Genomic DNA, 57671 nt, shown 5'->3' on the forward strand with positions numbered 1-57671 from the left:
AGCTCAATAACGTTTCACCCGGAGTCGCATTTTCAAAGCGCTGTTTATCTACTGTTGAAACCGTACCCGAAAATGGTGCTAGTAACTTGGTGTAACTTAACTTACGTTTTGCTGCTGCCAAGTTCGCCGATGCTAATCTATAATTAGCGGTCAGTTGATCGTGTTCAGATTGAGATAGCATCTCGCTACCAAACATCTCGGTACCACGCGCGAGTTGCTTACTCGCCAGTTCAAATTGAGATTTGGCGTCCGTCAGATCTTGCAGGTAGGTATCGTTATCTAGAGTCGCGAGTAGCTGCCCTTTTTCTACCAGATCCCCAGCTTCAACCAAAACTTGCTTGATCTCGCCAGGTAGCTTAAATGCTAGAGGCGTTAGTTCTGCAGGCATAACTTGACCATTAAAGCTTCTGAATTGATCAGTGAGTGGCGCACCAACTTCAAAGGTTGAAACTAAAAGAGAAGGTTGCTCACGGTGATCAGCTTCACTATTGCACGCTTGAAGAAACAAAGCAGACGCAACAACAAGTGATAGTTTAGAAAGGTTCATTAAATACCCCCCTCACGTAGCCAAGCTTTTACTTGTTGGCCATCGGATAACACATCGACACCTGCTTCAACGATAAGGTCTCCTGAAGATAAGCCGTCAATTACGTTGCCTTGCGGATCAAGGGATACTTGCACTTTAGAAATCAGTTGGGATTCTGGGTTATAACGCCATAACACACCTTGGTCTGTTTCTTTGCTTAACCATGCAGAATCAACGATTCCGATGCCTAGTTGAGATTTATTTTTCTGAACTTCAACTTGTGCAGTCATACCAGAAAGCAGATTAATGCCTTCAGGCTTTTCGATAGACACAACCGCTTGGTAGCTGTTGGTATCTTCATCCGGTTGCGTTGATATCTCTTTAAAGCGAGTCGGGATACGAATGCCTCGGTGACTATCCATCACTACCCACATGTTCGAACTCGTTAGGTCTTGAATCGAACGGTTCTCAAGCTTGGATACTGGGATTGAGAACGTCACGTCCATTTCGCTGTGATTCAAAATGTTAAGTACCGGCTCTTTTTCTGCGATTAATTGATATTGCTTACCGAACACCATCGATACCACGCCATCGAATGGAGCAACTAATGTGGTGTAACCAAGGTTTGTTTTTGCTTGGTCCAACTCAACTTCAGCGGCAGTAAATGTGTTCAAGGCTTGATCGTAGTAATCAGTGCTTACTAGCTTTTTCGAGTACAGCTCTGAAGCTTGTTTGTATTGGCTATTTGCCAAATCAAATCTCGCTTGTGCCGCGTCAAGCGCAATACGGTAATCCGTGGCGTCCAACATCGCTAGTACTTGGCCTTTCTTCACTTCCTGTCCCATTCGAACAGAAAACGTTTCTATGTCTCCACTCACTTGGAAAGAAAGCGCAGCTCGATCGGTTGCATCAACCTTGGCGATAAAGCTATCTAGCTCCACATCGCTTTGCGGAGGTATTTCAAACAGCTTTACAGGTTTAACTACTTGAACACTTTCTTCTGACTGAACTTTGTTACATCCAGTTAAAGAACCAACAAGTATGAACGCTGCGATCGCCAAGGCTACACGCTTACTTGCACTTGTTTTGATAGACAAATTGGATTGCATGATGCTTCTCCATTTAATTATTATGATTTATTACACAGGTGGGCAGTATATTTAAAATCAGATAATTCTCAAGCTTTACTTTCCACCTGTGCAGTATTTTTTATTTCAATAAAAACAGTGTAGAATGTGGTAATCAGGTAAACATGTGAAATAGAGATGACCGAAAAGAAGCAAGGTAGAAGAAGCGCGAAAGACGCCGAAGAAACACGATTTTTGATCATGACGGTTGCTGCAGATATGTTCTGTGAACATGGTTATGATAGCGTTTCGTTGCGAAACATCAGTGAAAAGGCAGGCGTATCGCATAGTCTTATACGTCACCATTTTGGTAGCAAAGAAAAGATCTGGCATGCTATAAGCGATTGTTTACACGCTTATTTTCAGTCTTATATCGCTAAAATCATGGAAGAGTTACCAAAAGATGTTGCGCCAAACATTACTATCTACTTGTTTAGTATGCGCCTCTTTAGCAACATGATTCATTCACGAAAACCAATGCAACTTATCGCCGACTCCGTTCGCCAAAAAGACAACCTAGTTGATTATTTTATCGACAATGTTGGCAATGTCGAAAAAGAAATCAATATGTTGGCCGAGCAATATAATGCAGCGAATCCAAATAACTTGATCAACATTTATGAAATTAAGTGGCAAATGATCATGTATGCACACGGAGCAGTATGCCTAACCCCTTTCATGGAAAGCACATGGAACGAAGGCGACATGCAATCAACTCCGGAAGAAGCATTGTTAAAGCATTGGCAACTGTTCAACACACAAATGGTCGCCACGTTCAATATTAGTGATGAATGGACACTGAATCCAAGCTCTATTGAAGAGTTAGTTTACGAAGTACCTTGCGTATGGAAATGCGAGCAAGAGTAAAATATACATCGAGCACCCTATACTCAACGTTAAAATTGCCTTGATCCTCGTTACTTGATATTTATCATCCGATATTTGATAACTTGTAATTGATAGTAGCTTGATACGAAAATGCCCCATTACTGAATAACAGTAACGGGGCATTTTTATGACAGCTCAGGTTAATCTCTTCACACCAACAGGCGATAGACCTCAACCACCAACAGGATTAGCGACGCGCTTTACCGCGGTTTTGGTGAACCTTAAGCTTTGCTTTCATCTTACGTTTTTCTGATGAACGACTCTTACTGCGACCACCTCGATCTGGTGCCACATCTTTTTCAAGGCTTGGTTCAAAGCCCTCTAGCCATTCTTGAGGCAAACGTGTATCAAGTAATCGTTCAATGTCACCTAGCAGGTAAGCTTCATCGTGACTCATCAAAGAAATCGCTAAACCGCTGTTACCTGCACGTCCAGTTCGTCCGATACGGTGAACGTAATCTTCAGCTTTGAATGGCATGTCGTAGTTCACAACTTGTTCTAGTTGCTGGATATCGATACCACGTGCTGCCACGTCGGTTGCAATCAACGCTCTCACCTTACCTGATTTAAAATCGTCCAGTGCTTTTTGCCGCGCACCTTGGCTCTTATCACCATTGATTGAGGCCGCTTTAATACCGTCTAATTTAAGCTCTTTAACTAGAGCATCAGTACCCTGCTTAGTTTTCGTGAACACCAATACTTGTTGCCAGTTTTTTGAGCCAATCAAATAGGCCAATAGTTCACTTTTACGCGATTTATCAACCGGATAAACCATCTGGGTAACGGTGTCAGCAGTGCTGTTTTTTGGCGTAACTTGAATTTCAATAGGTGACTGCATCATACGATGAGCTAAGGCTTTGATCTTGTTATCAAACGTTGCAGAGAAAAATAATGTCTGACGAACATCGTTCATGCGAGAAAGAATGCGTTTAATATCAGGCATGAAACCCATATCAAGCATGCGGTCTGCTTCGTCTAATATCAACACTTCCGTTTGGCTCAACATGATGTTCTTGGTGAACATATGGTCAATAAGACGACCAGGCGTCGCTACAAGAATGTCGGCGCCTCCGCGTAGGTTATCGGTTTGAACCTTCATGCTAACGCCACCGTAGGCCACCACGACTTTAATATCGGTGCCTTTCGCATAACTCGTTACGTTATCAAACACCTGTTGTGCCAATTCACGCGTTGGCACTAACACAAGTGCACGAACGAGCTTAGGGTTCGGAATAACATTGTCTTTAGTCTCGATTAATCTTTGAATAATCGGCAAACCAAATGCCGCGGTTTTACCGGTACCCGTTTGCGCACCAGCCAGTACATCTTTGCCTTCCAGTACCAATGGAATAGCTTGTTCTTGAACACTAGTCGGAGCCGTAAAGTTTAGCTCTGATAGCGTTGTAAGAAGTTGCTCAGACAATCCAAGTTGGTTAAAAGATTGGGTAGATTCAGACATAGTTCGATGCTCAAAGATTTAATAGGCGCGGATTGTAGCAAACCTGCATTACGCTGTTTACCTTTCGTTTTGATTTTTCTTCATTTGAAGTGCATTAAACTGCTTTGCTTCTTCTAAAACGCTGGGATATAGCTCATTAAAGTGACACTGTAATGCATCATAGTGACGTTCGAGGTCGTCGTAACAATTTTTGAGCATCCCAAACTTGGGCCTTCTCAAAGCCATACGTTGCAATACCAACTTTATAGAGGACATGTCTTGATAGCTTTCTAGCCAACGTTGTTCGGACATCTTTTGATGAATCGTAATGAAGTTCTCAGGCCAGTGTGGCTCTTGATGTTCAAAAATCTGTTGATGACTATCGAAACAAAAATGCTCCAACGTCTGCTGCGAGAACTGAGTCCAATGATTGGCTAAGCAGTGATCCCAGAATACATCCAGTGCAATAGGTGCAAAGCGTCGGGTTTGATTTGAAAATAGAGATTTAGCTGAGCGTGAAACTTCGTGACGGTCTGTGTAACTATCCACGAATCGATGAAGTCTTATTCCGTCTGAAAGCGAGGTTGAATAGTGTTTATTAGGGTCGCCTTTAACGAAGTCACCTAACAGATTACCAGCGAGATTACTTTTACAGTGTTGAGCGATATGGAGATGTGCGAGAAAGTTCATTGAACCTCATTAAAGTATCGAGAACTAAGTAACATGGTAAACGTACTCGTTTATCTTCGCGAACTTTAATGAGGATAGTTTTGATATGACGTGTGAGCGAATGAGATTTGCTCAGTTTAAGAATTGTTTAACTGGATAAACATTGAACTTAAAAAACCCTAATTAAAGAAAACTCTAATTTGTAGCGTTAAAAAGTTCTTCTGCTAATTGTTTAACCGTCTGCTCATAGTCAGATAAATCAATGCCAATTTCCATAGCATCTAACAATTCAAGACTTTCGTCATTAAAAGATTGGTCACTCATAGTGCCCCCTCTATTCCTTGGTGTGGACATAATGTCCTGTTAACTAGTGCACCATCTTGGACTTATATTATGTCACTTTGATGAACGCACTCTACTCTACCCATTCCATATTTATAGCTTGAAAGCTACTCGCGATCATTAGCGCTTATCTACGCTAAAGGGGTATACGCGAATGACATATGTACTGCCACCTTACACCAAGTTCAACAAATTACTCTAACAATTTTGAAGCAGATCACGGTCAAACGTTTGCTTCTACCATTACAACGCCAGAAACATCGCTTGATGTAAATTTAAATTTACAGTGGATATTTTTAATTACAATAGAGATTGCATTTGGAATTAAACTCAATCAGAATACTTCAAAATCGAGATATTCTTTGGGTTTATTCACTTAAACTAGAAGAATTGCAAAGAAAACACACTCTAACGTAAAGAATTATATACAATGAATAAATCAAAGGTTTTTGGTAGTACTTTGATCATTGCAGGCACCACTGTTGGTGCTGGCATGCTCGCCCTTCCCCTTGCTTCTGCCGGAATCGGCTTTTCGACTTCACTTTTATTGATGCTTTGTTTGTGGGGGCTGATGGCCTTCACAGCGTTATTAATGGTAGAACTTCATCAATTCGCAGAATCTGACGCAACCCTACACACTTTAGCTCACACTATTTTAGGGACGAAAGGTAAGTGGATCGCGAGCTTTGCCGTTATGTTCCTCTTTTACGCGTTGTGTTCTGCTTACATCGCAGGCGGTGGTGCGCAGTTTAATCAACGTATCTCGGATATTTCAGGCATTGAGCTTAATGGCCAAATCACAACCCTTCTATTCACACTGTTAGTTGCTGGCGTTGTGACGATTGGTACACACAGTGTTGATAAAGTTAACCGCGTATTATTTGGGTTAAAATTGGTTGCGATGGTTTTAGTACTCAGCTTCTTAGCACCCAACATCACCTCTCAATACTTAATGAGCATGCCTTTACAACAAGGGCTGATTATTGCAGCGATCCCGGTTGTGTTTACCTCTTTTGGCTTCCACGGCAGCATCCCTTCAATTGTTCGATACCTAGATGGTGACGTTCGCTCTTTGCGTAAAGTGATGATTATTGGCTCGGCACTGCCTTTAGTTATCTACGTGTTCTGGCAGAGTGTGACTTTAGGCGTTATTAGCCAAGAACAACTATTGTCAGACACAAGCTTGGGTGCATTGTTAGTGTCGCTATCGCAAACAGTTCATCAATCAAACCTAAGTGTGATCGTTGGCGTGTTTGCAGATCTAGCACTTCTTACTTCATTTATTGGTGTAAGCTTGGGCCTATTTGAATTTATGGGCGATTCGTTGAGCAGCAAGCTTGGCAACGGCAAACGTGTAAAAACAGCGGCCATCACATTCTTACCGCCACTTGGGTTTGCACTATTCTATCCTCAAGGGTTCATTACAGCATTGGGTTACGCGGCCATTGCACTTTCTGTATTAGCAATCCTTCTACCTACTATTATGGTTTACAAAGTTCGATACACTGACTTCTCTGTAGAACCCCAAGGTACAGAAGCAACTTACCAAGTGTTAGGCGGAAGCAAAGCGTTATTTTTAGCAGGCAGCGTTGGTGTATTTATCATCGCTATCCAAATACTGATATCCGTAGGGTTATTGCCGTCATTAGGCTAATAAAGGCATATGCGATTGAATATGTTGATAGAAGTCTCATAAATGATATGTCTATATCATTAATTTTCACAATTACACGGACTAAGTCACATTTTTATTGAGGTCGGTTATTTAGAGTCCACGGTAAAGGATTTACCGTGGAGTTTTTATGAAAGAAGTACAATTTCGAACGATAGACAAACTGTTTATCAAAATGTCTATTAACGATAAGTTTTGGGTCATTTTCTTAATATTTTTGGCCTCTGTAGCAAGCCTTGCTGGTCTTAACTACGTCAACAAAATGGAACAAATTGACGCTAATTCTAAACAGCAAGTTGAGTATCAACTAAAAGGCATTTTGTCTGCATCAGAATCCCCTGGCTCTATTCGTTCTATTCGTCAACAAACACGCCCTCAAGAAACCATCACTCTTAAGAACGGCGCAGTTACGGCAACAGCAGTAGCTCAAGACGGCAACTACTATTCTCTTACCGTTTCGGACATCAACACACAAAGTCAAAAGCAACAAGCACTGTACACTTTGTTATTCAGCTTCTTATGGTGTGTGCCTTTTGGTATTTTCTGCTATTGGGTAGCGACCTTCTTAGGCGGCGCACTTTGGGTCCTTTATTCAACCACTCAAAAGATTGGTGATGGTGATTTAACATCACGACTTGGTTTTCACCCTGGCCGCGATGAGTTTGGTACGATTGGTTGTGCACTTGACCGTTCAATGGACACGCTAAGCGAGCTAGTAGACAACGTGAACCAAAGCGCAGCGACATTAAGTGAAACGTCGACTTCTTTCGAAACAGAGATGAAGCGCAGTGAAACACAAATTATGAGCCAAAACGCCTCTCTAGATTCCGTGGCAACGGCAATGGATCAGATGACAGCGTCAGCGAACGAAGTTTCTAATATTTCAGCACGTTCAACAGAACAAACAGAACAAGACGCGCAGCAAATTAACGACAGCCACGCCAAGGTTCAACAAGCAATTTCAGAGATCACTACCCTCTCTTCTTTGATTGAGCAAACCTCTTCTTCTGTTACCAGCTTGAATGTGAATACTAGCCAAATTAATGAAGTTATTACGACGATCAACGCTATTTCAGAGCAGACTAACTTACTTGCACTGAATGCTGCGATCGAAGCCGCTCGTGCGGGTGAGCAAGGACGTGGCTTTGCTGTTGTTGCCGATGAAGTAAGAACACTTGCTAGTAGAACTCAATCCGCTACCGTTGAAATACAAGCAATGATTGAGCGCCTTCAACAAGAAAGCCAGAATATTGCAAAGATTACCGAGCAAACAGTCGACCAAGCACAAACAAGTAGCCAACTCATTTCTAATATTGGCCATGACGTAAACTCGATTGCAGACTCAGCTCAAACGTTAATGGACATGAGTATTCAGATAGCGACTTCGGCAGACGAGCAAAGCAATGTAGCAAATACCATTGCAGCTGAGCTTAATGATATTCGTAGCCAATCAGACGTTATTAAAGAAGTAGCTCAGAATTCTTCGAACGGCGTATCTAAGCTAACAGAAGCTTCTGTGTCTCTTTCTCAAACATTGGCAAGATACCGCACTTAAAATCTCGACCTATAATTGAGGCTACTCTTAACCACTTGCGTTGATAAGCCGTTAAACTAAAAAGGACTCGTAAGAGTCCTTTTTTAATGGTGACGTTTAATTGATATGTGGCTGACTTAATTGATCATTATTGAACGCTTTATTGATCGTCACAGAGCTGTGAAAAGACAGAAATAGAACGTGTGATAAGACAAAAACAGAAGGTACAGTAAGCCAGAAGTAAGAAGGAAGGAAGAAGGAAGAAGGAAGAAAGAAGAAGGATAGGAAAAACCAACTCACGATACGCAACGAGTTAGTCGAGATAAGTAACGAACAAACGCAATATGCAAAACTACACATCTAAAACAAAATGCTCGCCTGTATACGCGTTAACTACCAGATTGTCATTACCATGAAGCTAGTCGCAAAGGGAAGATTATAAGCGGTCAAAACTGTCTAATAATCGAGCTTAGGGGTAATCTAATAGTACGGGTCTTATTTTCGCTTACCCTCTTGCTGCAGGTGACACATAATGAATAAAACAGATGCACCAAACACCGAAGACATCACGTGCCCTTTATGCCAACACGACGAATATCTGCTTTCAGAAAGTGGAGAGAAGTTTACTTGCGCATCTTGCGGTTTCCATACCAAACAATTTAGTAAAATCGTCAGCCTTAAACTCGACTCTAACCCACCCAAGCTCCCGAACTCGGTATACCACCACTTGAACAGTGCTTGCCATTAATCCAAACCGAAATTTCTTCTAAACTGTATATGTCCTGAGCCGCTAGCTCTGCTGAGTCGGCTTCTGGATCATCTGTTATTGAATCATCAATACTTGGGCGTAATCGGAACGACTGAATGCCTGCACGAAGACCTGCTTCAATTCCTTTTAAGGTATCATCAACATAGATGCACTCATTGGGTAAAAAGCCCATATTCATTGCAGTGTACATAATAAGGTCTGGCTCTGGCTTCCAGCTATTTGCATCAAAAGCCGAAAACACTTTACCTTTAAAATCGTCTAGCATGCCTGTCATTGCTAATGATGACTCAACTCGAGATTTAGGTGCATTGGAAGCGATACAAAACTCGATGTCTTGTCGCTTGAGGAATTCAATAAGCTCGATAGCACCATCCATTGGTTTTAGATGACGTTGGAACAGTGCTTCTAATTCTGCGCGATATAACGGCTCAAGTGTATCAATAGAGATAGATAACCCTAAACGTTCTTGTGTATCCATTAAGATATCGGCCAACTTTCCGCCTTGAAAGTGTGCATAACAATCATTAACGTTTAAGTCAGCGCCAAAGCCGGCGAATACATTCACTAAGGCTTGGCAGCAAAGCTTTTCACTATCAATAAGTGTTCCGTCACAATCAAAAATCACACATTTAGTCTGTTCTAACCGCATAGATATTTCACTCACATCGAATCCAAGCTTTATCCTATAGGGTTATCTCAGAGCTAGAGATGACTCAGGTAACAGTTTACCGACACCTGCTTATTTCTCTTCGCAAAATATGCAGTGGATCACCTTATCCTTTTAGGTAAGCAACAGGTTTCATCAAATTAGAGTAATTGAATAAACTCCAGATACAGCTAAGTTTATAAAAGCTAACAATAACCCATTGAAAATATAAATTTCAATGGGGTAAGCTTAATCAAAACAATAGATAACCGAACCAATTGGAGTATTCAATAGAAGGTTCAAAAGTTTAGAACGGCGCTCAGTCATAGCGATAACCTATACAACCCACACAGCCTATACAACGCTCGCTTCTCGCTCTGGAGTTGGAGCTGCAGTTTGCTGTAAATCGGTAGTTTCCTGTGAGCTGACAACTGGCTGTGAATTGACACTTTGTTTTGAATCAATAGCTTTTGTAGAGTCACTGGTTTGCTTTAAACCAAAAGCATGTTTTGAATTGCTACTAGGTTGTAAATCAGCAAGGTGGCGAGCATCAGCAGTATCTGGATACGTATCTCTTATCGCAATGAACTCGGGTAAATGGTTCAATAAGATCTTGGTAAGTTGAGGGTCGAATTGATAACCGCATTCTCGTTCAAACAAGTCCACAACCATTTCTATTGACCAGGGCTCTTTGTAACAACGTGCACTAAGTAGCGCATCAAATACATCAGCAACTGCGGTAATACGAGCAAACAGGTGGATTTCTTCACCGACCTTTCCAGTCGGATAACCCGCTCCATCCCAACGTTCGTGGTGCTCATTAGCAATAATAGCAGCAAGGTTTGTAATGTCACCCGCCCCGCTCTTCAATAAATTATAGCCGGCGGTGGTGTGTAATTTCATCACTTCCCACTCTTGTGGGGTTAGCTTTCCAGGCTTGTCTAAAATGGATTCTGGTACCGAAATCTTTCCAACATCGTGCATTGGACTGATAATTTCAATCATCTCGACCTCGCGATGGCTCAAGCCACTATGCTTGGCAAGTAATGCTGATAATTTCGCTACACGCTTAACGTGATTCCCGGTCTCACCAGAGCGAGTCTCAATAGCTTCACCTAATACATGAATCATGTCTTTTTGAACATTCAAGGTCTTCTTTTGCAGAGCTAAGATTCGCTTATTCTTTTTCGCCAACTCTTTTTTCTGGCGTAAGGTAATGAATTGCATCACGATAATAAGGCTTAAACCTGTGATTACCATGACCAACCCCACCAACAATTGGAAGTTTTTACGTATGAAAGAAGAAGGCTCGTTGATTATTACCGCCTCCTCAGGAAGCGCACTTTCACCAATACCAAATTTTTGCATTGCTAAGTAATTAAAAACAAAGCGAATGTTATCACCCGGAACTAACGGACTGGAGAAACCAAGTGGCACATACTTATCTAAAGCATCGACCGCCTCTTCTCCCATACTTTGAGAATGGTTTACATACCCACCGAGTACGTCACCTAAAATATTAAATTGCCATAGTGCAAACACGGGTGCGGCGCTCGATGTTGATAGAGTTTCTGCTATCTGTTTATAAGAGTGATATACACCTTGATTTAACTCTGTGTTGTAGTGAGTGAGTAACACAGCATCGTCAGCAGAAATTGTCTGTAGATATTGGCTCGCTTGTTCAAGCGTTTGGTTGTTGATTTCAACGAGATTAATATCAGGGAAATCGGCCATCACCTCGTATACTTCTTTTCTAATCAGTTCAGACGTGACACTGTAATCATTCACGAAATATAGGTTCTTGAGGTTTGGTCTTAATTGAGAAATAAGCGCAATATTAATATCAATATGATCATTCTCGTAAAGCACGGTCGCTCTATCCGTAACGGCATACATATCTGTACTAATATCATTGATGCCCGCTGCAACAACGGGTGTAGAGCGATCAATCAAAGAACTGAGTGATTTGAGGAAATTCGCTGCGTTATCGTCGGTAACAATCACGCCATCAAACTCATATCCCGAATATTTGGCTTCGAAGTAGTTCGCTAAAGAGTCGTAATATTCAGAGCTGTGGATACGTTTGGTATCTAAGTATTCTACAGAGAGTTTTATCTCAGCTTGAGAAAGTTTGAACGCACTTTCGATTCCCTTTTGGAAATCCGTGGTCCATTGATAGGAAGGTTCGTAGGAGTGTAAAACTAGAATTTGTTTAATATTCCAGTCGTTATTAGCATAAACAGCAGAAGAAAAAGCGCTAACACACAATACAGCGATTGATATCAATAGCTTGTACATACAAAACCCTTTTTAAAAGATGGGGTATTGTACTCAGATTAACGCTTTCTCAAAGAATCTTTAGTTCTCGACCCATACTTTATCACCAGAAGCATGATCTTGTGTCCAAAAATCATGTAACTGTTTAGCAAAACCATTGATATCTTGATCATTTTTGTTAACAACATCCGAGATCAACAGAGAACCGTCGCACTCAGTGACGATAGCGCTGGCCACAACATCACCATTTAAGGTACCGACATACAAAGCATGGTCATCTGATAGCATTATCTGGCTTAAGAACTCCAGCATGTGTGCGCTTTCTGTCTCATTTGGGTACGCACTGGCTTGGTTTAATGAAAATAGAACGGTTAACTTATGAAAATCAACTTTGTGCAGTTCGTCAATTTGAGTAGGAGTTTGGTCTTGCGGGAGAAGTTGGTAAGTCTTTTGAGGAAGTTGGCTTTTATAGATGTCTCGACCGAGAAGGCTCTCTTTTGCGGGGTATGCAATATCGAGTTGGCTAAATAGCCATTGGTTTTTCTTGTTTGCAATTTCAGGTATTTCGTTATTCATTCTTTTAGTACCCACGGTTAGTATCCCCAAATATCACAGTTATTTGGAAGACATATGGTCGACTGAGGTGTCGAGCTACAAGCAGAGAGCATACAGAGCATAACTAAGGCCAACAAGTACTTTAAATGCTTCATATTTTTCATTATCTAACAACATCCTTTAAGAACTCAGCGAAAAGCTCTACACTCGTATTCAAGCTTTCAATATCCTTATAGTAAACAGAACTATATAAATAAAAAGGACTTCTTATGAAAAAAGCCTTAATAGCAGCAGGTATCATCACAATGTTAGCTGGCTGTTCGGACAACGAGGTTGGCGACGTCTCATTGGGTTTCTTCACAATGAAAGATATTAAAATGTCATCTTTAGATGATGACAAAATCGCGGGTGTTACTTGTCACATTGCATCAATCGAAGCAAATCTTAGCCTTTCTGATCCAAGCGATAGCTCGATCTCTTGTCGTCAAACGGGCGAAATCACTCCAGAAATGATTGCTAAAATAGACAAAAGTAAATCAGGTGAAGTGGTATTCAAGCAGTCGAAAAGTATCTTCTTCAAAACGATGAAGGTTCGTCGTATATACGATGCTGAGAATCAATCGCTGCTCTACTTGTCTTACACCACCAAAGAAACTGAAGGCAGCTTCAAACACAGCCTTTCAACCGTTCCGCTTTGGGGTACAAAGGCTTACGTTGATCCCGCAACGGTAGTTCCAACAGAATAGTTTCAGTAAATAGTCGAACAGAATCACCTGTACAGACATTGCGCAGGTGATTCAAAATGTAATAAAAATGAAAGAAACAGAAACAAAATGTGATATCATGCGGCAAAATTTTTTCACTGTATTTGTCATATGAAATTTCCTGGACAGCGTAAATCTAAGCACTACTTTCCAACTCACGCCCGTGATCCGTTGGTCAACCAAATTCAACAAACACCCAAGCTTCACCGCGCAACAATTGTCGGTGTGGGTCAAACTATTGTTGATATCGAAGCCCGTGTTGACAACGCGTTCCTTGAAAAATACGAGCTGAGTAAAGGTCACTCACTAGTATTGGAAGAAAGTAAAGCAGATGCGCTGTATGAAGAGTTAGTTGAGCGTGGTTTGATCACGCATCAGTACCCTGGCGATACTATCGGCAATACGCTGCACAACTATTCCGTACTTGCAGACAGTAAATCTGTCCTGCTTGGCGTTATGTCTAAGAAAATTGAAGTTGGCTCATTTGGTTACCGTTACCTATGCCGCACCTCTTCTCGTATGAACTTAAACCACCTACAAACTGTTGATGGTCCTATTGGTCGTTGTTACACGCTCATTACCGAAGATGGTGAACGTACGTTTGCAATCAACGAAGGACACATGAACCAACTGCTTCCTGAAAGCATTCCTGAACAGATTTTCGAAAAAGCGTCTGCATTGGTCGTGTCTTCATACCTAATGCGTGGTAAGCCTGAAGATCCAATGCCAAAAGCCGTACAAAAAGCGATTGAATACGCGAAAGCGCACAATGTCCCTGTTGTACTGACGCTTGGTACTAAGTACGTGATCGAAGGTAACGCAGAATGGTGGCAAGAATACCTTAAAGAAAACGTCACTATCGTTGCAATGAACGAAGACGAAGGTGAAGCCTTAACCGGTGAAAAAGATCCTTTGCTAGCGGCGAACAAAGCGCTTGAGTGGGTTGACCTAGTTCTCTGCACTGCAGGTCCTGTCGGCTTATACATGGCAGGCTACACAGACGAGCCAGCGAAACGCGAAACAACACTACCGTTATTACCGGGTAACATTCCTGAATTTAACAAATACGAATTCAGCCGTGCGATGCGTAAGCAAGACTGTAAAGACCCAGTAAAAGTGTACTCTCACATCGGCCCTTACTTGGGTGGCCCACTTGAGATTAAAAACACAAACGGCGCTGGTGATGGCGCGCTTTCGGCACTTCTACATGACATGGCAGCGAACAGTTACCATCACGTGAACGTACCGAATTCAGAGAAACACGAGCACGCGTGCTTAACGTACTCGTCACTGTCTCAAATTTGTAAGTACGCAAACCGCGTAAGCTACGAAGTATTGACTCAGCACTCTCCTCGCCTTTCTCGTGCACTACCAGAACGCGAAGATAGCTTAGAAGAAACATACTGGGATCGTTAATCTAACCCGAATTAATTAGCTGGCTAACAAATTAGCGGTTAACAAATTAGCGGTTAACAAATTGGCAGTTAACAAGTTGGCGGTTAACAAGTTAGATTGAATAACCTAAGCAAGATTATCGATTCCTCGAAAGGGCTGCTATATGCAGCCCTTTTTGTATTAAGGGTCAATGTAAACACCATTGAAGGTAATCAAATCGAATATCTTGCTCATTGAAGATTTGATCTCGCGCAATGACTCTTTAGATCTGTTATCTTCCAGCACATAATTCGTGTGGTTTGCCTTTACTTGGTAAATTTATACAGTACTATCGCCACGCAAACGTTTACGTACCACCTTTAGGTTCTGATATAAGGATCAAATATGCTGTCTGATATCGATATTTGTCGCTCAACTCCCCTTAAAAACATCAGTGAGGTTGCTGAACAAGCAGGCCTACAACATGACGAACACCAACCATTAGGGCAATACAAGTCTAAAGTGTCCTTAACATCACTGGATCGCCTAACTAGCTTGCAAGATGGTAAATTAGTTGTCGTGACCGCGATTACCCCAACTCCCCTAGGTGAAGGAAAAACCGTCACCACCATAGGTTTGGCACAAGGGCTCGCTGAGATCAACAAGTCAGTAATGGCCTGTATTCGTCAGCCTTCGATGGGGCCAGTTTTTGGTGTTAAAGGTGGCGCAGCCGGTGGTGGTTACTCTCAAGTCGCCCCTATGGAACAATTAAACTTGCACCTCACCGGTGATATTCATGCTGTAACAGCCGCTCACAACCTTGCCTCTGCCGCTATCGACGCTCGTTTGTATCACGAGCAGCGTGAAGGATTGCAAGCCTTTGAAACACGCTCTGGCTTAAAATCATTAGACATCGATCCAAGCAGAATCGTGTGGCGCCGTGTACTTGACCACAATGACCGCGCACTACGCATGATCACCGTTGGCAAAAACGAAGCTGGTAAAACAATAAATGGCTTTGAGCGCGAAGACGGGTTTGATATCGCTGCAGCCTCAGAGTTGATGGCAATTCTTGCACTTGCTGATGACCTTCAAGATTTACGCAAACGTATTGGTCGTGTCGTACTCGCGTATAACCACCAAGGCTTGCCATTAACCGCAGATGACTTCAACGTTGCAGGCGCGATGACAGTAACAATGAAAGACTCGATTGAGCCAACATTGATGCAAACCCTTGAAGGCGTGCCGACACTCATTCACGCGGGACCATTCGCGAATATAGCCCACGGAAACTCTTCAATTATTGCCGACAAGATAGCGTTGAAGTTGAGTGACTTTGTAGTGACCGAAGGTGGCTTCGGCTCTGACATGGGGTTTGAGAAAGCTTGTAACATCAAAGTGAAAGCATCAAACAAAAAACCTGACTGCGCAGTCGTTGTAGCTACATTACGCGGATTAAAGGCAAACTCTGGTTTGTACGATTTAAGACCAGGCACTCCGTTACCGGATTCGATTTTTAATGATGACCAAGACGCCCTGACTGCTGGCTTCGAAAACCTTAAATGGCATATCAACAACGTTAAGCAATACCAAGTGCCAACGGTAGTAGCGATTAACCAATTTCCACAAGATTCTGCTCAAGAGCTCGACGCATTGAAACAGATGGTCATCGAATTCGACCCAAGCGTTCGCGTTGAAGTAAGTGAAGCGTTTAGCAAAGGTGGTGAAGGTGCGATTAAGCTCGCCCACGCAGTGGTTAATGCTTGTCAACACACCTGTGAATTCAAGCCTTTGTACCATTCGGAACAAAGCTTGGAAGAAAAGTTGATGGCGGTGGCTGAAGTTGGGTATGGAGCGTCGAGTATTTCGTTATCACCTCTTGCGAAACAACAACTCAAAGAGTTCAACAAGCATGGTTACGGTGGCCTATCCGTATGTTTGGCCAAAACACCATTATCTATCTCTACCGAAGCTCATATAAAAGGCGCACCGACTCAATTTGATGTACCAGTTAGAGAACTAAAGCTTTGTGCAGGTGCGGGCTTTATTTATGCTTTGTGTGGCAACGTAATGACAATGCCCGGCCTACCCGATAAACCGGCGTTCATGTCGTTAGACATTGATAATAATGGCAATATTATCGGATTAAGCTAGGTAAAGTTAACGTAATACCTTTTGTTCAACGAAATTATTAACCACAACTGAACTAAGTGTACTTAAACGAGCAATGATTCCATAACGACATTACTGCTCGTTTCGCAACTCCAATTGCAAAAAGTTGCACTAAAACCGTAATAATATGCAGATCTTGTTTTAAGTTCTGGGTAAAGATCACATTAAAAACCCTATAAAATATATAGTATTGCGCTGATTCTTTGAGGACAGTGATGAATACGAGTATAAAAAAACTAATCAGCCAATTTCTATGCACCATATTTGCCCTAGGATTAGTCCCTGCCCTCTACATCAACTCTGAATTTGACCGGGTCGAAGCCCAACACACGTTAAATATTAAGCAATCCAGCCAAAATCAAATTGAATACAGCTTTCATGAGCTCGCAATAATTGTTGAGCAAATCTCCAACTCCGTGCCTTCTATTGCAAATTCTCAAACACTACTGCGTGCGATCGAAGAACCTTCGATTGTTCATAAAGAAGCGCTAGAAGATCTATGGGTGATGTTAGCGCGTGGACAACAATATTATTCTCAACTTCGCTACCTCGACTTAGAAGGTATTGAGGTTTACCGCATTAACTACAACAACAATAACGCGACGATAGTTCCAGTTAATAAGCTTCAAGATAAGTCGGCTCGTAGTTACTTTAAAACGCTTCAACAATTAAAAATTGGAGACGTAAGCTCCAACGGTATCGATTTAGAGATTGAAAATGGTGAGGTTGTCCATCCTTTGATGCCAGCCCTAAGGATAATGACACCCGTCGCATCAGAAGATCGTATTATTGGCTACTTTATCGCTAACCTGAATATGCTCGAGGTCTACGACCGTCTTCTTTATCAAATCGGTACGTCATCAGCCGTCCCTGTTATTCTTAACAGGACCGGACATGTCATCATGGGTCCGGATATCGAAGAATCGTTTGGGCATCTTATTGAATCTCGTTCAGATAAAACCTACGCGAAGCTTTACCCGGAACTTTGGAAAGCCATTCAAGAAAATACCTCTTCTAGCTACTTTGATGGTAAAAACTGGTATTTCCACTCAGATATCAGCCCTAAAATAAAGCAATTTGAAGGACCAATTTATTTGGTTCTTCATGTTGAAAACCAACTGTTCAGCAGCCAGTACCTACAAGAAAAACAAGCTATATTCGTGCAGGTCATCACCTTATCTTTCCTAATTTCTATGATCTCTGCTGGTTTTGTTTTGTGGAACAGTAACCATAAAAAGAACAGCATAGATAGCCAACTGGCCAAAGCAGCAATGAACGGTATGTCTGCACTGGTCATTACCGACAGAAATAACCGAATCATTAAAGTTAACCAAGAATTTACTCGAGTCAGTGGCTATGAACTGGAAGAAGTAAAAGGTCGCCAACCATCGATGTTTGCCTCTGGGCGCTATAATCAGGAGTTCTACATCAAGATGTGGAGCGTAATCCAGAAGAAAGGCATGTGGGAAGGCGAAGTGATAAATCGTCGCAAAGACGGTTCATTGATTACCGAAATACTTAGAATTCAAACCATCAAAGACTCGAAAGGCATTATTCAGTTCTATGTCGCGTCATTTGTTGATATCAGCAAACACAAAGAACTTGAGAAAAAACTGAGAAATTTGAGTGAGAAAGATGCGTTAGCAGAGTGTTGGAACCGACGTAAATTCGATCTTGAACTTCGCGATGAGTGTTCTCGTGTCAATCGTTACCCAACTCGAGAACAATCTTGCTTAGCTATCTTAGATATTGATCATTTCAAACGCATTAATGACAGGTTTGGTCACGATTACGGTGACCGTGTCATTCAAACGGTGGCTCAAGTATTACAACGTGAGTGTCGTGAAACCGATTTTGTCGCTCGCATCGGAGGTGAAGAATTTGGTGTAATTCTGCCTCATACCACAACCGAAGAAGCGGAATACGTACTCAATAGGCTGAGAATCGCGGTCAGTATCGAGCTCGATAACGTAGTTACCATAAGCGGTGGAATCACCAACCTGACGAACGACCCTACCCTCAATTACAAATGCGCGGATTTAGCACTATACGAAGCAAAAGCAATAGGTCGAAACAGTGTGTGTTTATTCCTCGACAGCGAAATGAGCGAAATTGCCTAGCAATAGATAGTACTGCCACTTTTATTGGGCACTCGATCAACTTGGAGATGGAGATGGGGATGGGTAAAACTCTAACTTGTTCCCTTCGACCACAAGAATACAATCCATGTTCGCTGCATGCGCGGCTTGCTTGCCAAGGTTGGTATCTTCAAACACAACGCACTGCTTTGGCTGTAAGCCCATTCCAAAACACGCATCAAGAAACGTATCTGGGTTTGGTTTGTGATTTTTGACATCCGTTGCTGTCACTAAAATATCAAGCTTGTTCAGGATATCGGTTTTCTCTAACAACTGTTCGGCACTTTTACGTTGGCTGCCCGTTCCAACCGCAATCTTTTTGCTGCCTAAATGCTCTAACAACAGAGAATGAGTACAAGGGATAATGTCCCCTTTATCTTCAATAGCCGCAAACGACGCCATCTTAAACGTAGAGACAGCTTGCGGATCGAGCGATAAACCGTATTTACTGTTCACCTCACCGGCAATCTTATAGCTCGGCATACCACCTAAACTATGCAGCCAAGACGCCTCGAAATAAAAACCGAATTCATCAGCCGTTTGCTGCCACGCTTTTACATGTGCTGGCATTGTATCGATCAACGTACCATCCATATCAAAGATTAACCCTTCATAAGCCGTTAAATCTATTTTCATCACTACTACCACTCTTTGAGAAAGTTACTGATACCATAACCAATATTCAGTATCATGACCCCATATTACCGTTCAAAATGGATGTTTATGTTACAAATATCTAACTCTGTTTCAATTCAAGACTGGGAAATCCAATTAACTGCGATCAGAGCACAAGGAGCTGGCGGTCAAAACGTCAATAAAGTATCGAGCGCGATACACTTACGTTTTGATATTAACCACTCCACACTACCTGATTTCTATAAAGAAAAACTGTTAGCGCACAAAGATAGCCGCATCACCAAAGATGGCGTAATTATCATTAAAGCTCAACAGTATAGGACTCAGGAACAAAACCGAGACGATGCATTAGTGCGTTTGAAAGAATTGATCTTGGAAGCGACAAAGGTACAAAAAGCGCGTCGAGCAACTAAGCCGACACGCGGTTCTCAAAAAAGGCGTTTAGAAGGCAAGAAGCAAAGAAGCACAACCAAACAACTTCGTGGAAGAGTCAGCTAATCCTTTCATGCGATCCTTGAACGTATCTCCCGTGAAACATCAACTGTAACTTTAACTCTACAAGCACGACCCACCCTTTATAGTCGGTGTGATGCGCAAAACAGATTGAGTCCGAAAGCCTGCTTAATGTTGCTATTGTCGACGAAACCTAACTAATGCTGCTTTTTGACCGACAAGATCAGCTTTATTAAGAGCATCCTTTCTTCGCTGCTTAATAATCGACTGACCGCAGCCACATCTTCGGCTGTCGCTTGAGATGCACCAACAATATCAAGAACAACGTCCAAATCAGTCACTTTTAACGTTCTCGTGATTGAGCGGTACTGCGACATTTTGATATCGGCTTCACCGCGTTCGATACGTTGATACGTTTTCAAACTCATTCCTGCACTCGAAGCTAATTTTTCTTGCGATAAATTGCCTTGCTTCCTGCGCTCAATTAACGCCATCACGATGGGTTCTTGGGACATAAGCTTCTCCTCATTAGACAGTTATGTCCTAAATTCAGCAAGAAGCAGACCATATTGACTCGCCACACTTTACATACGCCACCAACGGCATATTATCCGGCCTATAAAAAACGTTACGTTTCATAAACCTTCACACATAAATCAGTCATGAACGTACAGGCTAATAAACTTGAACATCAAGTGTTAGGAATAAGAAAAATTGCAAATTGCGAATAAGAAACACGTCAAGTTGGAAATTGCGAGTCATTTTAAATTGGCATTTCCTTGCATAAAACAAGCTTTGGAATCAGAGAGTACTCGCAATGAAATAGCAGCAGTACAACATAGGCTACTAACCTATAAAGAAGTGTTGTTACACGGAAACATGCTAGAAGATAAAGAACTTAAGCAAGCTTTTTCGGCGTTGAATCAAAGCGAAAAAGAGGTAGCGCAAGGTGGCATCAAAAGCATCAATGATGCGATAAAAGAGATGGATGAGATTCTAGAAAGGTACAGCCGTAAAGTAATTGTAGAACTAAGCGAGTAAATGACTAAACAACTAAACCTGCAGACATAAAAAAGTCGACGCTATCGTTCGATACAGCGTCGACTTGTTCAAAACATTGAAGTTCTAACGTAACACGGCTTTTCTAAGACCCGCGAACAACATCAGCATACCTAGCAAACCAAATGACACACTGCCACCGCTGCTTGAACCTGATGAACTAGTACCGGCGTAAGCCGTGCGTTTGGCATCAGTAGAAACAAACTTAGCGGTTTCATTTCCAGCAACCACACTATCAATCCAACTCTCATAATTATAGATTTCAGTGAATACTGATGTGACGGTAACGCCCTCAGTAATGTTGCCACCACCACACGTTTCAGGACCAAAACTTGTAATACCTACTTGTTTATAATCAGTACCATCTTTCCAGTAAACAGGCCCACCAGAGTCACCCTGACAAGTACCGCCATATAAGCTAGAGAAAACGCTATAGTCACCAATAAAGCATATTTGATTATCAGTTAGGTTCGAACCTGAAAAAAATGCAGCTGCACATGTCGTGTTATCGACATAGTTTAGCGATGCTTTTTGTAATAAAGTAGTAGCATCGACACCAGATTCAGTATCTCCATGTCCCACAGCCGTAAAAGCCTGTAAAGAACTTCGATAAGTTTCGTCGTCGGGGCGTTTCACAACATCATTAACTGAATCTATATTGAGCGCGCTTTCAAGTTTTAAAATTGCTACGTCATTACGCAACAAATCGTTCAAGCTATTAGAATAATCGCTAGGATAGAACACCTCTGAGACTCGGATTTTTTCAATGCTTCCTTTTGGGAATTGAGAAGTGTCTTGTAGTTGAGGGACTACGACAGTAAATAGCTGAGCGTTTTCATCACCATAAATACAGTGTGCAGCCGTTAAAATATGCGTTGGATCTAAAATTGTCGCTCCGCAGTATGGGCCCGTCGAGTACACGCCATCATAATCAATTCGATCGATGAACAAGCTAGCCATTGAAGGGAATTCCGTTACTGAAGCGTTACTACCATTCACGATATAAGGTGTGACACCCGTGTCAGGAGTACTTTCGGCCGCATTTTCCGTCGCCATAACACTTGATGTATAAATTAATGGCGCTAAAAGCCCCAAAACGGCTTTACGAACCGGACTGATTGTGTGGTTCACATTCATAGATAACTCCTTGTAACCCTTACCACTTATACACAAAATTGATATTTCGCCACCATAGCATGCCATAACCATCAGTATAGTAAGTATTTATAACGAAATGGTCACAGATTTCACTATTTAAGCTGAATGTGAAACCAAGTTGAACGATATCGATACGACTCAGGTAACAAAAAAGCCCATTGTCTAATTTCTCAATCCAGAGAAAAAACAATAGGCTTTCGTTAGGTTTGGTATTTTCTCTTAGGAGAGATTAGCCACGGTAGTAACGTTGAGGTACGAATGGCATTTTTTCTACTGTCATAGGTAATTTCTTACCACGAACTTCAGCGAATAATTCAGTGCCAATTACCGCTAAGTCAGTACGAACATAAGCCATAGAAACGGGCTTACCAGCGTTAGGACCCGCAGTACCGCTTGTTACTACGCCAATCTTGTTATCTTCAGCATCAAACAATTCAGCGCCTTCGCGTACTGGCGCTTTAGTTTGACCAATTAGGCCAACACGCTTGCGTTGAACATCTTTAGTCACAAGTTGCTCAAGAATAATATCAGCGCCAGGGAAACCACCTGCACGTTCGCCGTCAGTACGACGAACTTTTTGAATTCCCCATAGAAGGCTAGCTTCTACTGGTGTTGTCGTTGTGTCTAGGTCATGACCGTATAGACATAGACCACATTCAAGACGAAGTGAGTCACGAGCACCAAGGCCGATCCACTCTACTTCTGCTTCTGATGTTAGTTTACGAGCAAGTGCTTCAGCGTGATCGTTAGGTACTGAAATCTCGTAGCCATCTTCACCTGTGTAGCCACTGCGGCTCACGATGCATTCAACACCATCGATATCCACTTTTTGAACATCCATGAACAGCATGTCTGCAACACTTGGTTGGAAACGAGCTAAAACTTCAGACGCTTTAGGGCCTTGAAGTGCTAATAGAGCGCGATCATCAATCACTTCCATTTCTACGTCAGCTGGAAGGTGCGCAGTTAGGTGGTCGATATCTTGTGTTTTACAAGCCGCGTTTACAACAACAAACAGGTGATCGCCTAGGTTTGCAACCATTAGGTCATCCATAATGCCGCCCTGCTCGTTAGTAAAGAACGCATAGCGCTGCTTACCAGAAGGAAGGTCAATAATATCTACAGGAACCAAAGATTCTAAGACAGCTGCTGCGTTTGCGCCATGAAGACGAAGTTGCCCCATGTGAGAAACATCAAAAAGACCGGCAGCATCACGAGTGTGTAAGTGCTCTTTCTTTACACCTAGTGGATACTGAACTGGCATATCGTAGCCAGCGAAAGGAACCATTTTCGCACCCTCTTCAACGTGAAGTGCATGCAGTGGTGTTGTAAGTAGGTCTTGATTAGCGTGTTCTTGAGTCATTTTCTTCTCCATGAAGCGTTGCAGGCTTTTCAAATCGAGTCTGCCGCTTATATCTCTATTTAGAGTCGCTTCTAACGATAAGTCTCATCATTAGTCACCTCAGCGTATTCGCGTTAGTCACCTTGACGTCTTAACTTTAGAAACAGTAGATAGTAAAAAGTGATGTCTTTTATATAGGCTTATATCGTTAGCTTGATAAATCAGGTTAGCTGTACAAAAGCTCTACAAGTCACTTTCTAAGAATTCACTTCAGTAAACTTCAATCAACATGAGTAAACCGTGTTCACTATAATAAACAAGCATGAGTCAGTTTTACACCCTTAACAATAGTAAAACAGTTCAAAATGTGACATTTAACAATTTAAAAACAATTTTTCGATGCATACAAAAACGCGATATTGATGATTATCACATCAATATCGCGTCTTTTGAACAACGTTAGAAACAAAAGCAAACGGTTGCATTCACTATAAGAAATTCCAACTTTGTTAATTTATTTTGCTGTCACCCACAAAATGAGCGCGTCTTCTGCGCTGGTAGAAATTAGCATATGACCCATATTGGCATCGTAATACATGCTATCACCTTCACTCATTGGCACAGGTTCATAGAATTCTGAGTAGAACATCACATCACCAGAGATGATCATCAAAAACTCTTCACCGTCGTGACGTACCCAATCGTTATACTCTTCAAAAGTACGCGCTCTCACGCGGCTCTTAAACGGCATCATCTTCTTATTAGAAAGCTCTGTTGCAAGCAGTTCATGCTCGTACGTTGGGGTTGGGTGAGGTTTGCCTTGACCAGCCTTAGTTAAGTCACGACGCCCTGTTGCGACCTTTTTCCTTGGCGGCTCAAACAGTTGGGGCATATTTATTTGTAAGCCCATCGCTAGTTTTTGCATAGCCTGAAAGGTTGGCGAGATTTGCTCATTCTCAATTTTGCTGAGCGTAGAGCGAGCCAAACCTGTTCTTTGGCTAGCTTCTTCTAACGTAATCCCAAGCTTGCTCCGTATATCTTTAATACGCTGGCCAAGCCTTAGAGGTTCGATATTCTGATCTAACGTTTCTTTCGCTAACGTTAAAGATGGGTACTCATCATAAATGTCTTCTGACATAGGTCCCTCATTATATTTTTACATCCTGTCTATTCATTTCATTGTTGCATGAAGCGCTTTGTTGATTAAAGAGCACACACAGAAATAAAGCGTGCTCCCCGTAGCAAAACAAGAAAAGTTGTTTCCTATTGGAAATTTTTGTTGAAAATTGATTTTATCGGAGCTATGTTATCGACTTGTTAGATGAAGAGATGCTACTTCAGCTTGCAGCAAATGATAGATTTAACATTTGTAAGAGCTGTTTTTTACCCGAACTTTTTGGGAAACAATTCGTGCTGCATTGACCCTACAACGATCGCTTAGACGCTGTAAGAGTATATTTATAACGCAATTCACGTTTATCTATACCTATATAGCGCAAACGATACCAATGCAGAAATCAACGTAAGACCTAATGGACTATAAAAACAATCACCATTAGCTTAATGAAAGGTCTCGATAATGAACGCTTACCAAAACCATAGCTTAGACAGCTTTTTCTCTACGAACCTATCTGCGACTGACGACGCAGTATTTGCTGGAATCCAAGCAGAGAACACTCGTCAAAACGAACAAATCGAACTTATTGCTTCTGAGAACATTGTTTCTAAAGCAGTAATGCAAGCTCAAGGCACTTGCCTAACCAACAAATACGCAGAAGGTTACCCTGGTCGTCGTTACTACGGTGGCTGTGAGCACGTAGATACCGTTGAAGCTATCGCTATAGAACGCGCAAAGCAACTATTCAAATGTGGCTACGTTAACGTTCAACCTCACTCAGGCGCTCAAGCAAACGGTGCAGTTAAACTTGCTCTGCTTCAACCTGGCGACACTATTTTGGGTATGTCTCTTGACGCTGGTGGTCACCTTACACACGGTGCACGCCCTGCAATGTCTGGTAAATGGTTCAATGCCGTTCAATATGGCGTAGACCGCGATACTCTAGAAATCGATTACGAAGCAGTTCGTGCTTTAGCTATCGAAAGCCAACCTAAAATGATTATTGCTGGTGGTAGTGCTATCCCACGCGTTATTGATTTCGCTAAGTTCCGCGAAATTGCTGACGAAGTTGGCGCTATCCTAATGGTAGATATGGCACACATCGCGGGTCTTATCGCGACAGGTGCTCACCCTAGCCCACTACCACACGCACACGTTGTCACCACAACAACGCACAAGACACTTCGCGGCCCACGCGGCGGCATGATTCTGACTAACCACGAAGACATCAACAAAAAGATTAACTCTGCAGTGTTCCCAGGCCTACAAGGCGGCCCACTAATGCACGTTATCGCAGCGAAAGCAGTCGCGTTTGGCGAAGCTCTTGGCCCAGAATTTAATACTTATATTGATTCAGTGATCGATAACGCAAAAGTTCTCGCTGAAGTGTTGCAAACTCGCGGTTGTGACATTGTGACAGGCGGAACAGACACACACCTAATGCTGGTTGACCTTCGCCCTAAAGGCTTGAAAGGTAACGTAACAGAAGAAGCGTTAGAGCGTGCTGGGATCACATGTAACAAAAATGGCATACCATTCGATACAGAGAAGCCTATGATTACTTCTGGTATCCGTTTAGGCACGCCAGCTGGAACCACTCGTGGTTTTGGCACTGAAGAATTCAAACTTATCGGTGAATGGATCGGCGATGTACTTGATGGCTTAGTTGAAAGCCCTGAAGGCAATGCTGAAGTTGAGCAACGTGTTCGCAAGCAAGTTAAAGAGCTTTGCAAGCGCTTCCCTCTTTACCGTTAAACCGTTTTTAAGATTTAAATTAAAACCTCATAAATTTTTGGAGAATAAGCAATGGACAATACACTAAAGTTTGCAGACAGCCACGAGTGGGTAAAAGACAACGGTGACGGTACTGTAACTATCGGTATTTCTGAGCACGCTCAAGAGCTACTAGGTGACGTTGTGTTTGTTGACCTGCCTGACACTGGAGACGAAATTGAAGCTGGCGAAAGCTTTTCTCTCGTTGAGTCGGTGAAAGCAGCTTCTGATATCTACGCACCAATCTCTGGCGAAATCGTAGAAATCAACGAAGAATTAGAAGATAGCCCAGAGTTAATTAACGAAGAATCTTATGAAGGTGGTTGGATTGTTAAAGTGAAGATGTCTGATGCGTCTGAACTAAACAACCTTAAAGATGCGGAAGAATACCTAAGCTCTGTAGAAGAAGACTAATAGGTAACCTCATTACGATAAAGCTGCTCTTGTGAGCAGCTTAATTTTAGGGGCTAGCTCACGGCTCCAGAGAGAAAGTAGAACATATCATGACTGAATTACTTCAAAGCCAATTACTGAAAGACTTGGGTACTCAAAACGAGTTTGTTGCTCGTCATAACGGCCCTAATAAAGCAGACCAGCAAAAAATGCTTGAAGCGATCAACGCGACTAGCTTAGACGCACTGATCGACGAAACGGTTCCTGCACAAATCCGTCTTGAAAAACCAATGACACTTGCCGCGCCACTGAGCGAAATGGACATGCTGACCTCTCTTAAAGAGATCGCTAACCTAAACCAAGTGAAACGTACTTTCATTGGCCAAGGCTACTACAACACATTCACTCCAAACGTTATTCTACGTAACGTTTTAGAGAACCCAGGCTGGTACACAGCTTACACACCATACCAACCAGAGATTTCTCAAGGTCGTCTTGAAGCTCTACTCAATTACCAACAAATGGTAATGGACCTAACAGGTATGGAAATCGCGAACGCATCCCTTCTTGATGAAGCGACAGCGGCTGGCGAAGCGATGACACTGTGTAAACGTGCTGGTAAAAGCAAGAGCAAAGTATTCTTCGTTGCTGACGATGTTCACCCTCAAACACTAGAAGTTGTTAAAACTCGTGCTGAGTACATCGGTTTTGAAGTAATGGTTGGTGCTCTTGAAACACTTCCAGAGCAAGACGTATTTGGTGCGCTTCTTCAATACCCTAGTACAACGGGTGAAGTTCGTGACCTAACAGACATCATTGCGAAAGCTCAAGCTAACAAAACACTGGTTACAGTTGCAACTGACCTACTTGCCTCTGCTCTACTTAAGCCTGCTGGCGAAATGGGCGCAGACGTAGTCATCGGTTCAGCGCAACGTTTCGGCGTTCCTATGGGTTACGGCGGTCCACACGCAGCATTCATGGGTACTCGTGAAAAGCATAAGCGTACAATGCCAGGTCGTGTAATCGGTGTATCTATCGATACTCACGGTAACCAAGCGCTACGTATGGCAATGCAAACTCGTGAGCAACACATCCGCCGCGAGAAAGCGACATCGAACATCTGTACAGCTCAAGCACTTCTAGCAAACATGGCGTCTTTCTACGCGGTTTACCACGGTGCAGAAGGCCTACGTACTATTGCTCGTCGTACACACCACATGACAGCTATCCTAGCGGCTGGCCTGACTAAAGCGGGTTACGAGCTAACGAACAACAGCTTCTTTGATACTATTACGCTGAACACAGAAGACAAGACAGATGCACTGTACGCGAAAGCGCAAGCAGCAGACATCAACCTTCGTCGACTTGTTGGTAAAATCGGTATCAGCTTAGATGAAACAACAACGATCGACGACGTGAACGCACTGTTCGCAATCTTCGACGTGAAAGAAGACATTCAAGCACTATCTTCTGACATTGCATCAAACGAGTTTGCAGCAATTCCAGAAAACTGCCGTCGTGAATCAGAGTTCCTAACTCACCCAGTATTCAATACGCACCACAGCGAAACGCAAATGATGCGTTACTTAAAACAGCTTGAGAACAAAGACTTCTCACTAACGCACGGCATGATCCCTCTGGGGAGCTGTACGATGAAGCTGAACGCTGCTGCTGAGATGATTCCAGTAACATGGCCTGAGTTTGGTTCAATTCACCCATTCGCACCTCTAGAGCAAGCGGCTGGTTACACGGCACTAGCGAAAGATCTTAAAGAGAAGCTATGTGAAATCACTGGTTACGACGATTTCTCACTACAGCCTAACTCTGGTGCATCTGGTGAATACGCAGGTCTAATCGCGATTCAACGTTACCACGCAAGCCGCGGTGAAGCTCACCGTAACGTTTGTCTGATTCCAAGCTCTGCGCACGGTACTAACCCTGCAACAGCATCAATGGTTTCTATGAAGGTAGTGGTTGTTAAGTGTGATGAAGATGGCAACATCGACATGACAGACCTAGCAGCGAAAATCGAGAAGCACAAAGAAAACCTATCAAGCATCATGATCACTTACCCTTCTACGCACGGCGTATACGAAGAGCAAGTGAAAGAAGTGTGTGAACAAGTACACGCAGCGGGCGGTCAGGTTTACCTAGACGGCGCGAACATGAACGCTCAAGTAGGCTTAACTTCACCTGGCTTCATCGGTTCAGACGTATCTCACTTGAACCTGCACAAAACATTCTGTATCCCACACGGTGGTGGCGGTCCAGGTATGGGTCCTATCGGCGTTAAATCGCACCTAGCACCTTTCCTACCAGGTCACATCGAAAACGGTGTACAAGGTTCTGACTACGCGGTATCAGCAGCAGATTTAGGTAGTGCTTCAATCCTACCTATCTCTTGGGCTTACATCGCAATGATGGGCGAACCTGGCCTAACAGACGCAACTAAAGTAGCGATTCTGAACGCGAACTACGTGATGGAGAAACTACGTCCTCACTACCCTGTTCTTTACCGTGGCACTAACGGCCGCGTAGCGCACGAATGTATTATCGATATTCGCCCACTTAAAGAAGACACAGGCATCAGCGAAGAAGATATTGCTAAGCGTCTAATGGACTTCGGTTTCCACGCGCCTACTATGTCTTTCCCAGTAGCTGGCACACTAATGGTAGAGCCAACTGAATCAGAAGATTTAGAAGAGCTAGACCGTTTCTGTGAAGCGATGATCGCAATCCGTCACGAAATGGCAGCTGTGAAAGCGGGTGAATGGCCACTAGACAACAACCCTCTAGTGAACGCACCGCACACACAAGTTGACCTTTCAGGCGCAGAATGGGATCGCCCTTACTCTCGCAAACTTGCTTGCTTCCCATCGAAAGCAACGAAGAACTCGAAGTACTGGCCAACAGTTAACCGTGTAGACAACGTATACGGCGACCGTAACCTAATCTGTTCTTGCCCAAGCATCGATAACTACGAAGACTAATTCGTAGCGGCGCTAAGCAGAAAAACATAACAAAAGGCGAACCAAACGGTTCGCCTTTTAGTTTTCTGAAATTCAAGGTCAACAAATGCATTGACCTTACCGTAAGGGAAAGGTTTATGGTGAAATGAATCCAACGATGAATTAGGAAACGATGATGGGATGTTGTAACAAAGCGCCAAAAGGTGAAGCCCCTCTTGGCCTGCTTCTAAAAGTAACGCTTGGGATTGGTCTTTTTGTGTTTCTGCTGGCGTTGTGGCAGTAGGAAGTTTACACGCTGCCAGATTTGAAGCTAAGAAGTGATGGTATACAAAAATAGTTGGTGCCATAGTAGTTTGTTAAATGTGTTATTTAAACCTAGCGGTATGACGTTTATCCTTTCTTTCACGCCACAACCAAATTATGAAATTAAGAGGAAGACTGCCAACAGATACCCAAACACCACTCATTAATACATTGGTAGTTTTCGTCCAACTTCAAGCTGTTTCTAAAATAGACAACGGGGCAATACTTCGACCTATCATCCCCCCCCCCCAAATAGCAGAAAATGCAGTACGAATAACAAATTCAGGCGCCCCTTTTTTCTTTCGAGTTTCCACTTAGAACACTCGCTATCTGGATCTTTCATTATCCCCTCAATAAGATATCCAACCTGGGCATATAATGTCCACGTTAAGCGGACTAAAATTATGTGGAAAACTTGTTGAGAAACGAAACATTGAAAGGTGATTCACTTTTGTTTAAATGACTTGGATTAAACATTTTTAATGTAGCTTAACTTTGGCCAGTTTGCATATAAACACAAAAGGCCAAAAAGGCCGTATAGACCATTCGCGAAGGACGATAAGTAATAATTAGATAAAGACTCAACTAATAATTGACACTGCCCGAAACGTCATCATCTTTAAGAAATGCATTAATTAAAAACACATTGGAAGTAATTTAAGCCTGACGTTAACAACAGATCGAGAACCTTTCTAACCCGAATAAAAATCAAACCATGTGAGGACAAATAAATATAAAATCGAAGTGCGAATTAGATAAAATAATTATATTTCCTACGATAGGAAAAGACCACATTTATAAGTGGTCTTTATAATATATTATTGTCGATTATAGAATAGACTTAGTAAACAAAACATAGCATACCTATACTTACATTTTCTGCTTGGCTCTATTTTCAAAAAAAACATCAATCAAATTTTGGTTTTGTATAAGCCAAGTGCATCCAAATATCAAAAACATACCTAACATCATATTTACTGTTATTACAGAATCAAAAAATATGTATGCCATTACGGCAGTGGCAGCAGGAACACAAGAAAAGTACGTAGATACATTAGTCACCGTGCCCGATTTTAAGGCTTTTATAAGAAGCATAGATGAAAGCACAGAAATTAGAAGTGACTGCCAAAGTAATGCTGATATAGAAATATTGTTTACATCAAATTTAAACTCACTAAAAATAATGGTTGTAGGCAATAGTATTAGTGTTGCTGAAAAACATTGAAACAACATGTTTTTTTCAATAGGTATGTTTGAACAATATTTTTTTTGATGTATAGAACCAAATGTAACACCTAATAACGACAAGATTGCAAGTATAAGATTTTCAAAATTTGTCGTTCCCAAGCTGAAATTTTCCACCGAAAAAATCAAGGTACCGAGTACACAACCTAAGACCCCATAAATTTGAAATTTCGAATTTAGATCTCTAGATACTATTAACGTTAAAACTGGCTGTAATCCTAAGACTATCGTCAACATCGCAGGACTGATTCCTGACACCAATGAATAAGAGAAAAAGACCGGATAGAGAAATTGTATAAACACCCCTACAATCATGGCATGTACCATACTCCTATTATCTACTTTATTATTTCTTAATATTAAAAAATTAATAATTACGAAAAAAAATAATGCAACAATCACTCTAAGTGTTATAAAAGTAAGTGGGTTAGTATAACTCAATCCTATTGAAGACGCGATATAGCCGGAAGCCCACAGAAAAACAAAAATCCATCCTAAATATTTCACAGATAGCCTCCCAGCTATAAAAACTACACTGTAGTGAATCTTTCACCTAATTTTCTATTAACAGTGTAATATTCCTTAATTTCATGGCAAGTATTATATATATCACCACCTTTAGACTTCGTAGCTTCAATAAGGATATCGTACGTCTCTTTAATTGGTATATCGTGATGAACATGAGCACTAGATACTTTCAAAATCGCACTTTTAAGATCTTCAAGGTTATAAATTGACTTTGAGATATCAAAAATAAAATCTGAAACATCTTGCTCTCGAAGGGGTGCCCTTTGAAATACCATAGCTTCTATGGTTTCATCATGAATAGATTTATCTTTGAATATCAGTGAGGGCTCTACATTATCTACACCATCATATTGAAAATCTAAACAAAGAATAACTCGGTTCCCATCACCAAAATTGTATGCTGCATGGACTACACTTGCATCAAGCATCCAAATATCACCCTTAAGCATTCTAAATACCCCGTAGTCTTCATCACTATGATAAGAAGTTAACGAAGTTTCAAGAGGAATTAATACACGTATATATTTTTCCTTATTATCACCCAATTCAATAAAATCTTTGTGCGGTATAACTTGACCATTTATTAAGTTACGCGTCCTAACCATTTTAAGATTTTCTACGTCAAAGTACTTATTGATAATTTCATTGATATATAACGTTTGTTTACCTAGTTCGGTCATCTTCGCTTTGTTTTTATTATCTTTGTACTGGGTATTTTGATAATCCCCGTCATCATTCCACAATGAATTGTTTATCCACGTACCACTATTAAATTCGTTGTATTCTTCTTCAAACACAGGGAACTTAGATATGATATCAAGGTCTTTCCTTAAAGAATTACTTTCAAATTCGATTCTTCCTAGCAATTTAGTTTTGGATTTCAATTTATTAACCTTTTATTTTTGTTTTTATTAACACTTTGTAACACGCATTTTACGTTCGACATAGTACTCAACAACAAACAACTATCAACGGTTTAATTATTTTTAAAATCAATATGTGACTTAACACATATAAAATCACGCTTTTAATTATATAAATGCCATTTAAACAAGAGTTAGTACCGTTTTAACCTCAGATAGAACCACCACAAGTCAGATTCTGAAAAATTAGAAGTGTTTGATTAAAATGCAAAAAACAACACCAAATTACTCGCTATTTAGTTTGTTCGGTTCAAAGCTTGACCCTATACGGTAAGGTGTTTATATTGTCGCCCGCCCAACGGGGCACATCCTAAAATGCACACCGGCCATCCTGCCATCATTCGTGTATTTATATTGGTGTTGTGGACTTCCATGCTAACGAAATTTCGTCCTTTTACTCGTGAATCGGGTGCGCTTATGCATCTTTCGATTCCAATCATTTTGACTCAAATAGCGACCCAAGCGATGGGATTTGTCGATACGACAATGGCTGGCCAAGTAAGCCCTGCCGACCTCGCCGCTATTGCACTCGGCACTAGCCTTTGGATCCCAGTGTTGCTGTTACTGCGTGGTGTGATTATGGCGTTAACGCCTGTTGTCGCTTACCACCGCGGCGCACGCGACTTTCAAAGTATCTCTGTCGAGTTCTTCCAGATGGTTTGGTTGGCATTAATCGCGAGCGTACTGCTTATCGCTTACTTGGTGAGTGCGAAACCGATCTTAGAATGGATTGGCGTAGCCGCTGAGATCATTCCAATTGGCAGTGACTATGCGTTTGCCCTCGCCTTTGGTGTACCGGGTATTGCCCTGTTCTACACTTTGAACGGCTTCTGTGAAGGTATGAACAACACCAAAGTACCGATGATCATTTCTGTCGTTGGACTATTGGTGAATATTCCAGTTAACTACGTGCTTATCTACGGAAAGTTCGGCTTCCCTGAAATGGGCGCTGTGGGTTGTGGTTGGGCAACAAGTTTGGTGTATTGGTTAATGTCGGGAATGCTGTATTCCTACATTAAGGGTCATCACCACTACAAAACCATCATCAACTTTTCAGATGCAAAACCAAAAGCTAAAGAAATGCTTCACCTTCTAAGATTAGGTTTACCTATCGGAATGAACATCGCGGTATGTGGCAGTATCTTTGCGGTAATCGCTCTGATGATTGGCCGTATTGGTGCAGAGAACGTGGCAGCGGCGCAAATTGCTCTGAATATATCGAGCCTGACATACGTGATTCCAATGAGTATCTCATTTGGCATTACAATTCGTGTTGGGCATGCACTAGGCAAGAAAGATGAACTAGGCGCAATTGAACGCAGCAAAGTCGGTATCTTAGTTGCAGCATTAATCTCGCTTCTTTCAGTAGCGATGTTCTTACTGTTCCCTGAGTGGATCATTAGGCTTTACACCACCGACCCTGCAATAAGCGCTACAGCAGCGGTATTGTTGACCTTTACGGCGATGTACCAATTCAGCGATGCATTACAAACATCGGCTAACGGTGTATTACGTGGCTATAAAGACACTAAGATCCCAATGATCTTAGCCATCGCTTCATATTGGGGCTTGGCACTGCCACTCGGCATGGTGCTAGGACTAACAGACCATATTGTTCCAGCAATGGGTGAAGAAGGCTTTTGGATTGGTATCCTAACGGGATTAAGCGTTTCAGCGACGCTGATGCTAATTCGCTTGCGATACGTGATTAAGAAGCGTGACTTGCCACCAGCAAGTGCGGCAATAGCAAACTAAGATTGACCAATAAGCTAATACAAAAAAGCGCGTTACTACCAACTGGTAATAACGCGCTTTTTTATTGAATTTCTATAAACCAGATGATGTGCTTGGTTTAACACTCATCGTTCATAACACGAACTGTACACTCACAACCATCTACTGGACATGTGTCTCCACTTGTCCTGCCGCCAAAAGAATCATAGATAACATAACAACCCGAAGGTAAGGCATCGTCGGTAATGTTATTGCTGTTCAGGTCTGCGTCGCTAAAAGGTTGATTGTATCCGACTACCGTATGTCTATTTCCATAATCTGAGATAATACTGTCATCATCTGACAATGTGAGGAAATCGAGCATGTTCAATTTGTCACCAGACTCCCCTCGGCTTTCTGGGCAAAGTGTTCCCCAATCGACTTCAACACTACCAATACCAAAATCGATTACGTAGTTGCTCTGATCTCCTGGGTTTGTTGCGTCCGGATTAAGCCCAACGATAATGGCCTTAGACGTAACTTGCGTGATTACCCCTTCCATTGCACCTGCAACACCTTCAAGCACCGCTTCTCTCGCTGACTCTTGGATATTAAGAAACCTTGGAGCTGCTGTCACAGCTAAAACACCGAGTATCACGATAACAATGATTAATTCCATTAACGTAAAGCCGTTTTTCTTCATAACACCCACATCAACTGACAACTACAGATACAATTACTGAATGAATTATCAATAACTATACATCGTGATGAGATGCGGAACACCTTCTGTGTCGCGTCAAAGTTGTTGTTTAGTCGATTTTTAGACCTTACGCATGGGAGGATGAAAATTAGCGCCTTGTTGTCGCTGTCTTATTTGATCGCGTTGTTTTGAATGAGCTAAATTGTCACGATATTACACTGCAGGTACATTCTTCATTTCTATTGCGCTCTATCGGAGTATCTGCGTCTGCATATCGCAAAAAAATAGCGCTCATGTATGACATAAGCGCTATTAAATAACTGGAGACTCAACACTTCTCTCAAAGAAATATGTTGGGAAGTCTAGATTTTAAATGAACCAACATAACGATCGAGAACTTGTGACAACTCTGCCAGCTGCTGACTTGATTGCTCTAACTTCTCACTTGCGCTCAAACCGTTTTTGACTGAGCTATTAACCGTATCCATGTTCATATTAATTTCATTCGCTACCGCTGACTGCTGCTCCGTTGCCGTTGCGACTTGCGTATTAATATCAAGAATAGCCAAAACTTGCGTGGAAATTTTTTCCAAAGCTTGGCGAGCCATTTCAGTTTCAGTCGTACCCTCTTCAATTAAGCTCTTACTATTACTCATCGAACTAACAGCGTTCTTAGCTTCGGTTTGAAGTTGGTTGATCATAGTGTCAATTTCATCGGTAGACTGCGCGGTTTTTGTCGCTAGGTTACGAACTTCGTCAGCAACAACCGCAAAGCCTCGGCCAGCCTCACCAGCACGCGCAGCTTCAATTGCAGCATTAAGTGCCAGTAAGTTCGTTTGCTCAGAGATACCTCGAATAACATCAAGAATAGTACCAATGGACTGAGTATTATCAGCAAGGCTCACAATGATGTCAGAAGCACTATTCATTTCGGCTTCAAGGTTCGAAATTGAAGTCGTGGTCTTCTCAATCGTCTTATGACCTTCTTGAGTTTCACTCGCTGCCATGTTTGCCGCGCTTGCAGCACCAGCCGCGCTAGATGCAATTTCATTAACCGTGGCAATCATTTCATTCATAGACGTCACGACCAACATGGTTTGTTCGTTCTGTTCTTGCCCTCTTTGCAATGCTTGCTGCGACTGTTCACGAAGCCCAATAGCGGTCTTATTTAATTCGACACCCGTATTCACTGTTTGCGTAATTATCTCGTGCACCTTACCAACGAACACATTGAAAGCCGATGAGATTTGAGCAACTTCGTCATTCCCTTTGATAGGCAAACGTACTGATAGATCACCATCGCCTTCAGAAATATCATGCAATGTATTTTTCAATACCAAGAGAGGTTGCATCAGTTTGCTAAGAAGAAGTGATAGAACAACGAGACAAACCACAAAAATGAAAACCATTGAAGCGAGCTGGTAGCTAATAATGCCATTCGTTGCTTGGCTAACCTCTGTGATAGGAATACCGATATCAAAAGTACCGTACAGCTCACCGTTGACGTAGATAGGTGCCATGATGTCAAACACCCACACTTGTTGAACATCAGCGTACCATTTTGAATACTGTTGTACGCCTTGGGTCGCGCCTTTAACGGTATAGCTATCTTCATAAACTTTATTCAGTTTATTTTTGTCGCTGTGAGCAATAGCACTTACGTTACTATCAATAACAATGGCATAAGTGACATCAGATCGTTGTTTCAGCTCGCCCACCAGCTTTTGTAAATCTTGAACTGGATTGTCCGAATTCTCTAAGATATACCCAGCATTCCCAGCCAAAAATTCAGCTTGAACTTGAGATTTGTTCAATATTATCTCATCAATTTTTTCGCTTGAAATGAAATAAGTTGACGCCATACTCGCAGCGACGGCAATGCCAAACATAATAAAAACGGCAAATAGGATTGTTTTCTTCATTTAAGTTGTCTCGACGCAAGTTTGTTAAAAGTTCTCTAAAGGTTTCAAAAAGCGAAACCAAAGCTCGCACGTTTTATCTCGTGTTAGAGCTCGCCTCTATTCCTTTATCTGTAAAAATCCCGATAACTTTAGCCGAAGAATATAAAAAACATATATTGGTCACATTTATGCAACACGCAAAATCATTCAATAAAGGTCAATTAACTGGAAATCAAGTAGTTGGAGTTCAGGTTAGAAGAAAAAATGTCGATGAACAAGTAAGTGCAAGAACACCAATTAAAGTAGCGTCGGTTCAGGTCGAAATACTTAATCTAATCCAATCACATAGACAGCCCAATAAGAGCCTTCTTTGGTTCGCTGCGATACAAAAACACTCTTCCCATTAATCGACTTCTAACAAAGACGTCACCCATTTTTGTAGCGGATCATCGTTATACCTTGGGTGCCATGCGGCTATCACATCAAAACTCTCGGGGGATTGTTCCATTGGAATAGTCACCAAATTCAGCCCTTCGATTGCTCTTGATGGTAAGAAAGCAATCGAATCAGTGGTGTTTAAATACATAGGTACGATAGAGAAACACGGTGCAGATACCACCACGTTACGCTTTAATCCAAACTGACCAAACCATTCATCAATCGACCCTTTGAAGTTTGGACGCGATGGTGAAGCAATAATGGTTGGATAGGTCGCCACCTCCTCTAATGAAGGCGTGATCTGTGCTATTGAAGAATAAGGTGATGCAACACACACATGGTGCTCTTCAAACAGCTTGATTACTTTGTAGCTGCTTGGAATGTAGTCCGGAAACGCGATGGCTAAGTTAACCTTGCCGCTTTCCATTAGCTCGTGCAGGTTGTCAATTTCGAAGTCACGCACAATCAGCTTTAACTCTGGAGCTTGTTCCCTTAGCTTTGCAATTAAGCTTGGTAAGATGATCTGCTGGGCATAATCCGTCGCCGCAATCACAAACGTCCCTTTAGCTTTCTCTGGTACGAAATTTGTTCTAGATAGCAACAAATTGAAATCGATCAGTAAACGATCAACACCAACAGATAACTCTTGTGCGAAGGTGGTCGGAACAAAGCCGTTGGTTTTCCTCACAAACAGCCTATCGTCGAACACTTCTCGCAGCTTCTTCAAATGCTCACTAACAGCTTGCTGGGTTAGCCCCAATTGATTCGCAGCTTTAGACGCGTTCTCTTCGCGGATTAAAGCTTGGAAAACTCTAAGTTGCTTTATGTCTAATCGGTCTAGTTTGCTCACACGCACTCGCTTCGATGAAGTTGGATTCCATGTCAGCGTAACACTCAACAAGTAAAACCGGTAACACTAACAACTAAGCTTTGTTTCTACTTGTTTAGCTATTTGGTTAAAGTTCTTCCATCGGAACGAAACATATACAGATCGGAGAACAACATGAAAACAATCATTCTAATTGGCGCACGTGGCAAGATGGGTCAAGCAGCATTAATGGGCTTAGGCAATCATAACGTTATCACTGCGGGTCGCTCTGGCGATGTCGACCATATTGTTGACATCACTGACCCACAATCAATTGAGGCGCTTTACAAGAAAGTGGGACACTTTGATGCGGTTGTGAACACCGTTGGTCTCTGCGAATACAATACCTTTGCAGATATGACGGAAGAACAGTGGATGACTACGGTAATGAGCAAAATGATGGGACAAATTAACCTTGTTCGTATCGGCCAAAAGTACATCGCTGACGGTGGTTCATTTACGCTGATTAGTGGCATATTGAACGTTAAACCAATCCCTTTCGCTATTGCAGACGCAACCACCAGCGGCGCAATTGATACATTCGTAAAGTGTGTCGCTTATGAAATGCCAAGAAACACACGTATCAATGTAATCAACCCAACGGTTCTTGCTGAAGCATGGGATGTTTACGGTGAAATGATGCCAGGCTTTGAACCCGTCCCAAGTAAGCTCGTGGGTAAAGCATTTGAGCGTTCTGTCGATGGCTTCATTACCGGTGAAGTGATTTTTGTAGATGCTTAGAGTTAGCAAATGAACCGTATTTATAAGCGCTCGCTTTTTATACGAATAGTTTTTACAAGCACATAGTCCATTTCTCTCTAACAAAAAAGGCGAGCCATTCGGTTCGCCTTCTTGTTTAAAGAGTCGTGCTTAAAAAGTCGTGTTTATCGATTTATCGCCAAATATGAGCCAGCAGCAATCATTATTCCACCTGCACTTTGATTTAACCTTTTATGTGCGCGTGGCGTTTTAAGTAAACTTGCCATTCTGCCCGCGCCCATTGCAATTAGCATTAAACCAGACATCAGCGCAACAGCCGCCAAAACAGAAACCAAGACGATGTCTTGTGAGCGCAAAACAGTCAGGTCGACGAAGGTCGGCAAAAATGAAATATAAAAGAGAATCACTTTAGGGTTTGATGCTGAGATCAAAAAGCCTTGTGCGAAACTGGCGAGTTCTGATTTTTGACTTTGTTTGGCAGCGAGCTCCGCTGAGCCTTGCACTTCCGGTAGGCTCTTAAACATCTTGTAGCCTAAGTAAATCAAATAAGCCGCACCAACGTAGCGAATTACCTCAAAAGCAAACGACCAGTTCTCAGCAATCGTCGCTAGGCCAAAACAGGCAAGCGCAAGATAGATAAGATCACTGCATATCATCCCCAACGAGAGAGTGATGCACTTTCGCCAACCGTTAACCATGCCTCGAGCTAAAATGGCAAATACGCCAGGCCCCGGAGTAATACCAAATATAAACATGGCAATAAAGAATGTAATCGCACCTTCTAATGACATTGGACTGTCCTTATCTATAACCCAACATAATTGATCATGAACGTATCATGGAGCTTCGATTCGGGTAAAGAACGTTTTTGACTAAGCACGTTTAACACAACTCATGTTTTGAATAAGTGTCACACGTAATTTCCCCGCTAAGCCTAACCTCAGCCTAAGCCTAAGCCTAAGCCTAAGCCTAAAACTGAAACTGAAACTGAAACTAAAACTAAAACTAAGTGTTTTTCTTTAAGACACAAAAAAGGCGAACCTAGTGGCTCGCCTTTGAAAAATATTGATTACAAATCAACGTAACAAGATTAGTTAGCGATTGGTGACAACAACTCTGGGTTTACAACTATGTTTCTCACGCCGTGTGCGTGATCTTCGTTGAAGTCATTTCCTTCACACCAGCTGCCAACCGTCGCAATGTTTACTTTCGCTACTTGTGGTCTCACGCTCCATGTTACTTGGAACGGTGAACCTTGTTCATTGTAGCCAGGGCCAGTTGTAGAGCCTGCGTATTGAATCGCTGAGCCCGTATTTTGTGGAATGTTCGGGGCTTGGTTTAAACCGTTGACTTTAGAGTGTTTCGCTAATGCTTCGAAGTCGAGAGCTTTGTCGTCATTAACTAATACATAGACTTGAGTTTCAACACGCAATTGTGGATTGGTAATCGCATCGTTAAAACAAGCGCCCAATGTTTCACCCGGTTCAACTTGCGCCGTTGAATACACATAATGCACCTCAATAGTATCTCCCGAGTGAAGAGAACCATGATCACTTGGACAAACCTTTTGATCGAATGGATTAAGCTCAGCAGCGCTTAACTTACCTGTGTATTTGAAACCACTTTGGAAGCCCTTTCCATCACCATTGCCAGCGTATTGAGTAAACTCCCCCCCTTTATGCTCGGCGTTCTTGTGAAAGTGAATATTACATAAGTTCATTGCTGTTGAATCTGGCGCATCCGAAAACAGGCGGGCGTTAGTTCCCTTTAAAGAGTCCAAATCTCGTGGGGCTTGCGGGCCAAAACCTTTCCCTTGAGTATTTTCAGAAAGGTTCGCTCTTTGTTCGGCGATAACTCCATCTGAAACAGCTTCATGATTCGCGCTAGATGCATTTGCTTGAGCCGATAACATGACCATCGCAACGCTTAAAAACACACTCTTGTTCTTCATATCTCTTCCCTAGAATATTGATAACTTAATCTAAACATCGAACTTCACAACAAACATATTACTATGCTCCAAAGTGAATATAAGACATTGTCTTAGCAAGATTAGATTTCATTGCTTACTTTTGGGTAAGAGTATTAAAAGCCTTGATGCATATAACAAGTCGAATACAGTAAATACGACTAGTCCCTTCCAGAACGAGAAAATTCCTACTTTAGTTGACTGTGTTTTGACTTAATCAGATAGAGCTGTGGATATTGAACAACAAACATAATAGCCAATAGAACGATGAGTTAATTAGGCTGCGATATAAAAAAGGCGAACCACTTAGCTCGCCTTCATCGCTTCATTACAAAGTTTAGCTTGGAGTTCGCCGCCAACTTGCTTATCCATGGCCCGTCGCAAATATCCCGAAGGTCAGAATGTTCAATGTGTCTGTCACACCCTCTAACGATTTAATGACCTTCTTGGTTGGTTCATTATTTTGCAAGAAATAGTTTCCTATGCCCTTTTCACTATCGTGCTCGTCGGCCGCGTGTTTTGCCGTTATTTGAGAGGTTTCGGTTGATGTAAGCTCTGTCTTAGCGTGTGTATTCGAATCTTCATTTGCGTCAGTACCGGAGTTTGTTTCTGTACTAATGTCTAGATTGGTCTCTTCCTCTACACTTTTAGATACAGTGTCTTCGTTACTTAATGTCTTATCATCAAGTTGATTGTTGCTCGTTGTAGAACAAGCTGTCAAAAGAAATAGGCTAACGATGAATGTGATTAAATTTCTCAGCATAGGGATTAGAGTTTGAATTAATAAAACATTGTTCGATTGTAATTTATTTGCCTTTCAACATCCAGCATCTATTGGCTCTAAAGGCAGTTGGTGTGCTATTAACTTTCTATTAAACGGTCTGGTATTTTGCTCTCGCCAACATCTAGTAATTGGATATTTCAATCAGGTTCCCATCAGGGTCTCGAACATAGACAGAAACGATTTTACCCGTTGCACCTGTTCGCGGTACTGGTCCCTCTTCTATCAAGACTCCTAGCGCTTGGATATGCTCAATAACATCAATCATGGGCGTCTTAGTAATAAAGCAGAGATCGGCACTACCAGGTTGCACGCACTCAGCCTTTGGATCGAACTCATTACCTCTTTGATGAAGATTAATCTTTTGATTACCAAACGATAAAGCCAAACGCCCTTCACCGAATTGGATTGGCTTCATACCTAACACGTTTTGATAAAAATCCACCGTCACGGATAAGTCTTTAACGGTTAATACCAAATGGTCCAAATGGCTAATTTCCAATTTAATCATCCTTATCTCGTCGTGACTAAATGTTGAATATTCAATGCTGAATAACGCTAAGTTACATACTCTAACGTTGGATTTGCTAACACAAGATAAGCGTACACCTTCACTTCTCACTTTGAACGAATAAAGGGAGCACAGACTGCGCTCCCTTCTCATCGGTTTTAGCTAACTTGAATCACTTTAAGTCGTTTTAACTAGTCACAAGTACCTTCAAATACCCAGTACCAATAATTGTTGAACGGGTCGGCTCCCCAGTTATCCGCAGACGCTGAGAATCTATTGCCATAATATTGAATTGCTGTGCCTGCGGGGTAATAGTAATTTGGGTTCCACTCTTGAAGGTTATCGCACAAACCTTGTGGTTCTGGCTTAGGTTCTGGTTGTGGCTCAGGTTTAGGAGCTTCTAGGTCAGCACTCACAGCAACATACGCATCCATCGAACCTTGAGCCCCAGAAGCCATCACGTAAATGTCAGCGCCCGTTACACCATTGAGACCACAATATTCTCGGTTACCTTGATTAGTTGACGCACAATCGTAGTCACTCAGCGTGGCTGGTCGACCGATTGCAACGTACATGTCTACTTCACCGTACCCATTATAAGTCTGCACCCATACCTCATCGGCTGGTGTGTTTTTGAGAACGAACTGTTGCTGATCCTCGCCGTCACTCAAGATAGGCGTTGGCATATTGATCTCTAGGTCCACAACGTCTGAAGTTGGTGATGGTAATGGTGGATTAGGCTGACCAGAACCACAGTGTTCTACATCAATGCCTACTTCGTTAAAAGCAATCCTTACCGCAGAGGTTTCATAACCAAGATCTTGGGCCGCTTTGCAGACACCGTCAGCACCTTGTTGGAAATCCGAGTTAGGTGTCCAATAAAGTTGGTTAGCGGTCGCGTAGGCCTCAAAAGCTTTCTTAATTCCCCAGTTATTACTTGTTGATAAATGGTAAAACGCTTTATTGAAAATGCCAGAACTATGGTGAACATCAATGCCGTTGTAGTACTGGTTGACGTGGTCAATAGACACACCATCTTGGCTTGGTTGAATGAAGTAACGCATTGCATCACTATGTTTCATCACATGTTCGCCCATCTTCCAATTGAAGCTACCGTGCACATATTCACTTAATGCTGCTGCTGCCACATCAGAAAAGGATTCATTCATTCCTCCCGACATTCCACGATATTCTAAGCCTGAGTTTTGTTCGGTAAAGCCGTGGCTTACTTCATGGGCGATCACATCCCATGTTGCTAGCGGATACATCGATTGGTTACCATCGCCGAATGTCATTTGACGACCGTCCCAAAATGCGTTCCCATAATTTGAACCATAGTGAACACGCATCGTGAGCTTTTGTTTAATCGGACGTGTATTTAGCCAATCTTGGTACATGTCGAATACACGTTGGCCAAAATAATGAGCGTCATTCATCGGCGCATACGCACCATTCACTGCGCGATAATTGTTAACGTTCACACCATTATTATCGCTACAGCTAAATTGATGTATCTGCCCAGAGCTTTGCTGATTGTTCATGTTCAGAGTAACGACGTTCTCGCTGTCCATTTGGCAATACGGGTTAACCTGAAAACCGCCATACTGTGTGTTTGAGCCAAAATAATAACGCCCACTTTTTTCGTTACCGCCAGGACCTTCAGCCTCAAGAAAAGCGATGCCTTCCCACTGTTCCAATAGCTCACCAGATTTAGCATCCACAAGCGTAATCGGCCTTGAAGGAGCCATCCCTTTAGTCTGTAAGAAATCAATTTTATAGATGAGCCGAGCAGACTGCTGATCATCAAGCCAAATAACAAGCTCAGTGTGAGGGTCACGGATAGTAGCCGCGGCAATACCTTTGTGTTGTGACTTCGCAATATCAACCGCCTGTTTAGCATTAATCATGGGCAGTGTTGAACCAATATCTGACTCAATACCGGTTAACACTTGGCCATCAACAGCCTTTGCCACACCTTGCTTAGAAAGATCAACGACCACAGATTGTCCATAAACAGGGATTCCATAATGGAGCTGCTTCTTACGTAAAAGTGTTGTTGTATTGGTGTTTACTCGGCTTATATCATGATAAGACAGTGGTTCACTGGCTACTGTAAGCCCTTGTTTTGTATTATTAAGTACTTTAGATAAGTCAACCTTCGAATAGTCAACAACATTAGCAGCTTGAGAAGTAAACGCTATCGGGAATAGCATTATTAAATGTGCACTACGCATATGTAACCTTTTATAATTATGTTTTACAAATTCACCAACTTGATGAGCGCGTATCTTAACGATAGATATTCCACATATAGAAATAAACCCAGTTGCATACGTGAGCTTAATTCAAAACATAATTACTGGTGCAAGACGAACTGAGACATGCAGTCAAAAAAAGTAAGTGAAATCTGATGGTTAACTGAAGCAATGTAATAAGAAGAACGAAAAAACACGAATTTATCCTCATGTCTTTTATATCCATATACAAAGAACTGAACCCAAAGATTGAACATTATTCGTCGCCTCTTTGGGTTAACGACGACGAAAGCGCAGCGTCGACAAATTCAACGGTTTGAATTCCATGATTGCCTTCCGAAGAATAACCATGATGAGTGCTTGCTGGTACTTTGGTGAAACGTGTTATTTATCAACCCATATCAGCAATAAACAGATATAGGTTGGAATTCATTAACTTAGTCTTCACGCTTGTTTAGTGTGTAGTTAACTACACTGTCTTCTCCCACAATGAACACCCAAACATTTTCGCCGTCGACAAAGTGAAATTCATTGGTCGACTCATTCGACTCCAATTTCGCAATAAACTCGGACAATGCTGGCTCGTTGATGATAAAGCGTCCTTTTGAAGTATTCGCATCCAGATCGTTATTCACTTCAATATTCAAAGTAGATTTAGGCAGGATGTCGGGTAACCAACCTCTGTCAAACAAGCGTTCTTCTTTGGCTTGTGCATAAGTCGAGTATTCATCGCTGACTACATCTGAACAACCCGACATTAGGGCCAGAGCCGAAAATAAGGTAGGGAGTAAAACGTTAGTTTTCATTTAATTACCATTACTTGAAGATAAGGTTTTGAGGTCGTGCTTTGCCACATAACCTCAAAGCCATTCATAAAAGACATTCATAAAAGACATTTTATAAATCAATCGTAATCACCATTCAAATCAATTGACTTTATTTACATCCAAACCAGTTATTGAATACCAAACTCTTGATTATTAAGTCATCGCGCTTTCACTCTCCCGCCGTTTAGCCTGTGACAGGTGCAGTCAATGCTAGATAATATTCAGACCAAAGACGCCTTTTACATCGAACAATACCTTTTGCGTTCTTTCCCTAGAGACTTCGCTACCATTTCGCAAAATATCGATGAGCTGCGCTTTGTCATCCAGTAGCTCAGCTCTTCTTTCACGAATAGGACGAAGCATCTCTTGTAAGCACTCTTCCAATACTTTCTTAGTGTGTCCATCGCCTAGCCCACCTCTTTGGTAATGCTCTTTTAGTTGACTGACATAGTTAGCGTCTGTGTGAAAAGCATCAAGATAAGTGAACACGATGTTGCCTTCTACTTTGCCTGGGTCTTCAATTCGCAGATGGTTTGGGTCGGTATACATGGATTTGACTGCAGCTCTGATCTCTTTCTCTGTCGCACCCAAATTAATGGCGTTACCCATCGATTTAGACATCTTACTTTTACCATCAGTACTAGGCAGACGAGATGCATTGCTGAGAAGCGGTCTGCATTCATTCAAGATTGGTTTGCCAGCGAGCGAGTTAACCTTTCTTACTATCTCATTGGTTTGTTCCAACATCGGCAATTGATCATCGCCAACAGGCACTAAAGTCGCGTTAAAAGCAGTGATGTCTGCCGCCTGTGAGATTGGATAAGTGAGGAAGCCTGCTGGAATAGAGCGACCAAACTCCTTGTTCTGAATTTCGCTTTTGACCGTTGGATTGCGTTCCAAGCGAGCGATAGAAACAAGATTGCTGTAGAACATGGTGAGCTCAGCTAACACCGGCGACTGTGATTGCAGACAAATCGTGGTCTTGGTCGGGTCGATACCCACCGCAAGATAGTCAGCGACTACATTGAGAATGTTGGAAGAAACCTTCGAAGGATTATGGGCGTTGTCGGTAAGCCCTTGCATGTCAGCGACCAATATCGTTTGGTCGTGAATATGCTGCAAAGAGACTCTTTGTTTAAGTGAACCGACGTAATGACCCAAATGCAAAGGCCCAGTAGCTCTATCGCCAGTCAGAATGATTTCAGGCTTGTTGGTATTGTTCTTACTGCCAATATTATTGCTGTCGGTATGGCTGTTTGAGTTGGTATTCATGGTGTATCTCCAAGTTAGAAAGGCTACTGGAGATAAAAAGAGGCGACATTTTTGATGACATTCTTAGCTACCGTCCAGCAGCTAAAGAATGTAAGTATTCCGTGCTGCTCTATTGAGAGCACCACCAAAAGAAAATTGAAGTTGAAGCAGAATTAAATTTCATGGTTAAAACCTATCAACAATACAGACGAGCGACAACTGTTATTTACGCGCACCAAGAAAATAGGTTTAAGATTAACAGTTTATAGGCTTAATCTTTACTGGAACACAGTTCAGTGATTCGGTCACACATGGCTTGGTTGACTGTGAAGTGGGTGTTGAGAAACACTAGTTGGGCAAGTGCCGATTCAGCCGTGCGCTCGTAACCTTGGGTAAAGGTTGGTAGCAATTGAGCAAACTTAGGAAAGCGCGCTTCTAGTCTTCTATCCGACATAAATTCATCAACGAATTCAGGCTCAGAATGCTCAGTTTGATCCACAAGATCGATCAAACGATCAAGTGCGTAAGATTGAACGAACCGACTGCCCGACAGCTTTTCGCCTCGATTATAACGAGACATGCCGACATAAAGATTGGTTAGAGCCTCACCAATGATCCACTCTTCGGAGTTAGTATCTGCCTCCCCTTTTACTGGTGGGATACAGCACTGAGTATCAAATTCAGGTTGCTGCCAAACAATGCGCCCTTCAGCAAATGGAATATGCGCTAACTCGTGGGATTCAAACACCGCAAATTCGCAAAAGATTCCGTCAGCGTACAGGACTTTATAGCCATCGACGGTGTTTCTCACCGCGTAGTCGATTGGGTGAATGTCTGAGAGCCAATGCAAGCTGTCTAAGAAATACTGCTTATGCCCCGTTTGTACTATCGCGAAAAAATCGACATCTGAATACTGATCAAGTCGTTCTGTTTCAATACCTACCGAGCCCAATCCCAGTAAAGCATGAGCCTTACCCGATGCTTCCAAAGACTCCCCAATCGCATCTAAACGCTGGAGTAATTTTTCTGGTGTGTTTATGTGTCTTGTCTGCATCACTTTATCCGTTTGCATTGCTAAATCCCCATCAAGTTGAATGCCACTCAACCTAACTGATAGTTAGAACATCTAAGAAGCTTAATTTATAAAATGTGTGTTTCGGATAACGATCTGCGCAAGTTATTGTTTGAATAACGACTGGATTTAGGAGTAAAAAAGAGTGCGTTCAACCGATAAACAACACTCTTCTATCATGACTTATCTTTTTAACCGCTGTTATTTTTAACAAGCTTATATTTTAAAAAATCTTAGCCTATAAAATCTTTAGGGTTAAACCGATGACTTCGCCAAGTAAGCGCCCATTTCTTCTTCTGGCACCATGCCTCCACCAGTCGCCCACACAAGATGCGTTGCATTCGCTAGCGTCGATTCATCAATTTGTAGACGAGCAAGGTATTCGCTATTTCGCTCAACATAAACCGCACCTGGCATACCCGCTAACGCTGAAGGTTCAAGTTGAATACCCTCTGCTTGGTTCAGTTCGCCTAGCAATTGATACATGCGTTCATCGGTTAATGTGTAATAACCATCAAGCAAGCGCTCCATCGCGCGACCCACGAAACCTGAAGCCCGACCCACCGCCAAACCGTCTGCGGCGGTGAGGTTATCGATACCCAGATCTTGCACCGCAATCTCATCATGCAAACCGGTATGAACACCGAGCAACATACAAGGCGAATGGGTTGGCTCAGCAAAAATACAGTGCACGTGATCACCAAAAGCCATCTTCAATCCAAATGCAACACCACCGGGGCCGCCACCCACACCACAAGGCAAGTAAACAAACAAAGGATGCTGTTCATTAACCACAATCCCCTGTTGCTCGAATTGCTTCTTGAGCCTTTCTCCAGCCACAGAGTAACCAAGGAACAGGGTTTGTGAGTTTTCATCATCAATGAAGAAACAACGCGGGTCTTGCTCCGCTTCTTTACGTCCTTGTTCTACCGCAACGCCATAGTCTTGTTGATACTCGACCACGTTAACACCGTGCTCTCGCAGTTTACTTTTCTTCCAAGCTCTCGCGTCTGCCGACATATGAACAGAGACAGTAAAGCCCAATTTTGCACTCATGATACCGATCGACATGCCTAGATTACCCGTTGAACCTACCGCAATGCTGTATTGTTGGAAGAAGTCACGAAACTCAGGTTCAAGCAACTTGCTGTAGTCATCGCTCTCACACAGTAACCCCGCTTCAATGGCAAGCTTTTCGGCATGCGTTAGTACTTCATAGATACCACCGCGCGCTTTGATTGAACCTGAAATCGGTAAATGGCTGTCTTTCTTCATCATCAAGCGCCCTTTTATTGGCTGCTGATAATGAGCTTCTAATGCTAACTTCATTGCAGGGATATCGATAAGCTCAGATTCGATGATGCCATTCGTCACATGAGTTTCAGGAAATGCCTTCGCCAGATAAGGGGCAAACCTTTGTAACCTCAAACTCGCATCATGAATATCTTGTTCGCCTAAACCCACATAAGGCAAACCGCGCTCCAGAGTCGTCACATTTGGGTTAAACCAAACCACTTCTTCCAATGCAATCAATTGTTGAAGTAATGGGAAATCTGAGATGAGTTTATGGATATTCAATATGGTCATGGATTACCTTTTTTGGTAAAGCGCGCGCGACGCTGGTTCAGTCATTAGTAAACCTATTTAAACGGTATTTGTGTAATCATTCAATGATCTGTAGGCTAGCCTGTCTTCTCATACGCAAACAGTAGAACAACCTATGAGCGCCTCTCTTCGTAATAGCATTTTCGTCATGTTAGGAATTCTATTCCTAGCACTTAACCTTCGTGGGCCTTTTACGAGCTTGGCTCCTGTGCTTTCTCAGGTTATGGAAGGCCTCAACCTTACGTCGTCGGCTGCTGGATTCTTAACAGCTTTGCCACTGTTAACTTTTGCCTTATTTTCACCATTAGTCACCAAGATATCTCAACGAATTGGTCTAGAACCTAGCCTGCTCTTAGGCTTAGTTTTGATCACTACGGGTATTACACTGCGCTCTTTTGGAGCAATTCCGACGTTATACATCGGCACAGTAATGATTGGACTTGGTATCGCGATTGGTAACGTGTTGTTGCCCGTTGTAGTGAAAATTAGCTTCCCTACTCGTATTGCGACAGTCACTTCTTTGTACATTTTTACGATGGGCATCGGTTCGACGTTAGGTTCAAGTTTGATGGTGCCGTTTTCAAATCTAACCTTATTTACGATCACAGGTTGGCAATTAGCACTGTTAATGAACCTAATATTCCCAATATTAGCTTTGATGATCTGGTTGCCCAAAATCAGAAAACGCTCTTCTTCATCGACCAATAACAAGCATCAAGAAAAGCCAATTCCGATGAAGAAGATGATCAAGAGTGGCGTTGCATGGCAAGTGACACTAGCTCTTGGGCTTAACTCATTTACCTTCTATTCTTTGGCAGGCTGGCTTCCACAGATCTTGAACGACCTTGGCTACAGCGAAATCGATGCGGGTTATATCTACGGGTTTCTACAATTTTCGACTATGGTTCCGGGATTACTGTTACTGCCGTTCTTAGGTAAAAGCGATAACCAACAATGGCTCATTACGCTTTGTACTTCGAGTGTATTTATTGGATTGATTGGGCTGCTGTATTTACCTGAGTTTGCGATTTTTTGGGTGGGACTGTTTGGATTAGCCAACTGCTCTACGTTTATTATCGCGCTCTCTTTTGTCGGCTTACGTACAGCGAATAGCAGCCAAGCCGCATCGCTGTCGGGTATGGCTCAAGGAATTGGTTATGCTTTAGCAGCAACAGGCCCAACGCTGGTGGGTAAGCTTCATGCTCAAACCGATTCTTGGAGCGTTCCCATTCTGCTGATCGCATCTGTTGCATTTGCGTGCACGATTTTCGCGGCATTGGCAGCACGAGACAAAAAAGTGAGCGTTTAGGACAAACAGATTGGTTATGGCGTCGCGACTTTATTGCTCGCGACTGTATTGCTGACGACGGTTTTGATGTATTCACTTGGCGACAAACCAAACTTCCCTTTAAAGCGCTGGCTAAAACGCCCTTCCGATTGATAACCGCAAGACTGAGCTAACATCGCCACATTCTGCTGTCCGTTTTGCATCAGATAAAGCGCATGACTCAACCGAACTTCAGCCAAAACCTCTCGATATTGCATGCCTTCAAGTTTCAATTTACGGATAAGCGTGGCGCGGCTCATCGCAAAGCGTTCCGCCACCGACTCTAGCGGATGCTTTTCATCTGGTGAATGTGAAAGATAATGGCTGAGCTTTTGGCTAAAAGAGACGTTGGCACTGGCAAACAATCGATGCAACACACCTTTCTCGGCTAATTGCTGGTATAAGCCCTGCAACCAAAACTGCTGGGTCTCTTTACTCATGCTTTGTCTATCAAACGAAAACAGAGCGTTGAGTGAGTCTTGTAAGTTGCGATCAGCTTGTACTGTAGGTAGCCCTATATCATTTGAACGTTCCTCACTTAAATCCAACATTGCCTGAGTTGGCTGGTGATGAAAGCTGAATACACGCGACAAGAAACGTCCTTTGTGAGGCATATTCTCAAAACTTAATGACGCTGATGCCTCACACAACAGCAGCTCAGAATGTGAGAGTTCTGCTGCTGAATCTTTCCAAAACAGGCGCTTACTACCTGTGATTATCTGGATAATACTAGGGGATAGAATCCTCACATTACGCAGTTTCTGTAACTGTTCAGCGCGAAAAACCGTGACTGTATATTGATGATTCATCTCATCCCCTTGTTTTATTTATTACTACCGACCAGCTATCTCATCAATAACTGGTCGCTTTATTAGCTTGTGTAAATTATCAACGTGTATAAGTTGCAGTCAGTTTCGCTTTGTCTAAAGCTATGCTGTTCAACGTAAACCCAACCACGGCCGACGGCGTGTTTTCGTCTAGGTTGAGCTTATCCGTTGGCAATGCCCAAACCGTGAATTGATAACGGTGCATACCATCTTTTTCAGGAGGACAAGCGCCACCGAAACCTACCGTTCCATAATCGATACGGCCTTCTTTGCCACCCACTTTAGAGATGTCGACACCGCGAGGTAGCTCGCTCACTGTTGCTGGAATATCAAACGCGGCCCAGTGCCAGAAACCACTTTCAGTCGGAGCATCTGGATCATAAGCCGTGATTGCAAAGCTTTTGGTTCCTGCTGGAGCATCTTTCCACATCAACTGCGGTGACAAGTTCTCGCCGTCACAACCCCAACTTGAATATTCAAACGTCTTCGCCATTGGGTGACCTTCTTGAATATCATTACTCGTTAATTCGAATGCCTGAGCCGAGCCCGCTGTTAAGATACTAAGTGCCAATACTGATTTAATGAGTGTTTTCATGGTGGTTCCTCTGATTAGGTATGAGCCCAGTATAGTCCCCTCCACTCGCCCAATAATGACAATAAGTACACAATTATCTAGTTTAATCCATTCAAATGATACTTACTGTATTTTTAATTTATTATTTTAAAACATGACCCACTCGACAATTTGTTGTTAAAGGAACACTTGTTGACATTCAGGTTACAAATCACGTCCAAAACTCTTTAGACTCACCTCAACAACTTTTAATGAGAATGACTTGATGCGCAGGCTTACATTAGCCCTTTGTTTGATTTTTTGGCTCCCAACGCTAGCCAATGCCCAAAGTTTGCAAGACAAATGGCAGGCCTTGTATCAACTCAGTTGGCAATCGTCCCCTATCTTAGTCTCTCAACAAGAGTTAGCTCAGTACCCTAAAGTTTTGTTTCAGGAAAGTAGTCGCTATCCTGATTTCAACAAGTTCAGTTGGGGTGATATAGAAGCATTGGCAACGATCCAAGATAACTGCCAAGCGATTGAAAACACCAACCCTTCATTACGTGATGCAATCGAATTCGAACTGGCTTTATGTAATCAGAAAACGCTTGATTCAATCTGGTTTGCAGCACACTCCAAACGACACCCTGCTGGTGGAAGTTTTGCTGATCGCTATTCGGCTGCTTTCCCAGAGCATGACGAGAAATCACACGCCGATATCAACGAGCAAATACGCCCTTTCCTAAGTATTACCAACTCTAAGCATCACTTATATGAAAAGCTACAAACCTTAACTGCAGAAGGCAGAGGCGCGTTACTCAACGGATACCGAGCTTGGCAAGAAGGCGATGTACTTTGGTTAAGTGGCGAACAAGGTTGGAAAGCTATTCCCTCTGAGGTTTGGCAAACTCTCGCGGAACAACAAGGAATTACCTTGATGGGTGAAAACTGCTCTTTTCGTTACAGCAATATTTGCGTTAATGAGCCAAGTTACGATCCACTTCCGATGAAGATCTTGAGCATTTCATTACTCTTGATATTGAGTTCGGTGTCAGGAAGAACATTATATTTAAGAAGGAAACATCGCAAAGAAAGGCAATTTGTCTTGCAGCTACTGACCCATGAGTTACGCACGCCAATCACTAGTCTTGGGTTAACGGTTGAAATGTTCAGAAATCGCTACGATGACTTTTCCGATGAAACTCAAGGCGCGGTTTGGCGTTTAATATCCGACTATCAAAGGCTTTCTCAACTTACAGAAAACAGTAAGGTGTATTTAAGCGCTGACCAGTCTGAGCCGCTATTAAAGCAAAATGCATCATTGGAAGAATGGCTTGACCATGTATGTGAGAAGCACAATATCGCTTACCAATGTACAGAGAGTGATATTGAACTCAACCTTCCTTATTACTGGTTAACCATCTGCCTAGATAATTTGATAAAGAATGCCAAACAACATGGTAAAGGCAAGATTTTGGTTAAAGTAGCGCTCGCAGAAAAGTTAACGATTGAAGTTCAAGACGAAGGGCATTTCCCTTCCTTAATACAACGCCTTATTTCACGAGTGACACCGACCACCATTCATAAGCAAGATAACATGGGCATTGGCCTAACTATTGTTGAGCACTTGGTGAAACAAGCGAATGGCCGCCTCATGATTCTCCGTAACCCAACCCGATGTATTTTGGAAATTACTTATGAACACCCTACTTCTGATTGAAGATGACCCACTACTTGGGCAAGGCCTAGTTAGTTTCTTTGAGTCCAATGGTTATCAATGCCTCTGGGTACAAGATGCTAAGAGTGCCAGTAAGGTGTGGTTACGCGCTGATCTCGTGGTGCTTGATCGACAGCTCGAAGACGGCGATAGCTTGCGACACCTACCCAACTGGTTACTGCTCAAAGCCCTGCCAGTGATCGTATTGACAGCAAAAGTTGAGGTTCAGCAACGTGTCGAAGGTTTAATGGCCGGTGCTAAAGACTATGTCACTAAGCCTTTCTCAAACGAGGAGTTGCTAGCTCGTGTTATCTCACAACTTCGCCCATTAGGTGTTAGCCACTTAAATTACGCCAACATAGAAATCAACCTGTCGGAAAGAATCGCCTATTTGGATGAAAGCCCTATCACGCTAAAACCCAAAGAATTTCAATTGTTGGTTTTGTTTGTGCAGAACCAAGGGCGAGTGTTTCACCGAGATGAATTACTCAATAAAATTTGGGGATATCAAGCCTTTCCGAGCACTAGAACCGTGGACAATCACATACTGCGTTTGCGTCAGAAACTACCGACACTCCAACTAGAAACGCATCGCGGAGTAGGTTACCGTTTGTCTGGGGAATCACAATGAAAGTAAGATCGCTGACAGTACTGATATGCGCGTTACCCTTTTCGTGCCATGCGGCTTGGTTTACCGACACGCCATTGCAACACGCCTACCAATCACTACTCGAAGACCAACCCCAAGTAGCGTGGCAAGAGCTACAAATCGCGCTCAATCAAGAGAAACTCGATAGCCAGCTTTGGTTACCAGTAAAACAAGAAATATTGAGTCGAACTCACTGCGGAGCAGCACTGACACAAAGACCAGAACCTAAAAACCACATTCAAGTCAGCTTTATCCGGCGCCAAGGTCTTTCCTCACAAGGCTATCAGATTAAAGTGTCAGCCGAACAGCTTAACCAAAACTCAGAAAACCAAGCTCAGCGTATCGCTCTGGTTTCACCTGACGGGAAAATTATGATCGACGGGCAACTCTCTTCTGAAATCGAATATCAGGAGATTGAGACCAATGAACTGTTCATCAAACCAGTATCGGGGGTTTATCAGTTAACCATAGGATCAAACCTCTACCCTATTGTGGTGGCTTTGGATGACAGCAAGCGATGGTTATCGCTAGAGAACAAACTTAATGATCCGCATATTGTAATAACGCCACCAAAGGTAATCGACAACTGCCCTGACACAAATGTGAGTTGGCAATGGTTTGATGAAAACTACGACATGCTAGGCTTCAAGGTGCCAATCAAAGCAACGCAAGAAGTCGTCCCAAAGCAAAGCCCATCGGATAGCGATGCTAAACACTTGAGTGCATCGGTTGAGATGTTTGAATACCAAGGTGCGATTGAAGTTCAATATGTACAGCGCGTCGCTGTGCCTTTTTAGTGACCTTATATTTTAAATAGAGACCCAAGGAATCGAGGGCTAACGAATAGAGACATATAGGTGACAAAGCACTAACGCTATTTAGTTTTAATGACCGAACTTGTTATTTACGGAATCAAAACATGTTCAGTACACGTCGCCCGTTTCACCTTTCATCTATCGCCATTGCGACTCTATTTACAGCTTGTGCATTTTCTTCAAACGCACAAGCAAGTCCAATTACACTGACTAATACCAACCTCAACACCAGTAACTCTGTGTCAATTTCGCCTCAAAACCTACACATAGACTGGAATGGATTAAATGTTAACGGCTCTGCGATCACTGTTGATCATCAACCACAAAAAGTGACGAACCTTGTCCTTGGTTTCCCTGCTAGCGCACGCTCATCGGATAAAACAAGGTCACCCAAAAACGCATCTTGGACGTTAATTCCCAGTGGCATAAATGTAGAAGTAGAGCTAAACCAAAGCGAACTCACTGTTCAATTCAGCTTACCTTCAGGTACTCAGATAAAACGAAATCAACCCATAGAATTGGCGTGGTTTGACCTAGCGGAACAGCAAACTCAAACTCTGTTTCTTCCTTTCAGCGAAGGGATGCGAATTCCGACCGACAATAAGGTTTGGGCTAACTATCTAGTGAACAATCACTCGGAAAGTAACACCAGCCAAGACTTAAAAATGCCGTTTTGGACCGTGCAACAAAACGATCAATTCATCAGCTATCAAATGCTAAACGCCACAAACAATACGATCTCGTTTTCTGATACGAAAGCCAATATCGATATGAGTGCATCACACCAATTTACAACGCTCAATCAATCACAGCCTTTCTCTGTTCGTATCACACTAGGAAACACTTGGTTAGAAGGAGCGAAGCAATACCGCAATTGGCGAATCGATAACAACCTCAGCGAATCATTGGTCGAAAAACAAAGGCGTAATCCAGATGTGAGCAAGCTGATCGGCGCAAGCCACATCTACCTGTTTGGTAAAGATTCTTTAAGTATCCAAGATGTGCATGATTGGTGGGGATTAAAAGCGTGGTATTTAAAGAGCGCTAACCTCAACATTTCCAAGGAAGCGAAAAGAGAGCTTTCATCACTCACCAAGGGCAAAGATTGGTTCAGTCAGTATCACAAACAATTGTTACTAGACTCGCTTAGTCAATCACTAAATAGCATGTTCCCCGTTGCGACTCCAACACTGACGAACAACACCATTAAAGCTCAATACAATGCAACGCAAGACAAGAAAAACTGGCTGGTGAAGCACGCCTCCTCTTACTTCAATGCTCCCGAAACTTGGGGACAAGCATTGTCTTCAGACATGGTCGCTAATCTAAATAAAGCGGGCTTAAACAAGCTTTGGTTAGGCTTCGATAATTGGATGCCAGCTTTCTATCAACCGAATGCGGTAGAACTCGCTAAACAATCCGGTTATCTGGTTGGCACCTATGACTCCTACAACACAGCAATTCCCGCCAAGTTAAACGACAACTGGTTAACGGCTCAATTGCCAAAACCCATTCGAGAAACTTGCGCGATTGAATTAGCCGATGGCAGCATGAAAAAGGGATTCCGAGGAAACGGGTTTTATCTGAATCCAAATTGCCATCTAGATTATGTCAAACAACGTGCGCTGGATATTATGAGCTTTGGTCGCTTCAACAGCTTGTTCTTAGATGTAGATGCCACCGCAATGGCCAGAGAGGATTACAGTGGCAATATCGATACCATTAGTAACAGCAGCACCAATGGTAATAGCAATATCGACACAATGAGTAACAGCAATACGAATGAGTCCGACATGCTGTTGGCGTTCAATAACCGAATGCAATGGTTGTCTGAACAGCCATCATTGGTTTTAGGTTCTGAAGATGGTAATAGTTTAACGACAAAGGGGATCGCATTTGCACACGGCTTAGAAACGGTAGGCTTCGGTTGGACAGATAAAGACATGAAAGAAAATCGTCAATCACCTTACTATTTAGGTCGTTGGTATCCAGACCACAAACCCGATTTTTTCTTTAAACCTGCGCAGGTCAAAGAGCCTTACAAGTCACTGCTGTTTTCACCTAAATACAGAATCCCGCTTTACCAAGCCGTATTCCATGATGAAGTGATCAACACGCACCATTGGCATTCAGACAGTCTGAAGTTCACCAATGTACAAACAAGTAGAGATTTAACCGCGATGCTGTACAACACTCCGCCGATGGTTCACTTAACCAGAGACGAAGCCTTAACAAGTTCTAGCCCTAGGTTAGCGGCACTAAAACACTACCAAAACGGGTTTGAACCGATTCACAGCCAGTTATGGAATAAACAGTTAGTCGATTTTGTATGGTTGGATCAGATCGGTGATGTTCAACAGACTCTCTTTAATGATGGAA

The 57671-nt window shown here is 42.5% G+C and carries 49 protein-coding genes (2 of these 49 only partly in view); 19 read left to right on the forward strand and 30 right to left on the reverse strand.

Going from position 1 to position 57671, the window contains the following annotated elements; genetic code table 11:
• Positions 1-547, reverse strand: the 5' portion of a protein-coding gene (locus tag AACW75_RS10505; protein ID WP_237297413.1) for an efflux RND transporter periplasmic adaptor subunit. The gene continues 509 nt to the left of window position 1, outside the view; 547 of the gene's 1056 nt are visible here — the first part of the coding sequence; the start codon lies at positions 545-547; the stop codon falls past the left edge of the window.
• Positions 547-1635, reverse strand: coding sequence for an efflux RND transporter periplasmic adaptor subunit (locus tag AACW75_RS10510; RefSeq protein WP_145568816.1), 1089 nt, complete (start codon positions 1633-1635; stop codon positions 547-549). Before AACW75_RS10510 ends, AACW75_RS10505 begins: the two co-directional genes overlap by 1 nt.
• A 156-nt stretch (positions 1636-1791) precedes the next feature.
• Between AACW75_RS10510 and AACW75_RS10515 the strand changes: the two genes are divergently transcribed.
• Complete coding sequence (locus AACW75_RS10515) at positions 1792-2520, forward strand: TetR/AcrR family transcriptional regulator (RefSeq protein ID WP_017074355.1); 729 nt, start codon at positions 1792-1794, stop codon at positions 2518-2520.
• A 208-nt stretch (positions 2521-2728) separates the two neighbouring features.
• On the opposite strand, the gene AACW75_RS10520 is transcribed toward AACW75_RS10515, so the two are convergent.
• From AACW75_RS10520 to AACW75_RS10530, 3 genes are all read right to left on the reverse strand, one after another.
• Positions 2729-4000 carry a DEAD/DEAH box helicase gene (locus AACW75_RS10520; protein WP_145568814.1) on the reverse strand — a complete coding sequence of 424 codons (1272 nt, stop codon included), beginning with the start codon at positions 3998-4000 and terminating at the stop codon, positions 2729-2731.
• 57 nt (positions 4001-4057) lie between these two features.
• Complete coding sequence (locus AACW75_RS10525) at positions 4058-4669, reverse strand: acyl carrier protein phosphodiesterase (protein WP_145568812.1); 612 nt, start codon at positions 4667-4669, stop codon at positions 4058-4060.
• 174 nt (positions 4670-4843) lie between these two features.
• Positions 4844-4972 carry a hypothetical protein gene (locus AACW75_RS10530; RefSeq protein WP_261377578.1) on the reverse strand — a complete coding sequence of 43 codons (129 nt, stop codon included), beginning with the start codon at positions 4970-4972 and terminating at the stop codon, positions 4844-4846.
• Positions 4973-5420: 448 nt separating this feature from the next.
• Here AACW75_RS10530 and AACW75_RS10535 point away from each other — a divergent pair, with 448 nt between their 5' ends.
• Together AACW75_RS10535 and AACW75_RS10540 are read left to right on the forward strand one after the other, a co-directional pair.
• Complete coding sequence (locus tag AACW75_RS10535; protein WP_145568810.1) at positions 5421-6644, forward strand: aromatic amino acid transport family protein; 1224 nt, start codon at positions 5421-5423, stop codon at positions 6642-6644.
• Positions 6645-6792: 148 nt separating this feature from the next.
• The gene (locus AACW75_RS10540; protein WP_237297414.1) at positions 6793-8217 is read left to right on the forward strand and encodes a methyl-accepting chemotaxis protein; all 1425 of its coding nucleotides are present in this window, start codon (positions 6793-6795) and stop codon (positions 8215-8217) included.
• A gap of 668 nt (positions 8218-8885) precedes the next feature.
• Here the strand turns inward: AACW75_RS10540 and AACW75_RS10545 are convergent.
• From AACW75_RS10545 to AACW75_RS10555, 3 genes are all read right to left on the reverse strand, one after another.
• Positions 8886-9614 carry an HAD-IA family hydrolase gene (locus tag AACW75_RS10545; protein ID WP_029224960.1) on the reverse strand — a complete coding sequence of 243 codons (729 nt, stop codon included), beginning with the start codon at positions 9612-9614 and terminating at the stop codon, positions 8886-8888.
• Positions 9615-9965: 351 nt separating this feature from the next.
• Positions 9966-11909 carry an HD domain-containing phosphohydrolase gene (locus AACW75_RS10550; protein WP_145568807.1) on the reverse strand — a complete coding sequence of 648 codons (1944 nt, stop codon included), beginning with the start codon at positions 11907-11909 and terminating at the stop codon, positions 9966-9968.
• Positions 11910-11969: 60 nt separating this feature from the next.
• The gene (locus AACW75_RS10555) at positions 11970-12464 is read right to left on the reverse strand and encodes a hypothetical protein (RefSeq protein ID WP_029224961.1); all 495 of its coding nucleotides are present in this window, start codon (positions 12462-12464) and stop codon (positions 11970-11972) included.
• Positions 12465-12712: 248 nt separating this feature from the next.
• Between AACW75_RS10555 and AACW75_RS10560 the strand changes: the two genes are divergently transcribed.
• The 4 genes from AACW75_RS10560 to AACW75_RS10575 all read left to right on the forward strand — a co-directional run bounded on the left by AACW75_RS10560 (position 12713) and on the right by AACW75_RS10575 (position 18873).
• Entirely contained in the window at positions 12713-13189 is a 477-nt protein-coding gene (locus AACW75_RS10560) for a CreA family protein (RefSeq protein ID WP_017074364.1), read from the forward strand.
• Between the two features lie 129 nt (positions 13190-13318).
• Positions 13319-14623 (forward strand): inosine/guanosine kinase, encoded by a 1305-nt coding sequence (locus AACW75_RS10565; protein ID WP_017074365.1) that lies wholly within the window; start codon positions 13319-13321, stop codon positions 14621-14623.
• Positions 14624-14986: 363 nt separating this feature from the next.
• Complete coding sequence (locus AACW75_RS10570; protein WP_145568805.1) at positions 14987-16735, forward strand: formate--tetrahydrofolate ligase; 1749 nt, start codon at positions 14987-14989, stop codon at positions 16733-16735.
• A gap of 233 nt (positions 16736-16968) precedes the next feature.
• Positions 16969-18873 (forward strand): sensor domain-containing diguanylate cyclase, encoded by a 1905-nt coding sequence (locus AACW75_RS10575; protein WP_237297415.1) that lies wholly within the window; start codon positions 16969-16971, stop codon positions 18871-18873.
• 36 nt (positions 18874-18909) lie between these two features.
• Here the strand turns inward: AACW75_RS10575 and AACW75_RS10580 are convergent, their stop codons facing one another.
• A complete protein-coding gene (locus tag AACW75_RS10580) occupies positions 18910-19527 on the reverse strand; it encodes a beta-phosphoglucomutase family hydrolase (protein WP_145568876.1) in 618 nt (205 codons plus the stop codon).
• A gap of 87 nt (positions 19528-19614) precedes the next feature.
• On the opposite strand from AACW75_RS10580, the gene arfB reads away from it, so the two are divergent.
• Positions 19615-20025 (forward strand): alternative ribosome rescue aminoacyl-tRNA hydrolase ArfB, encoded by a 411-nt coding sequence (gene arfB, locus AACW75_RS10585; protein ID WP_102553236.1) that lies wholly within the window; start codon positions 19615-19617, stop codon positions 20023-20025.
• Positions 20026-20177: 152 nt separating this feature from the next.
• On the opposite strand, the gene AACW75_RS10590 is transcribed toward arfB, so the two are convergent.
• Complete coding sequence (locus AACW75_RS10590; RefSeq protein WP_017074370.1) at positions 20178-20495, reverse strand: helix-turn-helix transcriptional regulator; 318 nt, start codon at positions 20493-20495, stop codon at positions 20178-20180.
• 199 nt (positions 20496-20694) lie between these two features.
• Here AACW75_RS10590 and AACW75_RS10595 point away from each other — a divergent pair, with 199 nt between their 5' ends.
• Entirely contained in the window at positions 20695-21021 is a 327-nt protein-coding gene (locus AACW75_RS10595; RefSeq protein ID WP_145568800.1) for a hypothetical protein, read from the forward strand.
• Between the two features lie 84 nt (positions 21022-21105).
• On the opposite strand, the gene AACW75_RS10600 is transcribed toward AACW75_RS10595, so the two are convergent.
• From AACW75_RS10600 to AACW75_RS10610, 3 genes are all read right to left on the reverse strand, one after another.
• A complete protein-coding gene (locus AACW75_RS10600) occupies positions 21106-22176 on the reverse strand; it encodes a S1 family peptidase (RefSeq protein ID WP_017074372.1) in 1071 nt (356 codons plus the stop codon).
• A 250-nt stretch (positions 22177-22426) separates the two neighbouring features.
• Entirely contained in the window at positions 22427-23560 is a 1134-nt protein-coding gene (gcvT, locus tag AACW75_RS10605) for a glycine cleavage system aminomethyltransferase GcvT (RefSeq protein WP_029224962.1), read from the reverse strand.
• A gap of 493 nt (positions 23561-24053) precedes the next feature.
• Positions 24054-24677 (reverse strand): helix-turn-helix domain-containing protein, encoded by a 624-nt coding sequence (locus AACW75_RS10610; protein ID WP_017074374.1) that lies wholly within the window; start codon positions 24675-24677, stop codon positions 24054-24056.
• Positions 24678-25118: 441 nt separating this feature from the next.
• On the opposite strand from AACW75_RS10610, the gene AACW75_RS10615 reads away from it, so the two are divergent.
• The 3 genes from AACW75_RS10615 (at position 25119) to gcvP (ending at position 29812) form a co-directional block, all read left to right on the forward strand.
• Positions 25119-26411: a serine hydroxymethyltransferase gene (locus AACW75_RS10615; protein ID WP_017074375.1), complete on the forward strand. Its 1293-nt coding sequence runs from the start codon at positions 25119-25121 to the stop codon at positions 26409-26411.
• 51 nt (positions 26412-26462) lie between these two features.
• The gene (gene gcvH, locus AACW75_RS10620) at positions 26463-26843 is read left to right on the forward strand and encodes a glycine cleavage system protein GcvH (protein WP_017074376.1); all 381 of its coding nucleotides are present in this window, start codon (positions 26463-26465) and stop codon (positions 26841-26843) included.
• Positions 26844-26932: 89 nt separating this feature from the next.
• Positions 26933-29812 (forward strand): aminomethyl-transferring glycine dehydrogenase, encoded by a 2880-nt coding sequence (gene gcvP, locus AACW75_RS10625; protein ID WP_145568796.1) that lies wholly within the window; start codon positions 26933-26935, stop codon positions 29810-29812.
• Here gcvP and AACW75_RS10630 read toward each other — a convergent pair.
• From AACW75_RS10630 to AACW75_RS10640, 3 genes are all read right to left on the reverse strand, one after another.
• Positions 29809-30138, reverse strand: coding sequence for a hypothetical protein (locus tag AACW75_RS10630; protein WP_186437165.1), 330 nt, complete (start codon positions 30136-30138; stop codon positions 29809-29811). The two genes, gcvP and AACW75_RS10630, sit on opposite strands and share 4 nt — an antisense overlap.
• 826 nt (positions 30139-30964) lie before the next feature.
• Positions 30965-31846 carry a DMT family transporter gene (locus AACW75_RS10635; protein ID WP_145568794.1) on the reverse strand — a complete coding sequence of 294 codons (882 nt, stop codon included), beginning with the start codon at positions 31844-31846 and terminating at the stop codon, positions 30965-30967.
• 23 nt (positions 31847-31869) lie between these two features.
• On the reverse strand, positions 31870-32751 hold the full coding sequence (locus AACW75_RS10640) for an aspartyl/asparaginyl beta-hydroxylase domain-containing protein (RefSeq protein ID WP_237297416.1): 882 nt from the start codon (positions 32749-32751) through the stop codon (positions 31870-31872).
• A gap of 411 nt (positions 32752-33162) precedes the next feature.
• Between AACW75_RS10640 and AACW75_RS10645 the strand changes: the two genes are divergently transcribed.
• A complete protein-coding gene (locus AACW75_RS10645) occupies positions 33163-34545 on the forward strand; it encodes an MATE family efflux transporter (protein WP_145568790.1) in 1383 nt (460 codons plus the stop codon).
• 97 nt (positions 34546-34642) lie between these two features.
• On the opposite strand, the gene AACW75_RS10650 is transcribed toward AACW75_RS10645, so the two are convergent.
• The 3 genes from AACW75_RS10650 to AACW75_RS10660 all read right to left on the reverse strand — a co-directional run bounded on the left by AACW75_RS10650 (position 34643) and on the right by AACW75_RS10660 (position 38395).
• Complete coding sequence (locus tag AACW75_RS10650) at positions 34643-35206, reverse strand: type II secretion system protein (RefSeq protein WP_108091536.1); 564 nt, start codon at positions 35204-35206, stop codon at positions 34643-34645.
• 362 nt (positions 35207-35568) lie between these two features.
• A complete protein-coding gene (locus AACW75_RS10655; protein WP_171310750.1) occupies positions 35569-37095 on the reverse strand; it encodes a methyl-accepting chemotaxis protein in 1527 nt (508 codons plus the stop codon).
• A gap of 415 nt (positions 37096-37510) precedes the next feature.
• Entirely contained in the window at positions 37511-38395 is an 885-nt protein-coding gene (locus AACW75_RS10660) for a LysR family transcriptional regulator (protein ID WP_145568785.1), read from the reverse strand.
• A 153-nt stretch (positions 38396-38548) separates the two neighbouring features.
• Between AACW75_RS10660 and AACW75_RS10665 the strand changes: the two genes are divergently transcribed.
• Positions 38549-39154 carry a short chain dehydrogenase gene (locus AACW75_RS10665; protein WP_054546927.1) on the forward strand — a complete coding sequence of 202 codons (606 nt, stop codon included), beginning with the start codon at positions 38549-38551 and terminating at the stop codon, positions 39152-39154.
• A gap of 143 nt (positions 39155-39297) precedes the next feature.
• On the opposite strand, the gene AACW75_RS10670 is transcribed toward AACW75_RS10665, so the two are convergent.
• The 9 genes from AACW75_RS10670 to AACW75_RS10710 form a co-directional block, all read right to left on the reverse strand.
• A complete protein-coding gene (locus AACW75_RS10670) occupies positions 39298-39924 on the reverse strand; it encodes a LysE family translocator (protein WP_017094265.1) in 627 nt (208 codons plus the stop codon).
• Between the two features lie 299 nt (positions 39925-40223).
• Complete coding sequence (locus tag AACW75_RS10675; protein WP_017074386.1) at positions 40224-41084, reverse strand: delta-class carbonic anhydrase; 861 nt, start codon at positions 41082-41084, stop codon at positions 40224-40226.
• A 382-nt stretch (positions 41085-41466) separates the two neighbouring features.
• Positions 41467-41865, reverse strand: coding sequence for a hypothetical protein (locus AACW75_RS10680; RefSeq protein WP_114635402.1), 399 nt, complete (start codon positions 41863-41865; stop codon positions 41467-41469).
• A 142-nt stretch (positions 41866-42007) separates the two neighbouring features.
• Positions 42008-42385 carry a VOC family protein gene (locus AACW75_RS10685; protein WP_145568874.1) on the reverse strand — a complete coding sequence of 126 codons (378 nt, stop codon included), beginning with the start codon at positions 42383-42385 and terminating at the stop codon, positions 42008-42010.
• A 200-nt stretch (positions 42386-42585) separates the two neighbouring features.
• A complete protein-coding gene (locus tag AACW75_RS10690; RefSeq protein ID WP_145568784.1) occupies positions 42586-44628 on the reverse strand; it encodes a M4 family metallopeptidase in 2043 nt (680 codons plus the stop codon).
• Positions 44629-45086: 458 nt separating this feature from the next.
• Positions 45087-45455, reverse strand: coding sequence for a hypothetical protein (locus AACW75_RS10695; RefSeq protein ID WP_145568782.1), 369 nt, complete (start codon positions 45453-45455; stop codon positions 45087-45089).
• A gap of 231 nt (positions 45456-45686) precedes the next feature.
• Complete coding sequence (trpS, locus tag AACW75_RS10700) at positions 45687-46748, reverse strand: tryptophan--tRNA ligase (protein ID WP_145568780.1); 1062 nt, start codon at positions 46746-46748, stop codon at positions 45687-45689.
• Between the two features lie 250 nt (positions 46749-46998).
• Positions 46999-47799 carry a hypothetical protein gene (locus AACW75_RS10705; protein ID WP_017079146.1) on the reverse strand — a complete coding sequence of 267 codons (801 nt, stop codon included), beginning with the start codon at positions 47797-47799 and terminating at the stop codon, positions 46999-47001.
• Between the two features lie 255 nt (positions 47800-48054).
• Positions 48055-49386 carry a D-serine ammonia-lyase gene (locus AACW75_RS10710; protein ID WP_145568778.1) on the reverse strand — a complete coding sequence of 444 codons (1332 nt, stop codon included), beginning with the start codon at positions 49384-49386 and terminating at the stop codon, positions 48055-48057.
• Positions 49387-49519: 133 nt separating this feature from the next.
• Between AACW75_RS10710 and AACW75_RS10715 the strand changes: the two genes are divergently transcribed.
• On the forward strand, positions 49520-50713 hold the full coding sequence (locus tag AACW75_RS10715; RefSeq protein WP_145568777.1) for an MFS transporter: 1194 nt from the start codon (positions 49520-49522) through the stop codon (positions 50711-50713).
• Between the two features lie 14 nt (positions 50714-50727).
• Here the strand turns inward: AACW75_RS10715 and AACW75_RS10720 are convergent, their stop codons facing one another.
• Complete coding sequence (locus tag AACW75_RS10720; protein WP_237297417.1) at positions 50728-51540, reverse strand: helix-turn-helix transcriptional regulator; 813 nt, start codon at positions 51538-51540, stop codon at positions 50728-50730.
• A 79-nt stretch (positions 51541-51619) separates the two neighbouring features.
• A complete protein-coding gene (locus tag AACW75_RS10725) occupies positions 51620-52153 on the reverse strand; it encodes a YbhB/YbcL family Raf kinase inhibitor-like protein (RefSeq protein WP_145568773.1) in 534 nt (177 codons plus the stop codon).
• Positions 52154-52397: 244 nt separating this feature from the next.
• Between AACW75_RS10725 and AACW75_RS10730 the strand changes: the two genes are divergently transcribed.
• The 4 genes from AACW75_RS10730 to AACW75_RS10745 form a co-directional block, all read left to right on the forward strand.
• Entirely contained in the window at positions 52398-53831 is a 1434-nt protein-coding gene (locus AACW75_RS10730; protein WP_145568770.1) for an ATP-binding protein, read from the forward strand.
• A complete protein-coding gene (locus AACW75_RS10735) occupies positions 53809-54459 on the forward strand; it encodes a response regulator transcription factor (RefSeq protein ID WP_145568768.1) in 651 nt (216 codons plus the stop codon). The genes AACW75_RS10730 and AACW75_RS10735 overlap by 23 nt, the downstream gene beginning before the upstream one ends.
• Positions 54456-55274: a DUF2861 family protein gene (locus AACW75_RS10740; protein WP_145568766.1), complete on the forward strand. Its 819-nt coding sequence runs from the start codon at positions 54456-54458 to the stop codon at positions 55272-55274. The genes AACW75_RS10735 and AACW75_RS10740 overlap by 4 nt, the downstream gene beginning before the upstream one ends.
• Positions 55275-55396: 122 nt before the next feature.
• A protein-coding gene (locus AACW75_RS10745) for a glycoside hydrolase (protein WP_145568765.1) crosses the window boundary here: on the forward strand, positions 55397-57671 show its 5' portion. 125 nt of this gene lie beyond the right edge of the window; the window shows 2275 of its 2400 coding nt (coding positions 1-2275); it begins with the start codon at positions 55397-55399; the stop codon falls past the right edge of the window.

It is taken from the genome of Vibrio sp. L3-7, from assembly GCF_963898195.1.
Taxonomy (GTDB): Bacteria; Pseudomonadota; Gammaproteobacteria; order Enterobacterales; family Vibrionaceae; genus Vibrio; species Vibrio echinoideorum.

Bases quoted from the DNA above. Each gene is read 5' to 3' on its own strand.
- AACW75_RS10515 (WP_017074355.1), top strand. From the start codon at position 1,792: ATGACCGAAAAGAAGCAAGGTAGAAGAAGCGCGAAAGACGCCGAAGAA.
- AACW75_RS10675 (WP_017074386.1), bottom strand. From the start codon at position 41,084: ATGAAGAACAAGAGTGTGTTTTTAAGCGTTGCGATGGTCATGTTATCG.
- AACW75_RS10665 (WP_054546927.1), top strand. From the start codon at position 38,549: ATGAAAACAATCATTCTAATTGGCGCACGTGGCAAGATGGGTCAAGCA.
- AACW75_RS10695 (WP_145568782.1), bottom strand. From the start codon at position 45,455: ATGAAAACTAACGTTTTACTCCCTACCTTATTTTCGGCTCTGGCCCTA.
- AACW75_RS10535 (WP_145568810.1), top strand. From the start codon at position 5,421: ATGAATAAATCAAAGGTTTTTGGTAGTACTTTGATCATTGCAGGCACC.
- AACW75_RS10510 (WP_145568816.1), bottom strand. From the start codon at position 1,635: ATGCAATCCAATTTGTCTATCAAAACAAGTGCAAGTAAGCGTGTAGCC.
- AACW75_RS10540 (WP_237297414.1), top strand. From the start codon at position 6,793: ATGAAAGAAGTACAATTTCGAACGATAGACAAACTGTTTATCAAAATG.
- AACW75_RS10725 (WP_145568773.1), bottom strand. From the start codon at position 52,153: ATGAAAACACTCATTAAATCAGTATTGGCACTTAGTATCTTAACAGCG.
- AACW75_RS10680 (WP_114635402.1), bottom strand. From the start codon at position 41,865: ATGCTGAGAAATTTAATCACATTCATCGTTAGCCTATTTCTTTTGACA.
- AACW75_RS10525 (WP_145568812.1), bottom strand. From the start codon at position 4,669: ATGAACTTTCTCGCACATCTCCATATCGCTCAACACTGTAAAAGTAAT.
- AACW75_RS10735 (WP_145568768.1), top strand. From the start codon at position 53,809: ATGAACACCCTACTTCTGATTGAAGATGACCCACTACTTGGGCAAGGC.
- AACW75_RS10715 (WP_145568777.1), top strand. From the start codon at position 49,520: ATGAGCGCCTCTCTTCGTAATAGCATTTTCGTCATGTTAGGAATTCTA.
- AACW75_RS10530 (WP_261377578.1), bottom strand. From the start codon at position 4,972: ATGAGTGACCAATCTTTTAATGACGAAAGTCTTGAATTGTTAGATGCT.
- AACW75_RS10630 (WP_186437165.1), bottom strand. From the start codon at position 30,138: ATGGCACCAACTATTTTTGTATACCATCACTTCTTAGCTTCAAATCTG.
- gcvT (WP_029224962.1), bottom strand. From the start codon at position 23,560: ATGACTCAAGAACACGCTAATCAAGACCTACTTACAACACCACTGCAT.
- AACW75_RS10740 (WP_145568766.1), top strand. From the start codon at position 54,456: ATGAAAGTAAGATCGCTGACAGTACTGATATGCGCGTTACCCTTTTCG.
- AACW75_RS10555 (WP_029224961.1), bottom strand. From the start codon at position 12,464: ATGAATAACGAAATACCTGAAATTGCAAACAAGAAAAACCAATGGCTA.
- AACW75_RS10645 (WP_145568790.1), top strand. From the start codon at position 33,163: ATGCTAACGAAATTTCGTCCTTTTACTCGTGAATCGGGTGCGCTTATG.
- AACW75_RS10545 (WP_029224960.1), bottom strand. From the start codon at position 9,614: ATGCGGTTAGAACAGACTAAATGTGTGATTTTTGATTGTGACGGAACA.
- AACW75_RS10705 (WP_017079146.1), bottom strand. From the start codon at position 47,799: ATGCAAACGGATAAAGTGATGCAGACAAGACACATAAACACACCAGAA.
- AACW75_RS10560 (WP_017074364.1), top strand. From the start codon at position 12,713: ATGAAAAAAGCCTTAATAGCAGCAGGTATCATCACAATGTTAGCTGGC.
- AACW75_RS10565 (WP_017074365.1), top strand. From the start codon at position 13,319: ATGAAATTTCCTGGACAGCGTAAATCTAAGCACTACTTTCCAACTCAC.
- trpS (WP_145568780.1), bottom strand. From the start codon at position 46,748: ATGAATACCAACTCAAACAGCCATACCGACAGCAATAATATTGGCAGT.
- AACW75_RS10520 (WP_145568814.1), bottom strand. From the start codon at position 4,000: ATGTCTGAATCTACCCAATCTTTTAACCAACTTGGATTGTCTGAGCAA.
- AACW75_RS10720 (WP_237297417.1), bottom strand. From the start codon at position 51,540: ATGAATCATCAATATACAGTCACGGTTTTTCGCGCTGAACAGTTACAG.
- AACW75_RS10570 (WP_145568805.1), top strand. From the start codon at position 14,987: ATGCTGTCTGATATCGATATTTGTCGCTCAACTCCCCTTAAAAACATC.
- AACW75_RS10710 (WP_145568778.1), bottom strand. From the start codon at position 49,386: ATGACCATATTGAATATCCATAAACTCATCTCAGATTTCCCATTACTT.
- AACW75_RS10600 (WP_017074372.1), bottom strand. From the start codon at position 22,176: ATGAATGTGAACCACACAATCAGTCCGGTTCGTAAAGCCGTTTTGGGG.
- AACW75_RS10690 (WP_145568784.1), bottom strand. From the start codon at position 44,628: ATGCGTAGTGCACATTTAATAATGCTATTCCCGATAGCGTTTACTTCT.
- AACW75_RS10615 (WP_017074375.1), top strand. From the start codon at position 25,119: ATGAACGCTTACCAAAACCATAGCTTAGACAGCTTTTTCTCTACGAAC.
- AACW75_RS10550 (WP_145568807.1), bottom strand. From the start codon at position 11,909: ATGTACAAGCTATTGATATCAATCGCTGTATTGTGTGTTAGCGCTTTT.
- AACW75_RS10650 (WP_108091536.1), bottom strand. From the start codon at position 35,206: ATGAAGAAAAACGGCTTTACGTTAATGGAATTAATCATTGTTATCGTG.
- gcvH (WP_017074376.1), top strand. From the start codon at position 26,463: ATGGACAATACACTAAAGTTTGCAGACAGCCACGAGTGGGTAAAAGAC.
- gcvP (WP_145568796.1), top strand. From the start codon at position 26,933: ATGACTGAATTACTTCAAAGCCAATTACTGAAAGACTTGGGTACTCAA.
- AACW75_RS10670 (WP_017094265.1), bottom strand. From the start codon at position 39,924: ATGTCATTAGAAGGTGCGATTACATTCTTTATTGCCATGTTTATATTT.
- AACW75_RS10580 (WP_145568876.1), bottom strand. From the start codon at position 19,527: ATGAAAATAGATTTAACGGCTTATGAAGGGTTAATCTTTGATATGGAT.
- arfB (WP_102553236.1), top strand. From the start codon at position 19,615: ATGTTACAAATATCTAACTCTGTTTCAATTCAAGACTGGGAAATCCAA.
- AACW75_RS10730 (WP_145568770.1), top strand. From the start codon at position 52,398: ATGCGCAGGCTTACATTAGCCCTTTGTTTGATTTTTTGGCTCCCAACG.
- AACW75_RS10655 (WP_171310750.1), bottom strand. From the start codon at position 37,095: ATGTTTGGCATTGCCGTCGCTGCGAGTATGGCGTCAACTTATTTCATT.
- AACW75_RS10575 (WP_237297415.1), top strand. From the start codon at position 16,969: ATGAATACGAGTATAAAAAAACTAATCAGCCAATTTCTATGCACCATA.
- AACW75_RS10590 (WP_017074370.1), bottom strand. From the start codon at position 20,495: ATGTCCCAAGAACCCATCGTGATGGCGTTAATTGAGCGCAGGAAGCAA.
- AACW75_RS10610 (WP_017074374.1), bottom strand. From the start codon at position 24,677: ATGTCAGAAGACATTTATGATGAGTACCCATCTTTAACGTTAGCGAAA.